Annotated in this window: 48 protein-coding genes (1 of these 48 running past the window's edge); 33 read left to right on the top strand and 15 right to left on the bottom strand. The window is 47.8% G+C overall.

The window, feature by feature from the left end; translation table 11 throughout:
• The 5 genes from AB9P05_RS19455 to wrbA all read left to right on the top strand — a co-directional run.
• Nucleotides 1–593, top strand: partial view of a DUF3536 domain-containing protein gene (locus tag AB9P05_RS19455; protein ID WP_371910506.1) — the end only. It extends 1942 nt beyond the left edge of the window; 593 of the gene's 2535 nt are visible here — the last part of the coding sequence; its start codon lies off the left edge, out of view; it ends in the stop codon at nucleotides 591–593.
• 75 nt (nucleotides 594–668) lie between these two features.
• The gene (locus AB9P05_RS19450) at nucleotides 669–1649 is read left to right on the top strand and encodes a YihY/virulence factor BrkB family protein (RefSeq protein ID WP_371910505.1); all 981 of its coding nucleotides are present in this window, start codon (nucleotides 669–671) and stop codon (nucleotides 1647–1649) included.
• A 185-nt stretch (nucleotides 1650–1834) separates the two neighbouring features.
• Nucleotides 1835–3328, top strand: coding sequence for an ATP-binding protein (locus AB9P05_RS19445; RefSeq protein ID WP_371910504.1), 1494 nt, complete (start codon nucleotides 1835–1837; stop codon nucleotides 3326–3328).
• Nucleotides 3306–3668 carry a PleD family two-component system response regulator gene (locus AB9P05_RS19440; protein WP_371910503.1) on the top strand — a complete coding sequence of 121 codons (363 nt, stop codon included), beginning with the start codon at nucleotides 3306–3308 and terminating at the stop codon, nucleotides 3666–3668. Before AB9P05_RS19445 ends, AB9P05_RS19440 begins: the two co-directional genes overlap by 23 nt.
• Before the next feature lie 90 nt (nucleotides 3669–3758).
• Nucleotides 3759–4358, top strand: coding sequence for an NAD(P)H:quinone oxidoreductase (gene wrbA, locus AB9P05_RS19435; RefSeq protein ID WP_371910502.1), 600 nt, complete (start codon nucleotides 3759–3761; stop codon nucleotides 4356–4358).
• Nucleotides 4359–4361: 3 nt separating this feature from the next.
• Here the strand turns inward: wrbA and AB9P05_RS19430 are convergent, their stop codons facing one another.
• Entirely contained in the window at nucleotides 4362–5039 is a 678-nt protein-coding gene (locus AB9P05_RS19430; protein WP_371910501.1) for an alpha/beta family hydrolase, read from the bottom strand.
• 145 nt (nucleotides 5040–5184) lie between these two features.
• On the opposite strand from AB9P05_RS19430, the gene msrA reads away from it, so the two are divergent.
• On the top strand, nucleotides 5185–5904 hold the full coding sequence (msrA, locus tag AB9P05_RS19425) for a peptide-methionine (S)-S-oxide reductase MsrA (RefSeq protein ID WP_371910500.1): 720 nt from the start codon (nucleotides 5185–5187) through the stop codon (nucleotides 5902–5904).
• Between the two features lie 95 nt (nucleotides 5905–5999).
• Nucleotides 6000–6764 carry a S1/P1 nuclease gene (locus tag AB9P05_RS19420; RefSeq protein WP_371910499.1) on the top strand — a complete coding sequence of 255 codons (765 nt, stop codon included), beginning with the start codon at nucleotides 6000–6002 and terminating at the stop codon, nucleotides 6762–6764.
• A gap of 201 nt (nucleotides 6765–6965) precedes the next feature.
• Here AB9P05_RS19420 and AB9P05_RS19415 read toward each other — a convergent pair whose 3' ends face one another.
• Nucleotides 6966–7112: a hypothetical protein gene (locus tag AB9P05_RS19415; protein ID WP_371910498.1), complete on the bottom strand. Its 147-nt coding sequence runs from the start codon at nucleotides 7110–7112 to the stop codon at nucleotides 6966–6968.
• Nucleotides 7113–7317: 205 nt separating this feature from the next.
• Between AB9P05_RS19415 and AB9P05_RS19410 the strand changes: the two genes are divergently transcribed.
• The 7 genes from AB9P05_RS19410 (at nucleotide 7318) to AB9P05_RS19380 (ending at nucleotide 12255) form a co-directional block, all read left to right on the top strand.
• Entirely contained in the window at nucleotides 7318–8247 is a 930-nt protein-coding gene (locus AB9P05_RS19410; RefSeq protein ID WP_371910497.1) for a pseudouridine-5'-phosphate glycosidase, read from the top strand.
• A 33-nt stretch (nucleotides 8248–8280) separates the two neighbouring features.
• Nucleotides 8281–9654, top strand: a complete 1374-nt coding sequence (locus AB9P05_RS19405) for a M24 family metallopeptidase (RefSeq protein ID WP_371910496.1) — start codon at nucleotides 8281–8283, stop codon at nucleotides 9652–9654.
• An 84-nt stretch (nucleotides 9655–9738) separates the two neighbouring features.
• Nucleotides 9739–9903 carry a hypothetical protein gene (locus tag AB9P05_RS19400; RefSeq protein ID WP_371910495.1) on the top strand — a complete coding sequence of 55 codons (165 nt, stop codon included), beginning with the start codon at nucleotides 9739–9741 and terminating at the stop codon, nucleotides 9901–9903.
• A gap of 145 nt (nucleotides 9904–10048) precedes the next feature.
• Nucleotides 10049–10312 carry a hypothetical protein gene (locus AB9P05_RS19395; protein WP_371910494.1) on the top strand — a complete coding sequence of 88 codons (264 nt, stop codon included), beginning with the start codon at nucleotides 10049–10051 and terminating at the stop codon, nucleotides 10310–10312.
• 95 nt (nucleotides 10313–10407) lie between these two features.
• Complete coding sequence (locus tag AB9P05_RS19390) at nucleotides 10408–10902, top strand: GbsR/MarR family transcriptional regulator (RefSeq protein ID WP_371910493.1); 495 nt, start codon at nucleotides 10408–10410, stop codon at nucleotides 10900–10902.
• 53 nt (nucleotides 10903–10955) lie between these two features.
• Nucleotides 10956–11351 carry a hypothetical protein gene (locus AB9P05_RS19385; protein WP_371910492.1) on the top strand — a complete coding sequence of 132 codons (396 nt, stop codon included), beginning with the start codon at nucleotides 10956–10958 and terminating at the stop codon, nucleotides 11349–11351.
• Nucleotides 11338–12255 carry a TIGR01777 family oxidoreductase gene (locus AB9P05_RS19380; protein WP_371910491.1) on the top strand — a complete coding sequence of 306 codons (918 nt, stop codon included), beginning with the start codon at nucleotides 11338–11340 and terminating at the stop codon, nucleotides 12253–12255. The genes AB9P05_RS19385 and AB9P05_RS19380 overlap by 14 nt, the downstream gene beginning before the upstream one ends.
• A 64-nt stretch (nucleotides 12256–12319) precedes the next feature.
• Here AB9P05_RS19380 and AB9P05_RS19375 read toward each other — a convergent pair whose 3' ends face one another.
• Together AB9P05_RS19375 and AB9P05_RS19370 are read right to left on the bottom strand one after the other, a co-directional pair.
• Complete coding sequence (locus tag AB9P05_RS19375; RefSeq protein ID WP_371910490.1) at nucleotides 12320–12919, bottom strand: hypothetical protein; 600 nt, start codon at nucleotides 12917–12919, stop codon at nucleotides 12320–12322.
• A 68-nt stretch (nucleotides 12920–12987) separates the two neighbouring features.
• Complete coding sequence (locus AB9P05_RS19370) at nucleotides 12988–15405, bottom strand: TonB-dependent receptor (protein WP_371910489.1); 2418 nt, start codon at nucleotides 15403–15405, stop codon at nucleotides 12988–12990.
• 297 nt (nucleotides 15406–15702) lie between these two features.
• On the opposite strand from AB9P05_RS19370, the gene AB9P05_RS19365 reads away from it, so the two are divergent.
• The 5 genes from AB9P05_RS19365 to AB9P05_RS19345 all read left to right on the top strand — a co-directional run bounded on the left by AB9P05_RS19365 (nucleotide 15703) and on the right by AB9P05_RS19345 (nucleotide 19748).
• A complete protein-coding gene (locus AB9P05_RS19365) occupies nucleotides 15703–16179 on the top strand; it encodes a DUF6495 family protein (protein WP_371910488.1) in 477 nt (158 codons plus the stop codon).
• A gap of 55 nt (nucleotides 16180–16234) precedes the next feature.
• Nucleotides 16235–17380 carry an ion channel gene (locus tag AB9P05_RS19360; RefSeq protein WP_371910487.1) on the top strand — a complete coding sequence of 382 codons (1146 nt, stop codon included), beginning with the start codon at nucleotides 16235–16237 and terminating at the stop codon, nucleotides 17378–17380.
• 342 nt (nucleotides 17381–17722) lie between these two features.
• The gene (locus AB9P05_RS19355) at nucleotides 17723–18679 is read left to right on the top strand and encodes a hypothetical protein (RefSeq protein ID WP_371910486.1); all 957 of its coding nucleotides are present in this window, start codon (nucleotides 17723–17725) and stop codon (nucleotides 18677–18679) included.
• Between the two features lie 80 nt (nucleotides 18680–18759).
• Entirely contained in the window at nucleotides 18760–19161 is a 402-nt protein-coding gene (locus AB9P05_RS19350; RefSeq protein ID WP_371910485.1) for a hypothetical protein, read from the top strand.
• Between the two features lie 2 nt (nucleotides 19162–19163).
• Complete coding sequence (locus AB9P05_RS19345) at nucleotides 19164–19748, top strand: hypothetical protein (protein ID WP_371910484.1); 585 nt, start codon at nucleotides 19164–19166, stop codon at nucleotides 19746–19748.
• 82 nt (nucleotides 19749–19830) lie between these two features.
• Here AB9P05_RS19345 and AB9P05_RS19340 read toward each other — a convergent pair whose 3' ends face one another.
• The 7 genes from AB9P05_RS19340 to AB9P05_RS19310 all read right to left on the bottom strand — a co-directional run bounded on the left by AB9P05_RS19340 (nucleotide 19831) and on the right by AB9P05_RS19310 (nucleotide 31267).
• Nucleotides 19831–20778, bottom strand: coding sequence for an aldo/keto reductase (locus AB9P05_RS19340; protein ID WP_371910483.1), 948 nt, complete (start codon nucleotides 20776–20778; stop codon nucleotides 19831–19833).
• 204 nt (nucleotides 20779–20982) lie between these two features.
• A complete protein-coding gene (locus AB9P05_RS19335; protein ID WP_371910482.1) occupies nucleotides 20983–24297 on the bottom strand; it encodes a glycosyl hydrolase in 3315 nt (1104 codons plus the stop codon).
• Between the two features lie 546 nt (nucleotides 24298–24843).
• Entirely contained in the window at nucleotides 24844–26181 is a 1338-nt protein-coding gene (locus AB9P05_RS19330; protein WP_371910481.1) for an APC family permease, read from the bottom strand.
• Between the two features lie 1191 nt (nucleotides 26182–27372).
• Nucleotides 27373–27813: a peptidylprolyl isomerase gene (locus tag AB9P05_RS19325; protein ID WP_371910480.1), complete on the bottom strand. Its 441-nt coding sequence runs from the start codon at nucleotides 27811–27813 to the stop codon at nucleotides 27373–27375.
• A gap of 151 nt (nucleotides 27814–27964) precedes the next feature.
• Nucleotides 27965–29743: an ATP-binding protein gene (locus tag AB9P05_RS19320; protein ID WP_371910479.1), complete on the bottom strand. Its 1779-nt coding sequence runs from the start codon at nucleotides 29741–29743 to the stop codon at nucleotides 27965–27967.
• Between the two features lie 155 nt (nucleotides 29744–29898).
• Entirely contained in the window at nucleotides 29899–30810 is a 912-nt protein-coding gene (locus AB9P05_RS19315) for a sterol desaturase family protein (protein WP_371910478.1), read from the bottom strand.
• Between the two features lie 10 nt (nucleotides 30811–30820).
• A complete protein-coding gene (locus AB9P05_RS19310; RefSeq protein ID WP_371910477.1) occupies nucleotides 30821–31267 on the bottom strand; it encodes a rhodanese-like domain-containing protein in 447 nt (148 codons plus the stop codon).
• Nucleotides 31268–31784: 517 nt separating this feature from the next.
• Between AB9P05_RS19310 and AB9P05_RS19305 the strand changes: the two genes are divergently transcribed.
• The 5 genes from AB9P05_RS19305 (at nucleotide 31785) to AB9P05_RS19285 (ending at nucleotide 37423) form a co-directional block, all read left to right on the top strand.
• Nucleotides 31785–32705 carry a GIN domain-containing protein gene (locus AB9P05_RS19305; protein ID WP_371910476.1) on the top strand — a complete coding sequence of 307 codons (921 nt, stop codon included), beginning with the start codon at nucleotides 31785–31787 and terminating at the stop codon, nucleotides 32703–32705.
• A gap of 799 nt (nucleotides 32706–33504) precedes the next feature.
• Entirely contained in the window at nucleotides 33505–34185 is a 681-nt protein-coding gene (locus AB9P05_RS19300; protein ID WP_371910475.1) for an NUDIX domain-containing protein, read from the top strand.
• Between the two features lie 170 nt (nucleotides 34186–34355).
• Entirely contained in the window at nucleotides 34356–35369 is a 1014-nt protein-coding gene (locus AB9P05_RS19295; RefSeq protein ID WP_371910474.1) for an SPFH domain-containing protein, read from the top strand.
• A gap of 305 nt (nucleotides 35370–35674) precedes the next feature.
• Nucleotides 35675–36598 (top strand): sugar kinase, encoded by a 924-nt coding sequence (locus AB9P05_RS19290; protein ID WP_371910473.1) that lies wholly within the window; start codon nucleotides 35675–35677, stop codon nucleotides 36596–36598.
• 474 nt (nucleotides 36599–37072) lie between these two features.
• Nucleotides 37073–37423 (top strand): endonuclease domain-containing protein, encoded by a 351-nt coding sequence (locus AB9P05_RS19285; protein ID WP_371910472.1) that lies wholly within the window; start codon nucleotides 37073–37075, stop codon nucleotides 37421–37423.
• 530 nt (nucleotides 37424–37953) lie between these two features.
• Here the strand turns inward: AB9P05_RS19285 and AB9P05_RS19280 are convergent.
• Entirely contained in the window at nucleotides 37954–39996 is a 2043-nt protein-coding gene (locus tag AB9P05_RS19280) for a glutamine--tRNA ligase/YqeY domain fusion protein (protein ID WP_371910471.1), read from the bottom strand.
• A 494-nt stretch (nucleotides 39997–40490) separates the two neighbouring features.
• Between AB9P05_RS19280 and AB9P05_RS19275 the strand changes: the two genes are divergently transcribed.
• Nucleotides 40491–41273 carry a multiprotein-bridging factor 1 family protein gene (locus AB9P05_RS19275; RefSeq protein WP_371910470.1) on the top strand — a complete coding sequence of 261 codons (783 nt, stop codon included), beginning with the start codon at nucleotides 40491–40493 and terminating at the stop codon, nucleotides 41271–41273.
• 394 nt (nucleotides 41274–41667) lie between these two features.
• On the opposite strand, the gene AB9P05_RS19270 is transcribed toward AB9P05_RS19275, so the two are convergent.
• Nucleotides 41668–42189, bottom strand: a complete 522-nt coding sequence (locus AB9P05_RS19270; RefSeq protein WP_371910469.1) for a helix-turn-helix domain-containing protein — start codon at nucleotides 42187–42189, stop codon at nucleotides 41668–41670.
• Between the two features lie 394 nt (nucleotides 42190–42583).
• Here AB9P05_RS19270 and AB9P05_RS19265 point away from each other — a divergent pair, with 394 nt between their 5' ends.
• The 8 genes from AB9P05_RS19265 to AB9P05_RS19230 all read left to right on the top strand — a co-directional run bounded on the left by AB9P05_RS19265 (nucleotide 42584) and on the right by AB9P05_RS19230 (nucleotide 53729).
• Entirely contained in the window at nucleotides 42584–43276 is a 693-nt protein-coding gene (locus AB9P05_RS19265; RefSeq protein ID WP_371910468.1) for a hypothetical protein, read from the top strand.
• Nucleotides 43277–43480: 204 nt separating this feature from the next.
• Entirely contained in the window at nucleotides 43481–44089 is a 609-nt protein-coding gene (locus tag AB9P05_RS19260) for a hypothetical protein (RefSeq protein ID WP_371910467.1), read from the top strand.
• Nucleotides 44090–44361: 272 nt separating this feature from the next.
• The gene (locus tag AB9P05_RS19255) at nucleotides 44362–47163 is read left to right on the top strand and encodes a DEAD/DEAH box helicase family protein (protein WP_371910466.1); all 2802 of its coding nucleotides are present in this window, start codon (nucleotides 44362–44364) and stop codon (nucleotides 47161–47163) included.
• Nucleotides 47164–48777: an N-6 DNA methylase gene (locus tag AB9P05_RS19250; protein WP_371910465.1), complete on the top strand. Its 1614-nt coding sequence runs from the start codon at nucleotides 47164–47166 to the stop codon at nucleotides 48775–48777.
• Between the two features lie 4 nt (nucleotides 48778–48781).
• Nucleotides 48782–50302: a restriction endonuclease subunit S gene (locus AB9P05_RS19245; protein WP_371910464.1), complete on the top strand. Its 1521-nt coding sequence runs from the start codon at nucleotides 48782–48784 to the stop codon at nucleotides 50300–50302.
• Nucleotides 50283–52073, top strand: a complete 1791-nt coding sequence (locus AB9P05_RS19240) for a restriction system-associated AAA family ATPase (protein ID WP_371910463.1) — start codon at nucleotides 50283–50285, stop codon at nucleotides 52071–52073. The genes AB9P05_RS19245 and AB9P05_RS19240 overlap by 20 nt, the downstream gene beginning before the upstream one ends.
• Entirely contained in the window at nucleotides 52073–53155 is a 1083-nt protein-coding gene (locus tag AB9P05_RS19235; RefSeq protein WP_371910462.1) for a hypothetical protein, read from the top strand. Before AB9P05_RS19240 ends, AB9P05_RS19235 begins: the two co-directional genes overlap by 1 nt.
• 25 nt (nucleotides 53156–53180) lie before the next feature.
• On the top strand, nucleotides 53181–53729 hold the full coding sequence (locus tag AB9P05_RS19230) for a hypothetical protein (protein ID WP_371910461.1): 549 nt from the start codon (nucleotides 53181–53183) through the stop codon (nucleotides 53727–53729).
• Nucleotides 53730–53851: 122 nt separating this feature from the next.
• On the opposite strand, the gene AB9P05_RS19225 is transcribed toward AB9P05_RS19230, so the two are convergent.
• Both AB9P05_RS19225 and AB9P05_RS19220 read right to left on the bottom strand, forming a co-directional pair.
• Nucleotides 53852–54520 carry a hypothetical protein gene (locus AB9P05_RS19225; protein ID WP_371910460.1) on the bottom strand — a complete coding sequence of 223 codons (669 nt, stop codon included), beginning with the start codon at nucleotides 54518–54520 and terminating at the stop codon, nucleotides 53852–53854.
• Nucleotides 54521–54633: 113 nt separating this feature from the next.
• The gene (locus tag AB9P05_RS19220) at nucleotides 54634–57354 is read right to left on the bottom strand and encodes a PAS domain-containing protein (RefSeq protein WP_371910459.1); all 2721 of its coding nucleotides are present in this window, start codon (nucleotides 57352–57354) and stop codon (nucleotides 54634–54636) included.
• Nucleotides 57355–57671: the final 317 nt, after the last annotated feature.

The raw sequence follows: 57671 nt of genomic DNA, 5'->3' as shown, positions 1-57671 counted from the left end.
GACGGGTGATGAACAACCTGGCAGCCCTTACCACTGAGGATGTGCAAAGTAACTTCCGCAAGATCTATAACAATCACTATCCGATGATGGTAGCCATGCGCGAGTTACGTATAGAACTTCCTGAACACCTTCGGGTACCTCTGCAGGTATACTTTAACCAGCAGTTGACCAGCCTGCTACATGAGAAGCGTCCGGACATGAATGAACTGGATCAGATTATGAAAGAGGCTGAGCGCTTTAAGCTGAACATAGACCTGGTTAAGCTAGCCTTTCTCATGACTAAGCGGGTGGATGAAGTGGCTGTACAACTGGAGTCTGACCCCATGCAGCAGGCACATATTCAGAAACTTGTCCACCTGCTTAAGCTGACTCACCGGGTAGGGCTGGATCTCGAACTGTGGAAGATACAGAACATTTGTTATATGATATACCGCCGGTACTACAGCCATTGTTTGAATGCCAGGATTTCCGGAAATGAGCCCGGGCTGGCAAGCTGGTGCGACGCTTTTGACGAACTTTTTGACCTGGTGGGGATGAGCAATATTGTGGACGAACTGCCAGTGCAGGAGTCAGAAGCTTCCACAAACCTGTAAAATAAGGTAGGAGACAGGAACCTGTTCATAACAATGCCGGTCGTCTCAGGTTTCACTATCTGAGAAATAGATCGTATGAAGCCTAAGAAGTTACTGCCCATCTTTAAGGACACGTATAATGAGTTTATGGCGGAAGACCCCTTCCGTCATAGTGCCATTATTTCATTTTACTCCATATTTTCTATGCCTGCTCTACTGATTATTATTATTCAGGTGGCCGGGTATTTTCTGGGGGCTAAGGCCGTACGCGGAGAGATAAGCGGCCAGATAGATAACATGATCGGCCCGGATGCCGCCCAGCAGGTGGAAACCATGATCAGTCATGCCGGAACAAGCGGCAGTGGTATCTGGATGCAGATAGTGGGTATAGGCATCCTGTTATACGGTGCCACTACGGTATTTTTTCAACTACAGAAAAGCCTCAATGACTTTTGGGATGTAAGGGCTAACCCTAAAAATGATATTTTGAAGCTGGTGGTGGACCGGGCCACCTCTCTTGGCATAATCATCGCCATTGGCTTTATATTATTGATAAGTCTTGTCGTCTCTACCGCCCTTTCTATAATAAGCGACTGGATAGAAGCACAGTTTCCAAGCTATTTGATCTACCTGGCCATGGGGCTAAGCATCATTATCAACTTCGGTATTATCACCCTGGTATTTGCTATTATTTACAAGGTGCTGCCTGATGTTGAGATAAAGTGGCGCACAGTTTGGATAGGAGCAGGGGTCACATCCGTTTTATTTCTCCTGGGTAAGTTTGCTCTGAGCTTTTATTTTAGCAAAGCTAACCCAGGTTCAGCTTATGGTGCGGCCGGATCTATTATACTGTTGCTCTCATGGGTGTCCTACTCCAGTCTCATTATGTTTTTCGGAGCCAAATTCACCAAAGTTTATGCCCGGTACTCCAATGAGAAAATCGTACCCAGTTCACACGCGGAATATTCATATGGGTATCAGTTACGCATGAAAGCCCAGGAAAATGCGGAGGCCCGGCAGAACAGCCCCGATAACATACCTAAAGACTCCGGTTATCGCCCTTCCGGAAGCTACTGAAAAACGCGTGATTTAATTACTAAACTGCATATAACCCTCAACCATGCTACAGGGCAAAAATATGCTCTGACGACAACTGAGTGAGATAAACGTCAGTAACTGGCAGTGATAATTTATCATGCCATTTATTTTAAATTTAAATTGCAGAGACGTAGATTTACTTCCTGCTGCACTGAAAGATTCATATGAATAATAGCACTGTCCTATCCAAAGCATACCGATTTCTCCTATTGGAAGATGTAAAGACAGATGCTGAGATTGTAAAGGAAGTACTTTCTTCCAGCGGTATCGAGGCCGAGTATAAGGTAGTCGCCACCGAGCTTGCTTTTAAGGAGCAATTTGAAAAATGGGCTCCCGACGTTATTCTGGCTGATTACACGCTGATTGACTTTGATGGATTAAGTGCTTTAAAGCACGTCAGAGACCGCAATAAACTTATTCCTTTCATCTTTGTAACCGGTACCCTCAGTATTGAAAAGGCAGTGGACACACTGCATAACGGAGCTACAGACTTTATCCTTAAAGACAATATTTCCACACTTTCCAAAGCTGTAGTGAGAGCCATTCGGGAATTTAAGCACCTGAAAGGTCTGGAAGAAAGCGAAAACCGCTTCAGTGTGATGGCCGACTCGGCACCTGCTATGATATGGGTTACCGATCAGCATAATACCCCTGTCTTCTTTAACAAGACCATGTATGAATACACCGGCATAGATAGTAAAGCGGCGCTTAAAGATCGCTGGCGTGAACTATTGCACGAAGAGGACCGCCAGGGAGTCGAGGATGTCATTGATCAGGGCTTCCAGGAAAGGAAAGAGTTTACGATAGAGTATCGTTACCTTCACAAAAGCGGTGAATACAGATGGTTTTATACGCGCGCTATCCCCCGTACAGACTCCCTGGATGAATTTGTGGGGTATATTTATTCTGGCATCGATTATACGGACCAGAAGCGACTGGACGACGAAAGAGACTCATTCCTTGGGATAGCCAGCCATGAACTGAAAACGCCACTTACTACCCTAAAGGCATATAACCAGCTCATGATCAGGATGGTAAATGAGGATTTTACCGATCAGGAAACATTTAAGAAACAGTCAAAATACTTTCTTGAAGAGTCTGAGAAAAGTATTAAACGCATGAAACGGCTCATCACGGCCTTACTGGATGTATCGCGGATACAGCTTAACCAAGCCGTGTACTTTCACGAACCTCTCAATCTTTGTAACCTGCTGGAGCATACAGTGGATGACTTTAAACTGGACATCAATCATCATAAAATGGTCTTTAGCTGTGACGAAGACCTAATGGTAAAAGGGGATGATGACAAGCTCGTCCAGGTATTTTCAAACCTCATTGAGAATGCGATAAAGTACTCTCCGGATGGTGGTGAAGTACGTATTAAGGCTTACCGGGATGGTGATAATGTAGTTACTTCTATAAGAGATTTCGGAATCGGTATGAGCGATAAGGATATTAATAAGATATTCACGCGATTTTTTCGCTCTCAAAAAGATTCCAGTAAATACCCTGGTTTGGGAATAGGTTTGTATCTTGTTTCCCAAATTGTGAAAGCCCACCATGGCCTGGTCTGGGTCAATAGCCAGCCGGGAGAGGGGGCAGAATTTTTTGTGAGTTTACCCTTATTTTTAGAAAATGGGAAAAATACTAATGGTTGAAGATGATCCTGGAATCATGGAGGTATCCAAGATTATTCTTGAAAAAGCAGGTCATACTTTTATCGGCCTGAGAGAAGGTGAAACAATTTTGCAGACAGTGGCTATCGAAAAGCCCGATCTGATTTTACTGGATCTGATGTTGCCGGGTGTAAATGGTAGTGAGATTGCCACCAAGCTTAAGAAAAACCCTGAATCAAAGGAGATACCCGTAGTAGTGGTTTCTGCACGGTACAATATCAAGCAAATTGCCGAGGAGATTGGTAGTGACGGATATTTGTCAAAACCCTTCGAAATAGAGGATCTTACTGACCTGGCAGAAAAGTATCTGCAAAAGGCCTGAGCTTTTTTAAAAATATCAATGTAGGTACAACAAATAGCCTTTGGCGCGGTATGTATAGAAGATATATTTCACTTAAATTTTCTATACACCATGAGCATAAAAGTTGCTGTTATATACTATAGCGCCACTGGTACTACCTACGATATAGCCCGCGCTATAGAAGAAGGAGCCAAGAGCACCGGTGCCGAGGTACGTTTTCGTCGCATTGCAGAAAATGCCCCTCAACAGGCCATTGAATCTAATGAAAAGTGGAAGGAGCATCTGGAAGCCACTAAAGATATCCCTGAAGCATCTAATGATGACCTGCTATGGGCAGACGCGATACTTTTCGGTACGCCTACCCGGTACGGACTGCCTACCGCACAGATTAAAGCCTTTCTTGACTCCACAGGTCCCCTGTGGTTTGAGGGTAAACTGGTAGACAAGATTGTAAGTAGCTTTACCAGCGCCTCTACAGCCCATGGCGGACACGAATCCACTCTACTGGCGTTGAACAACACCTTTTACCACTGGAGTTCTATTATCGTAAGCCCTGGCTATGCAGATGAAATCCAGTTTGAAACAGGTAATCCCTATGGGGTTTCATTCAGGAGCAACAATGGCCAGCTCGACCCCGATGATAAGACACTTCGCGCGGCAAAATTTCAGGGTAAGCGCGTAGCAGAAGTAGCCGCAAAATTTGCCGGTTAAGGGCTAGAGCACCTTTGAAAGCCACTCGTTAGTATCAGTTACTATCTCATCCATAAGGACTTCATCGGTAGTACCTGAGCGTTTCAGCACATGAAATGAGTGGTCTCCGTGTTCATACATCTTTATGGTGGCACCGCATAGCCCCTTAGCCACTTCGTCAATCAATACAGGGTCGGCCAGTTTATCGCGTCCACCCTGAAGAAATAGCATAGGACAGGATACGCTTTGCAAATGAGCGGCCCTGTCCTTTCCTTTTTTACCGGGAGCATGTAGCGGAAAGCCAAAAAAAATAAGCCCTTTAACCTCAGTCAGTTCCGCTACAGATTCTTCAGCCATCAAATGCGAAGCCATTCGCCCGCCATAACTTTTCCCTCCGAGTAGTAAGGGTAAGCCATTGGCAAATGTGGCTGCCTTCTTCAAAGCCTCGGTCATGGCAGCAATAGCCTGTCTTTGCGAACCTGGAGCCTTTCGTCCTTTTTCCATGTAAGGAAAGTTAAAGCGGAAAACAGAAACGCCGGACGCCTGGAGTTTATGGCTCAGCGTCTCCATGAAAGGGTGAGTCATTCCTGCACCGGCTCCATGGCTTAGCACAAGCAGGCATTTGGCGTTTTCGGCATGAGTCAGCATGCCCCTTACTTTGTCATCACCCACTAAAAATGTGTATTCACTTACATTACTCATACCCCAAATGTAGTGGTTTTAAAGATTTTTTACTCTTCAGCCCCGGAAGCCTACAGCCTATGACTATCAGGCAGCTATTGGTCAGGCTCGTGACAAACCCACAGGTCATGTTATACGTTAAGGGGCTAACGAAGACATATTAATTATGAAGCAAATACATCCCTCTTATTCTGTTTTTACTCTTTTCCTGCTGTTTACCCTCCTTCCCTTCTACGGATGCTCTGCTGACAGCACTACTAATAAGGAAGCTTCCGGCAGCACAGATAGCCAACCTGTAGAGGCCACCTATAAAGCACCACAGGACCTGAACTATGAGGCACTGGACACAGCTACTTTTGCCGGCGGATGCTTCTGGTGCACAGAGACAGTCTTTGAGCGGGTGCAGGGAGTAAAAGAGGTAGTGTCAGGCTATGCGGGAGGTAGCGAGGCCAATCCTACATACAAACAGGTAAGTGCCGGCATGACGTCTCATGCTGAAGCTGTACAGGTATATTATGATCCGGAAGTTGTCAGTTTTAACACCCTCGCCGAGGTCTTCTTTAAAGGAGCTCATGACCCTACCCAGCTTAACAGGCAGGGTCCCGATGTGGGCGAACAGTATCGTAGCGTAGCTTTTTACAGCACACCTCAGGAGAAGCAGATCATCGAAGAAATGATTGCTAAACTGGAGAAAGAAGGCTACTATGATGCCCGCATAGTAACACAGGTAGAGCCGCTCGGCCGCTTTTGGATAGCGGAAGATTACCACCAGGACTACTATGTAAATAACCCGGATAACTCATATATCCAGAGTGTATCGCGCCCTAAAGTAGAGAAGTTTAAAGAGAAGTTTAAAGACATACTTAAGGAAGATTATCCGCAGTAAATACGTGAATGATCCGGGCATAAATGTCCGGATTTTTTATTTTTGGCACTGCTGGCAGGATGTTTGCCAGTGACACAGCGGAAACAAACACCAATATGAAACACGTACTTTCCCTATTCTTCATTTTTGCTTCAGTCCAGGCATTTGGCTGGGGCATGACCGGCCATCGCGTGGTAGGGTATATAGCGCAGCAATACCTGGACGAAGAAACCACAGAGAAGATAAAAGAAGTGTTGGGACCTGAGAGCCTTGCTATGGGTGCCAACTGGATGGACGCCATCCGGTCTGATGATGCATACGATCATACGCACGACTGGCACTGGGTAACCGTACCTGAGGGAGAAACTTATGAGTCTGCTGAAAAGAACCCTCATGGAGATGTGATCAGCACCATAGAGAGACTTACCAAAGAACTGAAGGCCGGTGGGCTGGAGGCGAAGACCGAAAGAGAGTACCTGCGCATGCTGGTACACCTGGTTGGTGACCTGCACCAGCCGCTACATGTAGGCACCGGACTGGACAAGGGCGGTAATGATGTAAAAGTGGAGTGGTTCTGGGAAGAAAGCAACCTTCACAGAGTATGGGATTCCGGCATGATCGACAGCCAGCAACTAAGCTATACCGAACTGGGTGATCACCTTATGCGCTATGCCTCTCCTGTTATGGTAAGTGACTACCAGGCTACCGGAGTCCGGGAGTGGGCCATGGAAAGTGTGGCTTTGAGAAACGTCGTGTATGATTTGCCGGAAAATATGAGCATAGCCTATGAATATCGGTACCATAACTGGGATACCGTGGAGCAGCGCCTGCTACAGGCGGGTATAAGACTTGCCGGCCTATTAAATGAAATATACGGCTAGTTTACCTAACCAGATTTTTCTTTACAAAATAGTTAAAGCCACCTGCCGTAAAGCAGGTGGCTTTTTCATGAGGGTATACTGCAAGGATTAGGGTCAGCAGAAGAACTTACCAGTACCACATGAGTCCCTACAAACAAAGAAAGCCGGGAATCCACCGGCTTTCCTTCCTCTTACAAGTAAAAACACTTGTCTGACAGCCGTTTATATCGTCGTATCACATGCGTACTTGTCGCTGCAGTTAGAGTTTGGCAGGGTACATATAGGTCTGCCACCACCACGGAGTGAGCTTACCGAAACGGTGGTGAAGCTTTCCACATTCAATGTCTCAAGTTTAATTCTCTTTTTCATAATAGGATAAAATTTATGGTTTATTCAATTAAAAATTACTCATATAATTAGCTGTTAAGCCTATTTTAAAGATATAAAATCCTTTGTATTTCAAGAATCATAGATCATCTCCTCGCAGCCACACTAAGGAGTACCCGAAATTCCTTTTAACTTACCTGAATCATACTCAACTACGCGAATCTCGCCGCTCTAAAAAAAATCAACCGTGCACCTGGAACCCTACCTCACCTGCTCACCAGAAGTGAGAGATGCTGCAGCCTCAGCAAATGCCCTCGTGGCCCTGGAGTCTACAATTATTACCCATGGTATGCCTTATCCCCAAAACGTGGAGACTGCCCGCGCAGTGGAGGCTATCATACGCAGCGCCGGTGCAGTACCTGCCACTATTGCCTTACTCAATGGCCGGATACACGTGGGCCTGACGGCTGATGAGCTGGAACAGCTAGGAGGGGAGGGGAAAGCCATTAAAGTAAGTAGGAGGGACCTGCCTTACGTGATTTCCAAAAAGATGACTGGCGCCACTACGGTATCAGCCACCATGATCGCTGCCGAAAAGGCCGGCATCAGGGTATTTGTTACCGGCGGGATTGGTGGGGTTCACCGTGGTGCTGAGAAAACCATGGACATTTCTGCCGATCTTCGCGAGCTTTCACGTACATCAGTAGCCGTGGTAAGTGCCGGGGCAAAAAGCATCCTCGATATAGGCCTTACGCTGGAATACCTTGAGACAGAGGGGGTACCTGTACTTGGGTGGGGCACAGAGGAGTTTCCAGGTTTCTATTCTCGCACCAGCGGGTACAAGGTAAACTACAGGCTGGACACGCCGGAAGAAATTGCCGCCCTGCTCAGGAGTAAGTGGGACATGGGACTGGCTGGTGGGGTACTGATAGCTAACCCCGTACCCGAGGCTGATGCCCTGCCTCCGGACTTGGTGAATGCTATGGTGGAAGAGGCCCTGCAGGAAGCAGCAAAGGCTGGTATTATGGGCAAAGAACTAACTCCCTATTTGCTTAAGGCTATTACAGATAAAACGGGAGGAAAAAGCTTGCAGACAAATATTGCCCTGGTAAAGCACAATGCTGAAAAAGGCGCAGCACTGGCCCTCGCTTTAAAGACCATAAAAAGTCACGGCTAAGCTGTATATTATGGCCGAAACCATAAAACGTTTATGAAATTACGTATACACATTTTACTCATCCTGACCAGCTTTGTACTACTTACCCCGGCCGTGGCCCAGACCACTATGCCGAAGATACTGAACATGCGTGAACGTGCCGAAGTTATAGATCGCCTGCTGGAGGAGCGCATACAGACTGTGCTGCCTGACCTGATGCGTCGTGAAGGCATCGATATGTGGATAGTTATGGCAAGGGAGTATAATGAAGATCCGGTGATACGTACACTTCTTCCGGCCAAGTGGCTTGCTGCAAGACGGCGTACCGTATTGGTGATGTATGACCCGGGCGAAGGAAAAGATATTGAGACGCTCGCTATTGCCCGCTATGATGTGGGCGAGTCCTTTAAAAAAGCCTGGGACAAAGAAAAGCAACCCGACCAGTGGGCGAGACTCATAGAGGTCATCGAGGAACGTGATCCTGAAAAGATCGGCCTCAATATGTCAGAATACTATGCTCAGGCTGATGGCCTTAGTGCCAGCGAGCATAAACAGTTTCTGGATAAGCTGCCAGGCAAGTACGAAAAGCGTATTGTCTCCGCCGAACCACTCGCCGTGGGGTGGTTAGAGACCCGCACACAGTCGGAAATGAACATCTACCGCCAGATTGTACGCATAGCCCACCGCATTATTGCTGAGGGACTAAGCGAGGAAGTCATACAACCGGGAGTGACTACCACAGACGATGTGGAGTGGTGGTACCGTGACCGCATCCGTGAGCTGGGATTGGTGACTTGGTTTCACCCATCTGTTTCCATACAGAGAGCAGACCCTGAAAATTTTGATCACCTACGTACTTTTGACAGCCATCCGGGTGACAAGGTCATTCAGCCTGGCGACCTGTTGCATGTCGATTTTGGTATCACCTACCTGCGTCTCAATACAGATACGCAACAGCATGCCTATGTCCTGAAAAATAACGAAAGCGACGCACCTCAATTCCTCAAAGAAGCCTTCCGGAGAGGTAATCGCCTGCAGGATATTTTCACCAGTAACTTCAAAGCCGGGCGTACAGGCAACGACGTACTGAAGATGTCGCGCGAACAAGCTATTGCAGAGGGTATTAAACCCAGCATTTACACTCACCCTATCGGCTACTACGGCCATGCGGCAGGGACCACCCTGGGAATGTGGGACAGCCAGGGAGGAGTGCCTTACACAGGTGACTACCCGCTGCACCCCAATACAGCCTACAGTATAGAACTTAATGCCGCAACCTTTATCGAGGAGTGGGATAAGGAGATCCGGATTATGCTCGAAGAAGATGCCTACTTCGACGGAGAAACAGTAAAATACATTCACGGCAGGCAGAAAAACCTGCTATTGGTACCCAGAACTGCCGAGCAACAGGAGATTCTTGAGTTCTAAGAAAGGAAAATTAGCTTAATCTCCATGTTTTACTTTACCGTAGCTTTTACTACCTTATAGAGGTACTAAACTTACTTAACAAAGATGAAGAAGAAATCCCTTTCCCTTGATGCGCTAAAAGTAGATAGCTTTGTAACAAACACACGGGCTATAAAAGGAGGTATAGAAGATAAACCAACTGCACCCCCATCTAACTCGTGCTACTTTAGCTGCTTTCTGGCTTGTCCGCAAGAGGAAGAATTAGCCTGAGCAATAAGCTAAATTATAGTATATAAGGCTGTTCGCTGCGTGCGAATGGCCTTTTTTTATTCCTTTGATATAATAAGGAGCTGACACAATCATCGATAGATGATAGCCAGCCTTAGAAGTTTGGAAACGGAGAAGAAGATAAATCGTGGGGGACTATCCGGAAGCACTTCTCAAGGAACATAAGGACCTGACCGATGACGAGGAAGATGTCAGGGAAAGTAGAACTACTGCTGAGCTGATACAACATTCATTCCCACATCATGTAGGCTTGGAAGACAACCTGAAGACCTTGAAGAGCGAAGAGACCAATCAGTCTAATCTAAGTAAGCTATCAAACCGTCCTCAAAAGGGACGGTTTTTCATTTTCCATCACACAAACTCAACTAACTGTATACCAGAATCATACTAAGCGAGCTTTACCCTACCATCCAAAATACCGGCTAAAGTCGCACAATTTAATTTTCAATTATTTTTGAAAGTTCCGAAATTAATATACCTTTGAGTATGCAATTAACGGAAAGTAAGCAGCGATTTATACAGGCCTGGGGCACCCTCGGGTCAAACTGGGGTATCAATCGTACCATGGCACAAATACACGCCTTGTTGCTTGCCTCCCCTGAAGCACTGTCAACAGACGATCTTATGGAAGCCCTCAGCATAAGCCGGGGTAATGCCTCCATGAACATCCGCACATTAGTAGAGTGGGGGATCGTGTTCAAAGAAATACGGGCTGGTGACCGCAAAGAATATTACTATGCCGACAAGGACATCGACCGCATGGCCAGGCAGATAGCAAGGGAGCGAAAGAGGCGGGAGATAGAACCCGTAGTGAATCTATTGGAAGAGCTTCGAAAAGATAAGGAAGTAGCACAAGACCCTGATTTTCAGAAGACTGTATCAGATTTGCACGGCTTTACCTCAAGGCTTACCAACATTGCTGATGTATTTCTCGGCTCAGGTAAAAATTGGCTTACTAATATCATTAAGAAACTGACCTGATATATTTTTTATCATAAACTTTCAATTATTTCTGAAACTATAATAAAAATAATATGGAGACGACTGAAACATATAAACTCATTCTTTACGCCAGTTATCTTGTAATCACCATTCCTATCATATGGGCGGTTGGTAACCGGCTGTTTACTAATGGTTTCATTTTCCTGGAAGACGTATTTGAGCGCCGCGAAATGGCTGAAAGTATAAATAAGCTACTCATTACCGGCTTTTATCTCATAATGGTAGGCTACTCCGTGAAAGGGCTCAGCAATTACAGCGTAATTAGCGATATACCTCGCCTGCTTGAGGTATTAAGTGGGAAAGTAGGCGGGTTACTACTGATACTAGGGGTAATTCATTTACTGAATATGTTCTTTTTCTTCTTCATCCGAAAGCGGTACACCGCAAGCAGAGGAGTGACTAAAGCTGAACGCGATGTTACCGCCTAAGGTCATCATTGCAGGAGGTACCGGCTTTATGGGGACAGCCCTGAGCCGGCACCTTACTAACTGCCGATACCGTATCATTGTGCTTACCCGCAGGCACCAGACCGATAAAGAGGGTATCCGCTATGTAAAGTGGGATGGTAAATCGACGGGCGTATGGGCCGAACACCTGGAAGGAGCCAGTGCAGTCATAAATCTATGTGGCCGTTCTGTGGATTGCCGGTATACGGAGCAGAACAAACAGGCCATTTATAACTCACGCATAGAACCCACCCAAACCCTGGGCCAGGCAATAAAAGCCTGCGAAAACCCGCCGGAGGTGTGGATAAATGGCAGTACCGCCACTTACTACCGTCACGCCATGGATCGCCCCATGACAGAGGAGGCGGGTGAAAGAGGAGAGGGTTTTTCGGTAGATGTGGCCACCAAATGGGAAGAGGCATTTTACATGCCTGACCTGCCCTATACACGCCGTGTTGCTTTGCGAACCGCTATAGTAATGGGTATGGAGGGAGGTGCCCTCCCTGTAATGATTCGGCTGGCCAGGGCCGGGCTGGGAGGCCGGCAGGGTAGTGGCAGGCAGATAGTAAGCTGGGTACATATTGAAGATTTTTGCAGAAGTGTGGCCTTTCTTATCAACTGCAAGCATGCAGAGGGCGGCTATAATGTAGCTTCTCCGGCACCTATTCCTAATGCAATACTCATGAAGAAGCTGGCTAATAAATTTGGACCGGGCTTTGGCCTGCCTGCACCAAAAACGTTACTGGAATTTGGCGCCTATTTCATTCGTACCGAAACCGAGCTCGTACTCAAAAGTCGATGGGTATTACCGAAACGCCTGCAAGAAGAAGGGTTTACCTTTCACCATGCCGACATGGATGCTGCATTGAGTACCATGACACCCTGAACCAAAAAAGGCAAGCCCCCGACATTATGCGGAGGCTTGCCAAACCAAGTTAAAAAGAAAGATCTTATTCCTGCACCTGTAGTACCCAGGTAAGGTCAACGTCTGTCTCACCATCACTTGACGTACTGGTGGCAGATTTAATATCTGGCTGATGCTTAAGTATGACCCGGAAAGTCCCGGCACCCTGCGTAGCTGAGGTAGACCATTCAGTCAAAAGACCTACCGGCAATCCATTGCCGTCTACATCCAGGTAATCAACATCATCATCTGCATTATCAATGTTTCCATTTCCTGCAGGTGAAGAAAACAACCCGTCTGTCCAGCTAAAGAAGAGCTGATGTTCCTCATCTTCCTCCGCTACTTCTGCACCGATATCCTCACCGTCCAGTCCTTCCATACCAATAGAAAGCTCATAAGTGGTATTCAGGCTAAGCTGTATAGGGCCGGAAACAGCAAGGTCTTCAGGACCTTCACCATCCGGGTCAGTAGCGGTAAATACCAGGTCAGATCCTCCTCCGGTAGGAGTAAAGGTCAGGGTAACGCCGGTAATAATCTCTTCAGGATTCTCCGCGTCGGGAGCATCATCATCTCCGCAAGAGGTAAAAGCCATTGCGCCTATAAGCGCCCACACTAATTGGTACTTTTTCATCACGTTAATGTTCATAATTTAAGCCGGTTTTGTTTTTGCAACTTTGTCGCAAAAAGATACGGGCAAAAAATTTTACTGCCAAACTAAAACTGATAAAAAACCGAAATAAGGAAGTTTCTACCCGGCTCATCGGCAAAGTACCGGAGACGATTCGTATAATCCCTGTATTCCGTATTAAGTACATTTTCCACTCGAAAGCGAAATTCGAAACTCCTTAATGCTGCGGAGATGTAAATATCGGTGAGCAGGTAACCATCAGGAGCCTCTAGAAAATCAAATACAGACCCCACGGTGCCTATGGCATCATCTCCCATAAAGCGCTCGACAGGGATTACCTCGGGAGCCATAAACTGTCTGAAAGAATACTCATTTTCCATGCCGGCCTTCAGGTCCTGCAGCGGCCCCAAAGAGGGGAGGGTATATTGTATACGATAGCCGATGCGCTGCGGTGGCAGGCCCACGAAATAGGCATCATCAGCCACGTCTCGGCCATATAACAAGGAAAGAAGCACCCTGTGGTTCCACCTCTTTTTCACCCCTGTGTAAAAAGCAGAAAAATCAGCCCCGGCCATCACAGCATTAGTCTGTTCGTATACAAAGTAGGGAAATGCCCCCCGTACAGTATTGGTAATACCCTCAGGTCTGCTGTAAATAAAGTCCTGTATGTAGTTAGCAAAAACGGTAGTACCCAGCCTCCAACCTTGATTTTCATAATCCAGGGAATGCACCCACTTGTAGCCTTTTTCGGCAGGCACCTCACGGGTATCCTCATCAAATACGGTGGTAATACCGTCCCTATACCGCCACAGTCCGTACTCTATGACAAACTGGTGCTTTCCAAAGCTATACAGCTCGGCAATAGAAGGAGGCCTCCATGCCAGGCCAAGGTGAGACCTGTAGGTGATACGACTGCTCAGTTCTTTTACCATACCTAAAGAAGCAGATATGTTAGTATATTGATAATCATTGGTATACAGGTCGTTACGATTATCTCGCCCTCTTACACTGGAAAGAATACCATCCAGCCGAACCCCTGCTTCAACTGTGAACCCTGCAAAGTCCTTTGCTTCAGACACATAAAAGCCCCAACGGGTATGATTATAGTTTGGTACAAATGGGATTGTGTTCGTACCGGGAATGTTGTTATTATCCTGGTACTCACCCTGAAAACCTACGCTACCGCTTAGGCCTTGCCAGGCGGGATGTTGCCATTCCAGATCCAGGGAATGAGTGGTAAGCGCCAGGTCTATAGACGGTCGTTCGTTATTGGTCCCGCGGCGTACGTCAAACTCCCTGCGCTCATTGTACTGAAAGCCGTAGGTCAGATCCAAAAGCCCCTTTGGCAGGTCGTATGAGGCACTCAGGCGTACCAGATGGTGGGCCGTCTCCTGTCTGGGGTTCCGTATCTCGTAGCTAAAGTCCCGGGTACCTTCCGGTGGCTCGGACTCCAAAGCCACCCCCAGGTCGGCCAGGTTTCCCGTCACAGAACCACGCAGTATCCCAAGCTCCTGGCCGGTATAGCTATAGGATAAAGAGGCATCGAAATGTCGCTTGTGATAGACAGTAGTCGCGCCTACGCTCTGCTCACGCATTCCTGTGTTAGTGAGCATATAATCAGGGGTCTCCAGGTCTCCCTGATATACCCCTGAAGCTTGTACCTGCCAGGCAAAGTCGGTATACCCTTTAGAAAGAAGCATGCGTCCTTTTAAACCACGGCCATTAGAATAGCCTGTAAGCTCCGTTTCACCATGCAGGTGCCCCAGAAGGTCTGGTGAAGGTGGCTCTACAATGATGACCCCACCCAGAGCCTCCGGCCCATACTTAACAGCTCCGGCACCCTTGACCACAGTAAAGGTTTCAGCCATATCTGGGTCTATTTCCGGCGCGTGTTCGGTGCCCCAGTTTTGGTTTCCGTGGCGTAATCCATTATTTATGATTACCAGGCGATTACTATGTAACCCGTGAACCACTGGCTTCACTACATTCTGCCCTGTCTTCAGCGTGCCCACCCCAGGCAGCTCCTTTAGTGCCTGGCCGAGTGACACCGTACCCACCAGCGAAGGATCGGCTCTTTCAAGTGTCGTCTCAGATTGGGTCATCTCACCGGAAATAGCAAGCTTTTCCTCCACCAGTACACTTTCGAGCATCTGATCATCAGGGGACAAAAAGATAGTAGGGGGATCATGATGCACATGATGGTGATGCACAAGCTTTTTGTAGCCAAGGTAACTTACCTCAAGATCAAACTCCTCCTGGCAGAGCCCTGAGAGATCAAAATAGCCGTTTTCATCAGTAGTCGCTCCTTTATCATTATTCACCCGCACAGTAGCCAGCACCAGAGGGTCACCTGTTTGCTTGTCTATCACGCGACCGGTAAATGAGCAGGAGCAATCCTTTTGGCAGTCGTTAGACTGAGCCCATACCTCACCCGAAAGTAACAGGAAAAGTGGTTGTAACGCCAGGAAACAAAGGGTAGCCGGTTTAAAAAAATCTGATGCCATGGCGAAAATTAGGTAAGGCTTTTTAAAAATGCAACATTGTTGCAAATAGCTCCTCTCATTTTTCTGAACCTCAGACCAATCAATACTGAATATAGTTCGTCTCCCTCCTGGGTATTTGAAGCAGATTTTAATATAAAAGAGTGCCCTTAGAGGTTTTATTGTCTCAAAGCCTTCCCATTAACTGCACAGCATTTTTAATAGGTATTCAAAATTTCAGGAATTTGCTCTCCGGATACCCTTGGGCCTCAAAGGCCGCTTTATTAGTTTTGCCACGTGATTATTAGACCACAAGAGGTAATGAAATACAGGCGCCTGAGTAAAGAAGAGCTGGAACCATTAGAAAAAGATTTTATCGACTTTCTCGTAGTAAATGGCATCACAGCCGATGAGTGGGAGAAAATGCAAAAAGAAACTCCCGATAAATGTGAGCAGGTGGTGGACCAGTTTAGTGATGTTGTCTTCGAGAGCATCATGCGAAAGGTCCGGTACCTGGAGCTGCGAACCCCCACCTCAGTGAAAGCATTCCAGTGCCTGCCTGATCAAATCGTCCTGGTAGGCATGGACGCTCCCGAAGATAGCGGGGTTAACTTTATGGATGAGACCTATATAGCCAGTGCTATCCGGAACCCTCCCGGCAACTTGCGGGTATATACCACCACCAAACCTTATGCAAAAGACCGGGAAGTGGAGTTGTTCGAGATGACTCAAAAGGGGTGTACCATTGCTGACGGTCGTCTGTTTAAAGCATTATGCCTGAGTTTACCTGCTAAATAACCTTAGGGCATTCGTATAGTTAATAAGGCTGAATTGTCAGCCTTTATTATCCACTATGCGAATTATACATTTCATCCTATTAATTCCTTTACTGTTTTTCACCACTCCTAAGGTCGTTGCTATACCACTACAGCAGGACAGTACGGCTGAAACTTCAGAGCGCAGGATTATCCCACTGGATTCACTAACAGGCGATGCCACCTGGCATGTCGGGGTATATCACAAACCGCCCTTTATGATTCGTGAGGGAGAAGGGCAGTGGGATGGAATAGCCATCAGGCTATGGGAAGACCTGGCCGAAGCAATAAACCTTACCTATGACTATCGCGAAATCAGCGAAGACAAGGCAAACGAGGTACTGGCCTCAGGCCAGGCAGATATTATCCCGGCGCTGCCGGTAACTGCTGACGCGTCGGGAAAAACTGTGTATACCCAAAACTATTACCTCAGCATGCTGGGGGTGGCCGATAGCCGCGGTAAGAAGCTGAGCCGTATTGCCAAAAGCCTTTTTACCTGGCGCTTTTTCCAGATAGTAATCAGTCTGAGTATTTTACTGGCAGTGGTCGGCCTTCTTATCTGGGTGGTGGAAAAAAAGATCAATGACAAGCAGTTTGGTGGCGAACGTAGCTTCTGGCACGGCCTGGGAGCGGGCTTTTGGTGGGCAGGGGTTACGATGACCACCATCGGATACGGAGACAAGGCCCCTGTTACCCCTCTGGGTCGTGTAATTGCCCTGCTGTGGATGCTCATTGCCATGGGGATTACGGCAAGCCTTACAGCAGCTATCGTAGGTGCTGTCAACGATAGCGTACAGGGGGCGAGCTCAATCCCTGAAGACCTTAGGGGACACAAAACCGCCGTGATAGAAGGTAGTCCCTTTGCTACCTACCTGGATGATAAAAATGTGAAACTGACCCATTATACAGATATACAGGAAGCCCTTAATGAATTGAATGTAACTAATGAAACCAGTTTCTTCGTGCATGACATAGCAGAGATGCGCTACTACGTAAGCCAGATGGATAATGTAAATGTGCGAACTACAGCAACCGAACTATTACCAAGACACTACGCGCTGGCACTTCCAGTCCGGCATGAGGCATACGTTCCTCACCTTAATAAAGCATTGCTGGAAATTATTACCCGCCCCGAGTGGCTCAAAGAGGCAAATAGTTTTGCTCCGAATATTAAGAATAAATAGGAGGTGAGGGTGATAGCTGAGATCAGCCACGGCTCATTTCCCCCAGGAATACCATTACTAGTTTTTTGTTATAAAGAATGAAAATCAGAGGGGTCTCAATCATAAAAGAGCGGGCATTAATTGGATAATAATCATATTTATAAATAAAAACTGTTCAAGCCTGTGAAATATCAGTCTGGCTCCCTACATCACCTCTGCCAGGTATAATATTACTGAAAATAAAAGACCGCCAAAACCACCACAGTCCCGCCAACTTGCGTGGCCTGCATATCCGCTGTAAACCTTACAATACCTCTTAACTATACCTTTTTTTTCACATATTTACAGTGAAAACCCATGAGCATGGCATCCAGCTTACACCAGCAACAGAATAGCCAGAGTACAGCCCGGCAGGCTTCCCGAATACCCGTACAGCCCAAAGCCAACCAAACGGGACGTCTCAGTACCCAACAAACCGCACCCGCTGCTTCCGGCACCTCTGCACCTGTACAAATGCAGGCCCCTGCCACTACCGGCCCCACTGCCAGCGGAGCCTTTACCCTAGGCCCCCCGCAGCGTCCTAATATCACCCATGACGAGGGCTTTCTTGCTGCATACGACGAGGCTACCGGTACAGGCGACCCGAAGTTTGAGGAGCGCGACCCCGAATGGAGCGATCACCTGAAACTGTTAAAGTGGCGCACTAAACTGGAAGGTGCTGAAGCCCTACGGCCTGACCTCGCGGATGGCACAGCCGCCTATCGTCATTTTCTGGACGGGGGCGGGGCAGACCGCTACATTAATTATGAGCGCTACCTGCTAAACGATGCCAGCGGGCAGACTACCCTCACCAATGTAATCGCCTACACCAAAAGACATGCGCAGCGCCTATGCCCTGATAATGGCTCTGTACAAATCACAAGCGGAGCCTTTACCGTAGGGCAGTCCAGTCATTTCAGTATGCCATATCCGGAAACGGAAAACTGGCAGAAAGCAATAGGAGGACATAACATCTGGATCAGCGCGCAGGTATCCTGTACTACATCAGGGAGTAATAAATCATATAACATGAACCTCACCATCCACATGGAGGACCGCTATAACTTTAATCCCGGCCAAAGCGATATAGCCACCGGCATACCCGACTCAGATAACGGTATATTTGAAGTAACGGGCCTGGCAAATCAATACATGAACTACGGCACTGTGCACCGTACAGTAAGCTGGTCAGGCAGTGCGCCGGCGCCTACAGTGACAGATGATGATGACAGCCGCAACCGCCGCCCTTCCGATAACCGAAGACTACGAAACCGGATATGAGTAAGCGTGGGTTTATAACTTTTCTTCTTCTGGTTAGCCTCACAAGTTGCTCCGAAGAAACTAAACAGCATAGTGATAAGATGAACGAAGCATATAGCAGAGACCTGGAAGCATTTACCCCACTACTCGAGGATATAGTGCCGGCACCGGCTGCCGTGATGTTTCAGAGCACCACCCAAAACGAATTTTTTAATGAGGGTAAGCTCGTGGCCCTCATTACCCTGAACGAAAACGAGGCTGCTTCCCTGGCTGGAAAGCTAAGCATGGTAAATAATGGGGAAGGGGAGTACCTGCCAGAAATCGTAAAAGAATGGTTTCCACAGGAGGTAAAGGCTAACTTTTACCAAATGGAAGAGGGGGAGGACCTGCTGGCCTCTAAGGTACCACAATATAATGCCGGAGAATTACTGAAATCTCCTTATCAAAGCGGCCCCGCTTTTATCATCGGAAACTATGTGCTGATTATTGGCCAAAGTATCTAGCAATGAGCGTACCCCCAGAGTTCAATAAAGAAAACACTGAGGCGATAGAATCAGCGCTCTCCTGGTTAAGACAAGTAGCCATGTCACGTAATCGTAATGATTCAGCTTCCCTAGCTGCTATACCCGCCCCTGCTTTAAATAATGAGCAGGCCGGGCCCTTTGCTTCTCTGAGTGAAACCCTGGATGAGCCCGACCGCCTTTTACTTATTCTGAGCTTAAGCCCTCATATCACTCATACATTACTGGAAGAAATATTACTGGTATCGGGCGCAGGTATGCCAGGCCGTGCATCTAATAGAATAGCCACCACCGGATTAGTACAGGGAGCGCAGTTTCAGGGATACCTGCCTACTGCCCTTACCTTTCTATACCTGGCCGCAGGCGAGAATGTAGGCCACCGGGTGCAACTTATGCAGTGGCTCAGTGAAGGCAGGTCTCAACTGATAAAAAAGGAAAAAGTGATATTGGCTCCCCATAAGCCATTGGAACCGGTATTCAGTGGGGTACTTTACCTGCCTCCACCCGTTATTTATGACCTCCTTATGATTCGGCCGGATAGCGCACCTGATAACCACGGCTCACTATAAAAACAAAAAGCCCGGACTTCCGGGCTTCAGTGCAATACGTTTGCTGATTCTTTATTTTCGGGTTCATTTAACTGATTCCTCATCAGTCATTCCAAAGGCTCTCCACAGTGTACGAGTTTCCTTCCTTTTCCCAGAAAGTACCATCAATAAACCGGTAGCCTTTATCCAGTTTAGCGATCTTTTCCATATCATCATTATCCAGGTCTATATTACCTGCCTCAAGGTTTTGCTGAATCCGCTCAGCATTAGTACTCTTAGGGATCACCGCCGTCCCCCTGTTTACCTGCCATGCGATCATTACCTGTGCTACAGTACAGTCATGCTTCTTCGCTACCTCTTTCAACTCAGGCAGTTCGAAAAGATCCGGCTCATCATCTTTACGGTTAGAGCGGTCTTTGGAGCCGAGGGGCGAATACCCCGTCATGAATAGCCCCGTATTACGGCAAAAGTCCAGCAGCCCCCTTTGCTGCAGGTAGGGGTGTAGTTCCACCTGATTCATTTCCGGACGCATGCGGCAGCAGCCGGTAAGTTTGCGCAGCTTGTTTTCGCTGAAATTTGAGACCCCGATATGCCGGGCCTGCCCCTTATCCACCAGTGCCTCCATGGCATTCCAGGTTTCTTCCACAGGCACTTCATCCAGTGATAAAAAATCGTCGGCAGACTTGGGTTGCAGTACGCCATTTTTTAAGGCTACCGGCCAGTGCATCAGGTACAGGTCCAGGTAGTCCAGTTTCAGGTCTTTGAGGGTTTTCTCCATAGCCGCAGGCACCTGGTCCTTACGGTGGCTATCATTCCATAGCTTTGAGGTGATCCACAGATCGGAACGGCTTACCAGTCCGCTGTCAAAGGCCTCCTTCAGAGCTTCACCTATTTCTGCCTCATTTTGATAGATAGCGGCACAATCAATGTGCCGGTACCCCGCTTTTATAGCATCTAGTACAGCCTTGCCTACTTCTCCGGGTGCTGACTTCCATGTACCCAGACCTATGGCCGGCATTTTATCTCCATTACTGAATTCAAGTGTCTTCATAGACTTAAAAAGTACTGCGGGTTGAAAAATGTTTGGTTTGATTGGTTTCCTAAGTTCCTAACATAAGGATTTTTATCAGACTTATCAGGTAATGAGGATCTAAGTAAAACCCAGCTACAACCTATGCTTCTGTGAACCAGACAGAAATAATAAAGCGGATGCACCAGGCAGGCACATCCGCTTTTTTTATAAATCCGCAATTAATCAGCGGGAAGGAAACATAGGCAGTCCCTCTACATAGGGAGCCCCTGCCGCTATCAGATCTGCAGACAGTTGTCTGAGTTCTTCACGGTCCTGCTCCAGTTCATTGCTTATTTGCGCCATTTCCTTCTGAACGATGTCCAGGCTTTGGCGGTGAGTCCTGGTAGGGCCGTAGGTGGAGCGACTGATGCCACGGTATACCGCAAACATCCTTTCGCCTATCGTCGGCCGGGTTTTCTCACCAACCTCGCGTTTAGCCTCATTACCATTTAGCTGCTCATCCAGTTCACGCAGATCACTGCGAAGCTTATACAGGCGATCATCCAGTTCGCCAGGTGCCATTGCAGCCCGTTCCATCGCCGTCAACATTGCCCGGCTCTGCTTCATAGACTCCTCAAGATTGGCCTGAAGAGCCTCTACCTGGCGCGCCGTGTTCTCAAACTCCCTCCAGAATGAGGCAACTTCCTCCTGAGAAGATCCTTCAAGAGCACCTTCTCTAAGGGGAACCACCTCAAACTCCATAGGCTCGCTTAACTGAGTAACCGCACCATCCACCTGCTTGCTTACAGTCACGGTATAGGTACCCGGTGCCGCCAGCATGCCTCCTTCCTCTTCCTCATCCTCATCATCTGAGCCGCGTGCGTCAAGACTTACCATATCAGGAGAGGGGTAGCGCAGGTCCCACGCCACACGGTGGAAGCCTGAGCCAACAGGGCCATTGATCTTACGTACTACGTTGCCTTGCTGGTCCTTGATAGTGAGCCAGATATAAGGCCCCTGCTCGTTAGCCTCATCGCTAAGAGCATCGTAGCCCGGAAAGCTTACATTCTGTGAAGCAGATAGCCTTTCCTCACTTTTCTGGCGCATCTCCTCTTTTGACAGAAGACCCTCTTTGAGGTAATAGGTAAATACGGCACCAAAATCAGGATTAGGAGCGACAAAGTGCGAAGCTCCCTGGCTTCCTTTTTCATCATCAAAGCTCAGGTGAGAGCGAGGCACATACCACCACGCCTTACGGCTGGGGAACAGCGCAAACTCCTTATCCAGGGTAGCCGGCGTCACCTCACGCAGCATGCTGTAATCATCCAGTATAAAGAAGCCACGCCCGAAAGAAGCCGCTACCAGGTCATTCTCTCTTTTCTGGATCGCCAGGTCACGGAATGAAATCGTAGGCAGCCCCCCCTGGAGCTCCGTCCAGTTCGTACCGCCATTATTAGTAAAGAAAATACCCGTCTCAGTACCTGCAAACATCAGACTGGGCTGCTCATGGTCCTGAACCAGGCGCCAAACCAGCGTTCTGCCTGGCAAGTCACCAGCGATAGAGGTCCAGCTACGGCCCTTATCCGTACTCTTTACCAGGTAAGGCTTATAGTCACCATACTTATGATTATCCAGCGCCACATATACCGTGTTGGCATCATACATATCAGCCTTTATGTCATTGACAAAGGCAGTAGAAGGCACCCCAGGCATAGAGCCCACTTCTATTTTGCGCCAGTTCTGGCCACCATCTTCGGTTACCTGTACCAGTCCGTCATCCGTACCGGCATAGATAAGTCCCTTCTGCTGAGGAGACTCCGCCAGAGAGGTAATAGTGTTGTAGTTAGACATGGCGAAGAAATCCCAGGGAGCATCCCAGCTTTGCTTTCTTCCCATAATAGGCAGTTCAATACGCTCCTGGTCACGCGTAAGGTCGCCCGAGATAGCAGTCCACTCATCGCCACGGTTCTCAGACTTCCACACACGCTGTGAGGCAAAGAAAATAGTAGTAGGAGAGTGAGGGCTTACCAGGATAGGCGCATCCCAGTTAAAGCGCTCGTAATCTTCATCTTCTGCAGGCTGAGGCTGTATGTCCACCACTTCGCCGGTGGTGATATCCACCCGTGACAGCGTACCTTCCTGTCTTTCAGCATAAATGATATCAGGGTTACCCGGCTCCGTCGCAGGCTGGTGTCCGTCCCAGTTCAGGACTACGCGCCAGTCACTGTTCTGTATACCATGCACATTATCCGTACGGCTCGGGCCACCCTGCGTACTGTTATCCTGCGTACCACCGTATATATTGTAAAATGGCTCCGCATCATCCACAGCTACTTTGTAAAACTGAGTGATAGGCAGGTTGCTGATAAAGCGCCAGTTCTTACCCAGATCAAAGCTTTCATACACACCACCGTCAGTTCCTACCATGATGTAGTCCGGGTCGCTATCCTTAAAGGCAAGCGCGTGGTTATCGCCATGGCGGTGCTCACGGTTAGCGCGGTAAAACGTCTTACCTCCGTCATCCGATATCTGCATAGACGCATCCATCAGGTAGAGCGTACCTTCATGATGAGGAGAGGCATAAAGTTCCTGATAGTAGTGAGGCCCGGTACCTCCCGATACAGCGTCAGAGCGCTTCTCCCAGGTAGACCCACCGTCTGTAGAGCGATAGACGCCACCCGTGCGGCGGTCAAGCTCAATAGCAGCATAGATAGTATTGTGATCCTGCGGGGAAATTGCCAGACCCGTCTTACCCATGTTGCCTTCAGGTAGCCCCTTTGTCATTTCCTCCCACGTCTCACCACCATCATCACTACGGTATATACCCGACTTAGGGCCGCCACCCATATAAGCGGCAACTGTACGGTGATGCTGCCAGGTAGCCGCATACATTCTGTCAGGATTTTCAGGGTCCATTACCAGGTCAGTAACACCCGTCCACTCTTCGTCTCCAAGCGTCTTGTTCCAGGTTTTACCCCCGTCAGTCGTTTTGTACACGCCCCGCTGACCGCCTTTGCTCCATAGCGGTCCCTGCGAAGCTACCCATACCACATCGGAGTTTTCAGGATGCACAATGATCTGGGCTATGTGCTCAGAGTCTTGCAGCCCCATGTTCTTCCAGGTATTACCCCCGTCACGGCTCAGGTATACACCATCACCGAAGCCCATATGGCGACCACCCACATCTTCGCCGGTACCTACCCATATTGTTTTCGAATCATTAGGGTCAATAGTTATCGTACCTATAGAATAGCTTGGCTGGTCAGCAAATACATCGTCCCAGGTTACACCGGCGTTATCAGTTTTCCAGACGCCGCCGGACCCCACAGCCACATACCAGGTACTTTCATCGTTAGGATCAATCGCCAGGTCAGCGATACGGCCTGACATAAAAGCCGGTCCGATGCTCCTGAACTTAATCCCGTTAAACACAGAGTCCGGCATGTCGCCTCCGGAGGATGACGACTGGGACCGTCGTCTGCGTTGGGCATCAGTCTCAGTTATCGCTGAGACCATCACCACAAGCATCAATAGAAAATATGGTAAAATCCTCTTCATGCAATGTTTGGTTAGTAGAGTTAATTGCTATACAATAAGGCTAAAAAATAAGTTGGTGTAACATCAAATCAAAATTTGCTTTGACACCAGTCACATAATCACCTGATTATCAATCAATAAAGATTATTCAAATCCAGTTATACCTTAACCCACACCTCTTACCTAAACCCGATCGGATTTGAGCTGAAAATAAAGGTAAGAGCGCACCCCCATTTAAACTTATTTCAGCCGTCAGGCTAAGAATCTATTTTGCTGATTTTGAATGATTTGCTTATAAAAATGTGGTACCCTGCAGCGGTAGGCACGAATAATTCCTCTCACTCTGGGAGAGGTCCGACTTTCGGTGAGCCGTGGTCCGGCAATTCGGCTTTCGGTGGTACTGGCAGAATCCTTTTTAAAGCAGCCGGTTACGGTCAATTCTAAGGCCAGTCCCGCCCCTGATTTCGCTGGTTAGCGAATCGTTCCCCTCAGTCAGATGACTGATCGGGATTGGCTAATGTACTATTTTTAAGCTACTTACACCCTTAGCTTGACAGCTATGCCTCCTCAGGCAAGGTCATTACCCTTAAACCTGTGATAGAAAAGCAGGCCACTGAGCGTAAGTACGATACCCATCATAGAAGGCCAGAAAGCAGTGATCAGCGTTATGATCATGAAGGCCACGTATATAGCCACCACAATGATAAGAGTATAAGGATAACCCCAGGCACGATAAGGACGCGGCATAGCCGGCATTTTCTTCCTTAACACATACAACGCCAGCAGGGTAAGAACATTGAATATAGAGGAGGTAAAGGAAAAAAAGTCAATAACCATTTCATAAGCACTCTCCGCAAAGCCGGCAAACAAGATCAGCACCGAAGCCCAGAAGGCCTGAGCATAGAGAGCTTTATTAGGAGTATGAAAACGGGGATGAACCTCCGCCAGTCTGCGGAAGAACAGGCCGTCACGCGCCATCGCAAACCACGTCCGGCTTTTGACGAATAGCTGACTGTTAAGGTTTGTAAAAGTACTCGCCATAATAACCATGCCCACTGCCGCCCCGCCAGCCACGCCCAGGGCAGCCACCAGCGCATCCACGGCCACCACATCAGCACCCTCTACGCCCGCAGCTCCCAGTATATTCAGGTACCCTGTGTTCACCAGCAAGTAAAGCAGCAACACCACGCCTATCCCGATAAAAAGTGAGGCAGGTAAGTTCTTTCCGGGGTTTTTTACCTCCTCAGCCACATACGTAGCCCCTTCCCAGCCGCTGTAGGCAAAAAAGGTATAACGCATCGCAGCCCCTATAGCCAATATTGTCCCCCACACGCCCTTATCTTCAGCCTCATACTGGAAGCTCCCCGGCATAAAGCCATCAGAAAAGCAGGCAATAAGTACCAGTAAGAGCACAGCCACCTTCACCAGGCTGAATATATTTTGCAGGGCGCCGCTGAGCTTTACCCCACGGCTATTCACGTAACTAAGCAGCCACACCACGGCCACGGATAGCATAATAACAGAAAAGGGATTGACCGTTTGAAACAGCACACTACTTAGTGTTTCAGAAAAGAAGATAGCTACCGCGGCTATAGCCCCGGTCTCAGACACAAAAAACATAGCCCAGCCACGTAGGTAAGCCACCTTAGGCCCGTAGGCCTCCTTCAGGTACTCGTACGGGCCGCCCGACCGGGGCAGCATCGCTACCAGCTCAGCATAGCAAAAAGCAGCAAAAAGCGTAGCTACCGCCCCAATGATCCAAACCTCATAAAAAAGCGCCACAGATCCCACCATGGCAAAAATAGGAGCCGGAGTACGGAATATACCAGAACCGATAATGCGATTGATGACAATCGCGGTCGCTTCTTTAAGACCGAGCAGTCGCTCGAGAGAAGACTGGGGCATGACTTACTATTAAATAAAGGAATGAGTGAATAAGAGAATAATTGAATAACAGAATGACACATTAACCGAGGCAATGTTTCATGAACCCCAAGGTTTGAAGTAAGTGGTAACGTGGCACAATCATATGAGTATGGTGAAATAGAATAATAGAAGTATTAAGTAGGCAAAGAATCGTAGAGGCGCGATTCATCGCGGCTTGTCCCGGTGGGCACAGAGTTAAGAACCAACCTTTAATGTAGAGAATTTTTGAATAATAGTATGATCGATCACCATTAATCGAGGCAGTCATTAGTAGCCCAATCACAATGAGGTAATACAGCCATCCGGTGAGGTATAGCCGTCAAGTCAAGAATGTAAACAACTCAAAAATAGCCTGTTATCCATTCCCATTAATCAGCTAACTGACAGGGACAGCAGGAAAAAGGTGACACATTTTTTCTCTTCAGGGAGCGGCGTCGACATTATGGCAGGCCACGTTGGCTAAACTAACTTTTCCCATACCACCGCAGGGTTGTTCCGGGTCGCGTCCGACCGGGTCAAGCCTGACCGGGCCGTGTTTAACTGGGTCGCGTCCGGTCCCGTATTTACTATTTATGTGAGCTTATACCCCCCGTACAGCATGTTAGTTGGTTATCCTGTTTTGTAATAAGTGCCCAACCTTATGATAAGCTATAATATAAGCCCTTAACTTGACAAATAGAGCCCCCGTAGGGGAGTGGCTGCATGACCTCAGAGCCATTGCCGGTGAGGAAAGCAAAAAATGCAACCATGATGGTCGCGGATGATTACGGAAAGGTTAAGCGCGTAAAGGCAAGTTAGCCATTACATCACAAAGCCTTAAAAGCAATGAAACAGCATTGAGAAGGCAAATCCCTACCTTTGGGTCAGGTCAATAATTCATCCCTTGTCAACCATGTCAAAGAAAAAACTAAGCTTGAAAGAGATCGGGCTAAAAAGCTTCCCAACAATCAAGGGCGGAAACCTCCCCGACCCCTGTTCGGATACATATGGCGGCTATACCTGCGGGCGTTTCTGGGGAAGCCCCTGCGCACGAACCTACACAGGCTGCGACGGCGATAACTATTGTCCCTGATCAGACAAACCCTATCTTTTCTACTTCATATAGCAGTAAGCAAAAACCTCCCGTTTGGGAGGTTTTTCTTTTTAGAGCAGTGTAGTAATAAGCAAGCCTTACGCCTCCTCATTTACAACGATCTTATTGATCTTATCACCTTGCTGGATGTCGTCAATCACGTCCAGACCTTCCACTACCTTACCAAATACCGTGTGGTTACGGTCCAGATGCTGTGTATTGTCACGGTTGTGGCAGATAAAGAACTGCGAGCCACCTGTATTCCGCCCCGCATGAGCCATGCTCAGTACGCCGCGATCATGATACTGGTTATCACCATCTAACTCACAATCGATCGAGTAGCCAGGTCCCCCGGCACCCGTCCCGTCAGGACAGCCACCCTGTATCACGAAGTTAGGGATAACCCGGTGAAAGTTTAGTCCGTCGTAGAAGCCTTCTTTGCTAAGCTTCACAAAGTTATCGACGGTGTTAGGCGCGTCTTTATCAAAGAATTCGACTTTCATAACGCCTCTATCAGTATGGATCTCTGCTGTTTTCATTTACTAAATACTATGTGGAAAGCCACGAAGTTAAGCCTATCCTTTCAAAAATGGAACAATCGGGCTGTTAAGCCGAAAATTAAACAAAGGTATAGGGTACAGAAGCAGGAGCCTGTCTGCTTACTATCCCGGAAATAGCCTTTCGGTTCTGCTATAGTGGGTCATCAAAGATTACCGTAAACACTGAACCTTTCCCTTTCTCACTGGCTACCTCTAGGCTACCTCCCAGAGACTCCGTCTGGGATTTGGTCATGAACAAGCCGATCCCCTTGCCTGGCTTATTTGGATGAAACCGTTTATGCAATTTAAAAACATCATGCCCATGTATTTCCAGGTCAATGCCAGATCCATTGTCCGCCACAGAAAGAGCCTTATAGCCATTCTTGTAAAACGATGTGATATGTATAATGGGGGGCCGGCCCGGGCTGCGGTATTTAATAGCATTGGTTATCAGGTTAAGCAACAGACTTTCCAGATAAAGCGCAGGGTAATGAATAAGGTCCCAGGCAGAAAAATCAGAATGGATAACCCCTCTTGTTCGTTCAACCTCTACATTAACAAGATTTTTAATTTTTTCCAGCGTTTTGGTCAGGCTACAATCCTCTGATCTCAGATCATCCCCATCAAGCACATTTAGTGTCTCGCCCAGGTCCACCACCAGCCTCTGCAAAGAGCCGGAAACAGCCACCAGGTTTTTCATCGTAAGCTCTTTTTCATTCTCCTCGTCACTCTGTTGGAATAGATCCAATAGTAAATTAAGGTTGTTTACCGGGCTCCGCAGGTTATGTGAAACGATCCGGTTAAACTCCTTTAGCTGTAAATTGCGCGAAGAAAGCTGATTCACCAGCTTCTGAAGTTTTATTTTTTTCTCTTTGAGGCGCTGCTTTGCTAGGACATCTTTATGTACTGCTCTTGCCCTTACCCATGCCAGTAATGCCGTAATTAAAATAATCCCCAGCAACACCGTGTAAAGGATCGACCGGTCCTGCTGTATGACACCCCTCAGTATTTCCGGGTCGGTGTAGGTGGCCAGAATGAAGTTGTTTTCGTCCCGCACCAAATACTCGTTAGGGGCCAGGGCGGGGATATCCTCAAGCAGGTCAATAAAATTAACCTTCTCAAATACAAACAGGCCCTTTTCGTCATAAAATGCGCCTTTTTCATTGGCCTGAATATACCCCCATGCCTCAGGAAAGTACCTTCCCATATTTTCCTCCTGTTTATCCTCAAACATAAAGGCGAAAGAAGGGTATGTTTCCGGGCTTTTCAGCCAATAGCCATTACCATTAAGCAGCATAAAGGAAGTGGCTGAGATAGAATCCACCACGGCCAGATCCTTAAAAAACTTTTTCAGTAGAATATTGCCCACCAGATAGCCCTTGCTTTGTCCATCCTCTATCTCCATGATAAGCCTGATAACCGGCTTATGGGGGTATTCAACCTGCTTATATTCCACATTCAGGTCAATAGGAGAAATATACATCTCACCTGAATCCAGCTCTGGTGCATCCTGCATATAAAACCGGTGAGCTTTATCCTGTAACTCCTCTTTAGGAATGATGATAGCCCGTTCGTTTTCATAATTGATCCTTATAAATTCCAGCCCCGTCGTATCCAATATTCTCAATTGGTCATACCGGCGGGCAGCTTCAGAAAAAAGAGTCAGATCACGATAGGCAGCAGAGTTACTATCAGGGCGTTTTATTAATCGGGTAGGGATATCTGAATTACCAATATAGAATATATCAGATACAGCAGAAGATAGAAAGACCTGTAAAAATATCTTTTTCGCCTCCAGGGAACAAGTATTACGGTTTACTAACCTTTGATAAAGTGTATCAACATGATATTGATAGCCAAGAAGGATGAGAATGACCAGAAACCCGCAAAACGGTACAAAAAGCCATAAAAAACGGGGATTTACTCTCATAAAGTGGAGATAATCTGCCTCAGATGTGTGACCCTCACCACCTTTAATGCAATTTGCCCTAATTCCCGGTAAAACCTATTACTTTTTCATAAACAAAAATAACACCCTCATCATAAAGAATAAATTGACCTGATAAAATAGTATATATATTCAATTTACACTCGTTTAATTACATGCTTCTCCTCAGGTACCCTGCTATTTAACTTAGTAATACCATGCAGGTTCTGCTTAATAAACCCCTGCGGAAACCTCTCCACCCCCGGAAATCCCAGCTTGATGTCCCGCCCCTCATGTGGCATATAAGTAGTCCCGAAGAGATAGTCCCACAGGCTTAGCGTAATGCCAAAGTTCACCCCGTGCTTTCTCCCTTCCGGCAAGTCATACGCGTGGTGCCAGATGTGCATCTGAGGGTTATTGAATAGATATTTTAAAGGGCCCAGAGGCAGGCGGATATTAGCATGATTAAAGTGGCCAATCGCAAGCGTAATAATATGAATGATAAAAAAGTCCCGAAGGCCTATACCGATCAGTGCCAGCGGAATATACTCGATCGTTCGATACACCACCGTCTCCATCCAGTGATACCGCAGGTGAGCAGCAAAACCCATTTGCTCCACAGAGTGATGCACCTTATGAAACTCCCACAAGGCAGGTACCCCATGCAGCAGACGGTGTACCCACCACTGCACAAAATCACGCACCACAAAGCCTACCAGCAGGTGGGCCCATACAGGCCACGACATCACCTCAAAGGCCACCAGGTTAGTAATACCCACACTGGCAAGCCCTTCTATAAAAAGATACACCACTGCTTCTGATGCCGCATTATAGATGACCAGTGAAAACAAAAAGAAATTGAAGAACATGTAGAAAGCATCCAGCCAGAAGTCCTTCCGGAAGCGTGGCTGATCTTTGCGCCATGGCCGCAGCCACTCTACTGCCAGGAAAAACAGCGAGATACCCACCAGCCAGTAAAAATAGCTGTGCCATTGTGGATGAGCTATTTCCTCCCACAGGTAATTAGCATACCCCTGGTAGCCGTCTTTTATGACCTTTACTATATCCAATGCTATCAGTTTACTCCGTCGTGGTTTCTCTGCCCTCGCTCTTCCACGCAGTAATACCCCCATTCATATCCACCACCTCATAGCCCATGTTAGCCATCATCTCAGCCGCGCGTGCACTCCGGCCGCCAATGGCGCAGTACACGTATATCTTACGCTCTGTATCCAGCTTGCTTACTTCCCCATGGAAGTCCGGGGAGGCAATGTTTATGTTCATGCTGCCAGCCAGGTGGCCTGAGGAGTACTCGCCTTCAGTTCTCACATCCACTATCTGAGCATCGGTTTCATCTGCCAGCAGACCGGCAAACTCCTCCGGTTTCGCCACCTTTACAGGTAAAGCCTCGTGGGGAATAATAGTGGTGGAAATGCCTTCGGTGCCCTCGGCTTTAGACGCCTGCTGCTGACAGCCCGCAGTAAGTAAACAGCCCACAAGTACCGCTGGCAGAATCAAACTTCTCATTATCATCTGGTTATATTTCAGGAGCAATAATAATCAATTAGTCCCTGCAAATAAACATTAAATGTAGTCAGATAATCCGATACCGAATGTGACCTAAGTTACATTCAGTCTGATAGGTATTGCTGATATTTGAATAGTCTCAGAATTGGGCCATTTCAGATGGTAAGCAGGCCGCCACCCCAGGTCATCAGGGGTGGCCGCCTTATTTTTCCCCGTACTTCACTACTTTTAGCAGAGACCTGGGGCTACCTTCAGGATATTTCAGGTCCCTCACCTTTAGCATTTATCCATTTTTTTACCCCCCTGCACGCCACCCCCCGTAAGCAACTGAGCATAAAACACTTATCTGCAATATTCTCTCACAATACTTCCGGTAGCCGGGGCCATAGAGCACCTCACCTTGGCCGGTATTTATAACAATCCACCCCCTTCTGCTTGTTATTATACCCAAAACCCTTTATAAGCCTTGAAAACAGAGGAACACATAGGTAAAATACAATTTTTTAATTTGTTTCTCATGAAATACAAACATATCTGGCTTCTGGCCCTGTCTGTATTAGCCTTTTCCTGTAGTGATGATGACGGTCACATGGCCGCACCAGACAATAACGATGATAACCCCGCAGAGATAACCGGACGCGATGTAACCCTGAGACCCGGTGATATAGATGATATCCACTTATTTAATGTGCCTGCGCGCTTTGAAGTAGCAGATAACATAAGTGCCGGCGAGGTAAGAATAACCTCCGATGAGGATATGGATGATAAGATAAGCTACTACATAGAAAATGGCCAACTGCACCTGGAGGGCGATGGCAGCGGTGGCGTCATTATCTATACACATCCTGATAACCTCCGCAAGCTGGTAGTAAGAGGGAATGAAGAAGTCTACTTTGAACAGTCACCAGAGCTGGACTACCTGGAGATAGAAACCCAGGGAAACAGCGTACTCCGTATTGATGATATGAAAATACGCAACCTCGTAACCCGCCGCGAGGGAGGTAGCCGCATGTATTTCAGCAGCCTGCTATCCGCCTTTAACGAAGATACACTTTACCTCGACCAACCCGATGTCGTCCTATTGGAAGATCATTATTTAGTGTATGCAGAGGCTGGTAACGAATACCTCCTTTTCGCCCCCTTCATTGAAGTCCGTAATGACTCAGTGATAGCATACAGGGATGATACTGATAACCTCGTGAGTTACTTTCTGACCCAGACCCATGAAACGCGCAGCCTCGGTAATTCAGAGTTACACACCTTTGAACTTCCCACCTTACGCGTGAATGCTCGCGTAAACGGCAATACCGAAACTAACATATGGGCAGCCGATTACCTGGAAGTAGAAGGCGTAGGCAACTCTACGGTGAACTACATAGGTGATCCCGCCACAGAACTGGACCTCAACGGCCAGGCGGAAGTAATAAAAGTAGACTAAGCACCTATAAAATCATTAGCATAGAGGCTGTCTCACAAGGCAGCCTCTTTCTTTTTGTTTAAAATATAATTTTGCATTCCTCGTAACTACCGCGGGGTTGTACCGGGTCGCGCCTGACCGGGTCGCGTTCGACCGGGCCGCGTTCGGCCCCGTGGTTGCCATTTCCGCGAAGTTGGTACCGGGTCGCGCCTGACCGGGTCGCGCCTGACCGGGTCGCGTCCGACTTCGCATGTGCACGAAGGTCGGTTTATACTCCAAGTCGTCAAAAAGCCTGTATTAGCTGTTCAGCTATTTGCCTGGGGCCGCTTTATGCCAACAGCCTACGGTATTTCCAGTGGATCCCGGCTCGAGGGTCATAGCCGTCAATTTGAGAATTGCTGAGAGGTAATTACCCTCCTTGGAGGGTCGGCCTGAGGTGTATGAATAGGCCTCAGATGATCATTACGGAGCTGGGGTCGCAACCGACTGGATTAAACTGCTGGTATTATCTGAATTTGAAGGCTTTCACCTAATAACTACCGCGGGGTTGTACCCCGTGGTTGCCACCTACGCGAAGTTGAACTTCGCATGTGCACGAAGGTCGGTTTATGCTCCAAGTCACCAAAAAGCCTGTATTAGCTGTTCAGCTACTAACCAGGGGCCGCTTTAAGCCAAAAGCCTACGGTATTGCCAGCGGATCCCGGCTCGAGGGCCGGGAATAGCGCTTTAAGTTTGGGTTTTTGCCGCGATGCGGCATTGTAAATACTCCGTGCTGTGGAGGGAAACCAGCAAACAAGAATTGCGTATATTGTACGCAATTATGCCCGACCAATCCATTAAACTCACTGTAGACGCCGTGGTCTTTGGCTATGAGCCCGAGCCACGCATTTCCGTTTTACTCATCAAAAGAAAGTACCAGCCTTTCAAAGACCAGTGGGCGCTGCCCGGCGGCTTTGTGCAAACCACTGAATCACTCGAAGAAGCCGTGCTTCGTGAGTTGCAGGAAGAAACAGGCATAGAGGCAGGCTACCTCGAGCAGCTATACACCTTCGGGGCGCCGCAGCGCGACCCCCGGCAGCGAATTGTGTCCGTGGCCTACTTCGGGCTCGTGCGCCCGGATACACACCAGCTATCTGCCTCTACCGATGCGCGGGAAGCCAATTGGTTTGATATACAAGAGCTACCTGAGCTCGCCTTTGACCATAAGGAAATACTCGATACCGCTTTTAAAAGGCTCAGGGCCAAGATCACCTATGAGCCCATCGGATTTGAACTCCTGGATGAGCGCTTTCCCTTCTCTGACCTCGAAAACCTCTACAGCACACTCCTGGGCAGAGATATTGACCGCCGTAACTTCCGCAAAAAGATCCTTAGCTATGGCCTGCTCGATGAGCTGGACGAGAAAGTATCGCGTGGCGCCGGGCGGCCCGCAAACCTCTTCCGGTTTAATAAAGACAGGTACTTTCAACTGAAGAAAGAAGGCATCCTCTTCGAGATATAAGCCCGCTTCATTCCCCATCCATTTCCCCTTGAAATTTTTCTCACTGACAGAGAGAGGGTTAAACCTATTTGCGTAAAATTCACACAAATATATCCCCATAAGCGAATCCCTGTTTTAGTATTTGCGTAAACAATACACAAATAGCATATTCATTTAAAATCAATAGCGCCATGTTTGGATTAAATTACGTCAGGTTCGATTCCATGAACTATGTCATGCTCTATCAGAATGGTAACATCACCAAAGAGGGCAGGGGACTCGCCTTCTTCTACTGGGCGCCAAACGCTTCTATAGTCGCCATACCCCTCGAAAGTAACGACTACCAGTTTGCCTTTAAAGAAACCACACGCGACTACCAGGAAGTCACCATACAGGGGCAGATCACCTACAAAGTGACAGACCCTAAGCAACTCGCAGAAATACTCGACTTTACCGTAGACAGCAAGGGCCGGTACCTCAAAGACGACCCCGAAAAGATCCAGCAAAGAATCATCAACCAAGCCCAGACCGCCAGCGCCGATATTATTCAAAAAATGAGTATAAAAGAGGCGCTGAGGCAACTGAAGGAGATAGAGGAGAACATTATGGTGCAGGTGCAGAACTCCAAAACCATAAAGATGCTGGGGCTCGAGATCATGAGCGTAAACGTACTGGCAGTTACCCCTAATCCCGAAATGGCCCGCGCACTCGAAGCACAAACCCGTGAGAGCCTGCAAAAAGAAGCTGACCAGGCCATCTACGAGCGTCGCAACTTTGCCGTAGAGCAGGAGCGCACCATCAGGGAAAGTGAGCTCAACACCGAAATAGCCGTAGAAGAAAAGCAACGCCAGATTGCAGAAAAGCAGATGCAAACCGAAGTAGTGAAGCAGGATAACGAGCAGAAACTTCGCGCCATGAAGATGACAGGCAGCATTGCACTGGAAGAGAAAAAGCAGAAGCTCATAGACCTGCGGGTAAAGAATGAGAAAAAAGAAGCCGATGTAAAAGAGTATGTGCTTACCGCCTCTTTACGACCCTACCGCGAGCTGGACTGGAAGACCCTCATGGCCATAAATAGCAAAGGCATACAGGCAAAAGACAACATCGCCCTCGCCTTTCGCGAGCTCGCAGAAAATGCAGACAAGATCGGCACGCTGAACATCACACCCGACCTGCTCGACAGCATCATGAAAACCGCGAGGTGACAGCCGTTTTAGCACCCAGGTAAATTCCCCACCCTCTGGGAGGGGATGGTTCAAAAAAGCAACAGCATTTTTTGGACTAGGGTTGGACCGGCATCCCGGCGGGAAATTGCAGCATGCATCCCTATGCAGCCAGTTCGGCAACTTCTAATTCCGGCCCCGCCCCTGGTTGGCAAATTTCTTCGAAATTTCCCCAACCGGTCCCCGCCCCCAGGGCGGGGAATAGCTGTACTACAAAGCTCTCAGGGTCACTTCAAGCAGGCTTAACACAATACTTTATACTGCAAAACCCATTAACTAAACACACCATGGAAATAGATAAAGCCATCATCATACGTGATAAAACCAGGCTCGAGCAGCTCATTGAGCGCTTTAACTCTAAGGCCCAGGCCCGTTTTTACATAGAGCGCAGCGGGCAGGACTTTCCCCTGTATGAGCAGGAGCATGAGGTGTTTTACCAGAGCCTGAAGCAGGTGCAGGATACAGTAGCCAGGTGGCTCAAGTACAAGGTGCTGGATAGAGCACTACTGCCTACCTACATCTTTACGCCGGCGGACCTGCTCATCGTGATTGGGCAGGATGGCCTGGTGGCAAATACCGCCAAGTACGTAAACAACCTGCCAATAATAGGCGTAAACCCCAACCCCCAGCAGTACGATGGCATATTACTCCCCCACACACCCGAAAAGCTGCCCTCAACCCTGCAAAATGTGCTGGCAGACAATTACAAGGTAAAAAGAGTAACCATGGCAGAGGCAAAGCTGAACGACGGGCAGCGTCTACTCGCATTCAATGACTTCTACATCGGTGCGGCAAGCCACGTGTCCAGCCGCTACACCATCAGCTATGACGGGCTCGTAGAAAACCAGTCCAGCAGCGGCATTATCATATCCACCGGTGCGGGCAGCACCGGGTGGCTCAGTTCCGTATTCAATATGGCCTGTAACCTCAGCGAGCAGGCACTGCCGGACAGGAGCATGGCAAGCCTCACCCTTGACTGGGAAGCAGAGAAGCTCGTGTTCGTAGTCCGCGAACCCTTCCGCAGTAAAGTCACCCAGGCCACCCTCGGCTATGGCCTCATCACCAAAGACAAAAGCCTGCAGATAGAATCAAAGATGCCCACCCGAGGCGTCATCTTCAGCGACGGCATAGAAGCCGACTTCCTCCACTTCAATGCAGGCAGCAAAGTAGCCATAAGCCTCGCCAGGGAAAAAGCCTGTTTGGTGGTGTAGGGGTTGGAAACTTCCGGCGGAAGGCCTGGCCCGCCCCTGGTTCAAAAAGTACTGTGTTACTTTTTGAACCGTCCCCTCCCAAAGGGTGGGGAATTGCTAACTTGCTATTTTTTAGCTGTTTAAATTATTAGCTTGACGGCTATGGGCCCCATAGGGGAATTTGAGGCAGTGCATTATTTGATGTATACCGCTTATAAATAGCACAATGTCTTATTCCCCACCCGTCAACTGACGGGAGGGGAATGGCTAACGTGCTATTTTAATAGCCCTATAGACCCTTAACTTAGCGGCTGGTAGCCCGAGGGATGGAAACTATAAGAGACTCCGTAACCTCAAATTCCCCACCTTCCGGGAGGGGACAGGTTTGTTAAAAACAGAATGTTTTCAACAAACCAGGGGCGGGCCCTGCACAAATTGCCATTTACACTTCCATATCTCATCAAAACCGCATAAAATTACCAACAAAAACCAGCTATGAAATACCTGCCACATTTGCGGGAGCGCAGGAGAGAACTGCGTAATAATGCCACTTCCGCCGAAGCAACTCTCTGGACCTTACTAAGAAAAAATCAGGCCTACGGGCTTAAGTTTCGCCGGCAGGTTAGCATCCTTAACTACATTGTGGATTTCTATTGTGAGTCTGCCAAACTGATCATCGAACTGGATGGAGAAGTCCATAATGATGTGCTCGTCAATACAGCAGATTACGAGAGAGATAAAAAGCTTGAATCACTAGGCTTCACCGTACTCCGCTTTGAGAATGATACCGTCTTTCTCCATCCGGAGGGGATATTAGAGTCTATTAGAGTAGCGGCTTTTAAGTAGAAAAATTCAGCAAAAGGTTCCCTTTTCCTAAATAGCGTTGTGCTTAGTTCAGCTTCACTGTGAGAAAGGAATTTTGTGGGTGGTAGCACGGATTCTATAAGCCCCCGCCGGAATGCCGGTCCAAACCTGATTGGCAAAATTTCTTCGAAATTTCTCCAACCGGTCCCCGCCCCCAGGGCGGGGAATTTATAACGTGCTATTTTTAAGCCCTATACATCCTTAACTTGGCGACTAGTAGACTGAAAGGTGGAACTATAGGTGACTGCGTAACCTCGAATTCCCCACCCGTCAACTGACGGGAGGGGACGGTTCAAAAAAGCCACAGTATTTTTTGAACCAGGGGCGGGCCTTTCCGGCGGGAAATTGCAGAATACATCCCTAACCCTGAAAATGAAGGGAATAGCTAAACTACAAAGCTATACATCAAAACTGCTTTAAAGCATAAATTCCCCATCAGTCAGCTGACTGATGGGGACCGGCATCCCGGCGGGCCTGGCACCCAGCTCCGCGCCAGCACCAAACCCCAAATCCTACCCCTTCACCAGCGCCTTCGCCTCTTCCACCAGCAGGTCATTGCCATCCTCCAGACCGGACTCAATATAGGCATCTATCTCCGAGTCGCGGACCAGCCCCTTGTTCAGGAGTACCCCCAGCGTAAGCATGACACCTATACGTGTACCCGTCTTCTTGGCCGAGGTGCCGAACAGAGGCTTTAGCTCTTCGTAAGATACCCCCTCTGCCAGGTTCATGATGCTCGCACGTGCTTTGGCCAGCTTGTCACCGCTCAGGTTCGTGTATTTCTTACTGATCTTCTGTATCTCACTCAGGGCATTGCGCTCCGGCATCTGTTGCTGCTTCGCTTTTGGTTGAGCCTTTTGCTGCTGTGCAGGCGCCTTCTGCTGCTTCGTCCACGTATCTTTAAGGCCTACCGTTTTATTAAAGATCAGGTGATCAGCGGTTGAGTCCTTGTCCAGCGTGAAGTAGCCCAGGCGCTGAAACTGAAACTTATCATCCATATTCGCCTGCTGCAGGAAAGGCTCCAGGTAAGCCTCTTTGATCACCTTCAGTGAGTCCGGGTTTATAAAGTCCATAAAGGTTTTTCCCTCGTGGCTCTCCGGTGCTTCATCCAGGAAGAGGCGGTCGTACTCACGCACCTCGGCTTTAATCGCATGCTTGATAGACACCCAGTGCAGCGTGCCTTTCACCTTGCGCTGGCTTGCCTCCGTACCGCTTCCGGACCGTGAGTCCAGGTCCGCCGTACAGTGTATCTCCGTGATATGGCCATCCCCATCTTTTACCACAGACTCCCCTTTAATGATATACGCACTCTTCAGGCGCACCTCTTTACCTATTGTCAGCCTGAAGTACTTGCTGTTGGCCTCTTCTTTAAAGTCCTCCCTTTCTATGTAAAGCTCTCTTGAGAAAGGAAGCTCGTGCGTGCCCGCCTTAGCATCTTCCGGGTTATTCTCCGCTTCCAGCATCTCCTCCTTACCCTCCGGGTAGTTCGTGATCACCAGCTTCACCGGATCCAGCACACCCATCACCCGCGTAGCCCGCTTATTCAGATCTTCCCGGATGCAGAACTCCAGCAGCGAAACATCCGTCACACTGTCCCGCTTCGTAATGCCCGATACCTCGCTGAACTTGCGGATAGACTCAGGCGTATACCCCCGGCGCCTCAGCGCAGAAATAGTCGGCATGCGGGGATCGTCCCAGCCCGCTACCGTGCCGCTCTGTACCAGTTGCAGCAGCTTACGCTTGCTCATAATGGTATAGCTCAGGTTACGGCGCGCAAACTCACGTTGCTTCGGCCGCAGGCTTTCACTGTCCGCGATCTGGTCCAGAAACCAGTCATACAGTTCACGGTGAGGCTTAAACTCCAGCGTACAGATCGAGTGCGACACATGCTCCACATAGTCCGACTGCCCGTGTGCCCAGTCATACATAGGGTACACACACCAGTCCGTGCCTGTGCGGTGGTGGGCTTTATTAAGGATACGGTACAGCAGCGGATCGCGCATAAGCATGTTCGTAGAAGCCATATCTATCTTCGCACGCAACACATAAGTACCCGGCTCAAACTCGCCGTCCTTCATACGCTGAAACAGGTCCAGGTTCTCCTCCACGCTACGGTCGCGGTAGGGGCTATTAGTACCCGGTGTGGTCGGCGTGCCTTTCTGCTCCGCCATCGCCTCGGCAGACTGCTCGTCTACATAGGCCTTGCCGTTTTTGATCAGCTCCACCGCCCAGTCGTACAGCTCCTGGAAGTAATCAGACGAATAGCACTCTTCCGCCCACTGAAAGCCCAGCCACTCAATGTCTCTCTTAATCGCGTCCACATACTCCTGCTCTTCTTTCGCAGGGTTCGTATCGTCAAAACGCAGGTTTACCGGCGCATTAAAGCGCTCACCCAGCCCGAAGTTGAGGCAGATGGACGAGGCATGCCCGATGTGCAGGTAGCCGTTAGGCTCGGGGGGAAATCTGAAACGTAGCTTATCCTTAGCTAATCCTGCTTCCAGATCATCCGCTACGATCTGTTCTATAAAATTGAGTGACTTGGGGTTGTCCGACATATTCTAGCGTAAAAAGTGTGGGGCAAAATTAGGAGAATTTTGGACGGGAGGAAATAGGGGAGGCCTTATAACTTCCTGATAGATGGAATGAAATTTATCAGCCTCTTAAAAAAAGCCGACTTGCAGAGTCAGGGTAATTAGTAAGACTGCCGGCTACCCTTCTCATTTTGTCATATGTACAACTGTGATAAAAATTTATCTCGAAAATAATGTCATAAGGTGTTTGTCATAAAAAAGGAATCGGCTTCTGAGGGTACTTCAAAGTATAATGTCCACAGAAGCCTCTGTGCCGAATCGAAAGCTGGAAGAACCGTCTACCAGTCCGGCCGTAACTCAAAAAGTTTTCGGATCGCCCCCTACCAAACCTTAGGTTGACATCCATTCGCTCAAATAGAGAATGCTCAGCCCAGCCCCAAACGCATCCCCTCATCACAAAAAACACAAAACGCATCGCTTTTTACGTTATATTGATAGCGAACTTAAATGATGAAAAAATGGAAGCAGTGACGGCGGAAGCCAGGCTATTTATATATGCCCGCAGGCAATCGGGGTTGAGCCAGCGTAGGATGGCTACAAGACTCTGCATTAACCAAAGCAGTATCAGTAAGATAGAGAGCGGCACGCACCGCCCGCGGGTAAGCACGATAAGAAAGCTGGAACGCCTGATGGGGCAGTCCGCAGAGCACCTGGCATGCCTGGCCATGGGCAAACCCATTCCTGCCCCGGAACCTCAGAAGCCTGCGCCTGCCAGCGAGGCGAAAGTAATCAGGCTGAATCCCCGCTACCGTAAGATGGAGACGAGCGACCTGGCGTACCTCAGGGCCAGATTCTTTACCCATGCCTATGAGCTGGAGCGTAAGGCCATGCAGGCGGCCCATTTCCTAAGTCAGAAGACATTGAAGCACAAGCTGCACCGCCTGAACATGGAACACTTGGAGCAGCAATACCAAAGCGCTGCCGCCATTCATGCCCACCTGGAGCGTGCCCAAGCGCCGGCCACCCTGCAGGATCAGACAAAAACAGCTCTTGACCTGGCAGCCTCCAGGCTAAAAAAGCAGCGCTACTACGGCATCAACATCCCCAACGCCGCAGCGCTGGCCCGCGAACAAATGAAAATAGAGGAGATGCGGCTGAAAGTTGATTTACTCAGAACAAACCTTTCGCAGATAGAGAACATCCTTACACGCAGGAAGCGGCCTCAAACCACCGGCAAGGGTAGGGTAGTGGCCCTCGCGGCAAATAGCTTCCCCCGCCGACAGGCCTCACAGCAGGTGTAACCAAGGGACAAAGGGAGTTTTATTATGTTGGAGTGCCGCACAATTGTGTAGGTTCAGCCAGAAATGGCAAATTCTATAACCAGCACATCGGGACGTCATCTTTTTAGCATAAAGCCAAAACAAGGCTGACCTGCAAAATTGGATAGAAGGCGCCATCTGCGTAACAGAACACATGCTGGAAGACCACATTGGCCTTAAAAGACCTAGTTGGTTAGACTCAAACTACTACTTGGGCTGGTAATTTTATAGCCTGTAGAGATATATAAGCTGCTTCTGTTGAGGGAGCGGTTATTATTTTTTTTAGAAATTTATTGGGTTATTGAGTAGTCCTTAGTCCGCCTCCAGCATCCCGTTTTACCCCCAATGGAGCTGTGCCTTGGGCACTACCAGCCGCTCAGCCCTTCATCCCTTCCTCCAGCTCTCTGATCCTCACCCTAAGCTGTACCAGCTTTTTAGGGGGGTGTATGCGGAGTTTTTTGAGGGCCTTATACTCCTGCAGGTCTATCAGGTTACGGATGCCGGCCGGTTCATCTTCCATATAGCTGCGAAGGAGGGGGAGCCGCTTCAGCGTCTGCAGCGCCTCCTCGTGCAGCTTTTCCGCTTCGGCCAGCTCTCGCTTTAGTTTCTGCAGCTCGTAGTCCGCATCCTTTCGCAGGCGCGCCAGTTCTTCCGCTGCTTCTGCTTCCATCCTTGCCAACAGGGCTGTGGTTTTCTCATCCGGTTCAGGGTCTTTCTCGCTGTCCAGATATTGCTGCAGCTTGGTGGCTTTTATCAGGGCCTCCGTTGGGAGGGTGCGTTCACCAAGTTCCGTAAGGGATACAAGGCTGCGGTGCACACCAAGGTAGCCTGCCAGGTCCGACTGCGTCCAGTTGGCCTGCTTCCTGAGCGCCGTGAGCATGTTTTTATTTGCCTTCATTTTGTAGCACAAAGTTTAGAAATGCAAAAATGTGCTACAAACCTGTAGCACGAAAGTCTGTAGCATTTTTTTTTGCTACAGATTTCTCTGCTACAAATTGGGGGAGGGGGAAAGGGGGAGGAGGTGGTGTTTTGAAGAGGCTATTTATGGAAGCTTACTTATTACCAGTTTGATAAATGATATGCGATAACTTACCTGCCGTTTTTGGCTTATTTACTATCCAAGATTGTAAATCGCTATTGATTTTTAGCTAGTTAAATAATTGTTTCCATTAAAATCATTCAAAAATGGCAAACACGTCACACCATAGCGACATTCCAGGTAAAGCTAATTACCCTAATACCGTTAAAAAAATTTAATTTTATAGCTGAGTATTTATAAATCAGCTTGTATTATGGAACTGTATAGCATTTTCGCTCTTCTTGGCGGTAGCGCGACGCTCATACTACTTTTCAAAAAAGAATTAGTCTCCACATTTACCAAAAACCTCTTCAGTGGCGACAAAAAGACGGTAGTCAATACCCTCCTGGCCATGGTCTTTATAGCAGCAGTCTCTTCATATCTGGGCATTGACTGGGGGCAGCCAGCACCTGAAAATGTTCAGGAAGCTTCAGTACCTCGGAAGTCGGACACCGAAGTTTACGCGGAGACTGCAATAGATATGGTAGAACTAGGAGTCTCAGCTATTAATGAGGGAGTAGAAAAAAGAGAAAAAGAAAAGCAGGAATACCACGCTAAGCGTGATGAGCGATGGGTATACCAGATTGGAGATATAGCTAGCGACGAAGACCTGCTTTACGATTACTATGCAAAATTAAAGGACTCACTACCTGCGGCGATATTTAAAAAGAGTAGAAATGAATACCTACTATTCCTAAATGTGGCGGGCAAGCCTGGCAAAATTGAACTGCAGGACTCTATTGATAATAACCCCGACTACTTCAATGCCCTCAATACCCATATCAAAGTAATAGACCTCAAAGCATTCTGTGATTTCAAAAATCCCGAAGTTCAGGTAGATGGCCGTGTCAAGCTGAAAAAGAGGGGAGAAGACAGGCTGAGGGCGAATTGTTTTGTGTGTGAATGATCTACTACAAAAATGAATGATATTGACTTTTATAAGTTCAATGTAGTCCTAGTTTTAATAGGTGTGTATTCCTAATCCTAGTATTCCTTTTGGCCTAAAAAAACGCAAGAGATCATCAGAAGAGTTTAAAAGGGAATTGATAATATTGTCTGAATGGAACGATGCCTAAATTATTATGAGTAATTATAGTTTAAGATTAATAATATGAAAGCATTCAAGGCAAAATATCGGTATGGTCATTTCTTTGATGAAAAAACGAGTAAAAGAATTATTCCTAATGAAAGAGCTAAGGTCATTCTGGTATTTGATAATGAAGATGATATTATAAGTAAAGATCCTATCTATACAGAAGAAGAAAACATAGAGGCACAAGAGAAACTACAAAAGGTGAAAGAGTACGCTGCAGAAAAACGCTATACTTATAAAAGGTTGTTAAGTGCCGGAGAAATGCTGTCTTTTTCTATTTCGTCTGCTATCCTAAAAAAGCAGGGTGAAAAGGAAAACGTCAAATTCACTTTTTCACTTCAACTGCAGGAAGACCTCTATTTAATTGTACGGCCAAAATCATCGGAGCTATTTGACGCCAAGTGCCGGTTGGTAAGCTATTATAGTGATAACAGTACGATTGACTTTTTTGAAGAAATATCAGCTAAATCTTTAAACCAGTTATACATGCGTACATACGTGTTTTACTTTCATCGGTTTGGTGCAGGTACGGTAAATGTATTTTCCAGATTTTTCTATAAAGGTAAGCCCTTAAGTGAATTAAGAGAGAATGCACTGGATAGCAAACCTCCGGTTGTTTTATTATAAAGATAAGCTTTAATACTGCGGGGTTTGAACCCCTTCGCAAACCGTAGCCATTTGCTCTACTTATTCCATATAGCTACTTCTTTCCCCCAAAAAACTCCAAAAAACTTCGACCTATTTCCTGTAAACTGCTATTTTAGCCACTGACGGCATTCTGTGTCCATTTGTAGCGTAATGGAGGCATAGCACCAGGTATAAGAAATATAGCATAACAGGCAGATAACCAGGCAACAGACGAGGCATAAAGCGGATCACACAATAGCAGGGGCAAGTACATGAACGAAGCACAAACGAGGAAAGAAAAAATAGACCGGCAACTGGCCGCGGCAGGGTGGAACCTGGACGACCGCACGCAGGTAGCCCAAGAACTTCACACCCCTCCAAGCGAAAGCCGCGATGGCATTGTGTCTGAACCTGCTGCACCTTACGAAAAGCGTAAGTTTGCCGATTATGTACTCTTTGGTAAAAACGGCAAGCCCCTGGCGGTAATAGAAGCTAAAGGCGCGACTAAAGATGCCGAACAGGGCCGCGAGCAGGCCAAACAGTACTGCCACCAAATACAGCAAAAGTATGACGGGCCGCTGCCTTTCTGCTACTATACCAATGGCGACACCATCTACTTCTGGGACCTGGGCAACTACCCGCCCCGCCAGGTAGTGGGCTACCCCACGCGCGACGACCTGGAGCGGCTCCGGCACATCCGCGAGAACCGCAAGCCCCTGGCCTCTGAGCTTATCAGTACCGACATAGCCGGGCGCGACTATCAGATAAAGGCCATACGGCAGGTAATGGAAGCTCTGGAAGAGAAGCGGCGGCGGTTTCTGCTCGTAATGGCCACCGGCACCGGCAAAACCCGCACCACCATCGCCCTCATAGATGCCCTCATGCGGGCCGGGTGGGTGCAGCGCGTCCTCTTCCTCGTAGACCGCATTGCGCTGCGCAACCAGGCCGTGGATGCCTTTAAGGAGCATATGCCCGATACCCCCCGGTGGCCCAAAGAGGGCGAGATGTCCATCTCCAAAGACCGCAATGTGTATGTGAGCACGTACCCCACCATGCTCAATATCATACAGGACCCCGATCCCGCCCTCTCGCCGCACTTTTTTGATATGGTGGTGGTAGACGAGAGCCACCGCTCCATATACAATACCTACCGCGAAGTGCTCAGGTACTTCAATACCATTACCCTCGGCCTCACCGCCACACCCACGGACGTGATAGACCACAATACCTTTGAGCTATTTGACTGTGAGGACGGCCTGCCCACCTTTGCCTATGCCTACGAAGAGGCCCTGAACAACCTGCCGCCCTACCTGAGCCCCTTTCAGGTCATGAAGATCCGCACCCGCTTCCAGGAAGAGGGCATCAACAGGCGTTCCATAACGCTCGAAGACCAAAAAAAGCTCATTTACCAAGGCAAAGAGGTAGAAGAAATTGACTTTGAAGGCTCCGAACTCGAAAAGTCCGTAATCAACAGGGGCACCAATGTCACCATCGTAAAGGAGTTTATGGAGGAGTGCATCAAAGACCCCGACGGTGTGCTGCCCGGCAAAACCATCTTCTTCTGCATGACCAAAGCGCACGCCCGGCGGGTAGAAGAGATCTTCGATGCCCTGTACCCCGAATACGGCGGGGAACTGGCTAAGGTACTCGTGTCAGACGACCCACGGGTGTACCCCAAGGGTGGCCTGCTGGATCAGTTTAAGTATAATGATATGCCCCGCGTGGCGATAAGTGTGGACATGCTGGACACCGGCGTGGACATTCGCGAGGTGGTGAACCTGGTATTTGCCAAGCCGGTGTACTCCTACACCAAATTCTGGCAGATGATAGGCCGCGGCACCCGCCTGCTCGAACCCCAAAAGCTACGGCCCTGGTGCCCCGAAAAGGACATGTTCCTGATTATGGACTGCTGGGATAACTTTGACTACTTTAAGCTCACCCCCAAAGGCAAAGAACTAAGCCCCCAGGTACCCCTGCCCGTGCGCCTGGCCGGTATACGCATAGACAAAATAGCCCTGGCTACCGATATGGGCCTGGAGGATATCGCCCGAAAAGAGATCAATAAGCTCCGGCAGCTTATCGCCCAACTGCCCCCCGAGTCCATAACCATAAAAGAAGCCGCCGCCGACTTGGCTACGGTACAGGACGATGCCTTTTGGCAGCACCCCGGCCAGGAGAACATCCATTTTTTGCATAATACTATTAAGCCCCTGTTCCGCACCATATCCCAGGTAGACTTTAGGGTCATGCGTTTTGAGAAAGACGTGCTGGAAACCTCCCTGGCCCACCTGGCGCAGGAGACTCGGAAGTTTGATACGCTCAAAGAAAACATCATTACCCTGGTAAGCGAGCTGCCCCTGAGCATAAACATGGTGGCCCGGCAGGCCCCCTTTATCCGGCAGGTGCAGACGGAGACCTACTGGGACACCATAGACGATGCCGGCTTTGATGCACTCTATGACACCATAGCCCCCCTGATCAGGTACCGCCAGGAGCCACGCGGAACCGAAGAGCAGGCCAGACTGAACCTTTTCGACCCTCTGCATACCAAAGAAATGGTCGAGTTTGGCCCCCAAAACGAGGCGGTGAGCATAAGCCGCTACCGCGAAATGGTAGAGGCCAGAATAGCCGCCCTTACCAGCCGCAACCCCATACTGCAAAAGCTGAAAGCGGGTGAGCTCGTAAGCGAGGAAGAGGCCGCCCGCCTGGCCGAGGCCCTGTACCAGGAAGACCCCCACATAACCGAAAACCTGCTCAGAAAAGTATACAAGCACCGCAAGGCTCGCTTTATCCAGTTTATAAAGCATATATTGGGCATCGAAATACTCGAGAGCTTTGATGAGCAGGTGAGCCGGGCCGTGCAGCAGTTTATACAGGCCCATACCAGCCTGAGCAGCAGGCAGATTGAGTTTCTGCATCTGCTGCGCGATTATATCATCGAACAGGGTGCCATTGAAAGGCGTAATCTTACAGAATCCCCCTTTGCCGATATGCACCCCAAGGGATTAACAGGGCTTTTTACCGATGCCGAAATTAAAGAACTTGTAGACTTAACCGATAAATTTGCCGCATAAATGAGCCTACTCAACAGCAACCCGCAGATAGCCGCCAAAATAGACGAGCTTTGGAATAAATTCTGGAGTGGGGGCATCTCTAACCCCCTCACCGCCATAGAGCAGATTACCTACCTGCTCTTTATGAAAAAGCTTGATGAGAATGATCAGAAGGCTGAGGCTAATGCCCGAATTAATGGTGACGCCTATGTATCTCGCTTTGAGGGTACTTTTTATCTGAAAGAAGAGGACGAAAGGGAGAAAAAGAATGGTATAGACAAGAAAACCCTGCGCTGGAGCCATTTCAAATACATAAAGCCAGAAAGGAATATGCTAATACATGTACAACAGTACGTATTTCCTTTCTTGAAGACGCTAAACCCTCAGGACTCTCCCTTTGCCCGCCATATGGCCAATGCTGTTTTTATTATTCAAAAACCGTCTTTGCTTACTGAAGCCATTGCCAAAATAGATGAGATATTTAAAGAAATAGAAAAAGATTCACAGGGTACAAAAAGGCAAACCTTCCAGGACATACAGGGTGATGTGTACGAGATGCTGCTCAGCGAAATTGCCTCTGCCGGTAAAAACGGGCAGTTCCGTACGCCCCGCCACATCATTAAACTACTGGTAGAGCTGGTGGCCCCCAAGCTTGACCAGCGCATAGCCGACCCCGCCTGTGGTACCGGTGGCTTCCTGCTGGGTGCCTACCAGTACCTGGTAACCCAACTGGACAAGGACAAAGATAAGCGCGAGCCCGACGAAGACGGCTTTATCCGTAGCAGCACCAGCGCCCTGCTTACCGAAAAAGTAAAGAAGATACTGCAGGACAGCCTCTATGGCTATGACATAGATGGCACCATGGTGCGTCTGGGCCTTATGAACCTGATGATGCACGGCATAGACCGCCCGCACATAGACTATAAGGACACGCTGAGTAAAAGCTATAACGAAAGCGCGGAGTACGATGTGGTGCTGGCCAACCCGCCCTTTACCGGTAATATAGACAAGGGCGATATACACGAAGACCTGGAACTACCCACCACCAAAACCGAGCTGCTGTTTATAGAGCGTATATACCACATGCTCAAAATGGGCGGCACCGCCGCGGTAGTGGTGCCCCAGGGCGTACTTTTTGGCACCAGCAAGGCCTTCGTGGCTGCCCGCAGGCGCATGATTGAAGACTCCGAACTTAAAGCCGTCATTACCGCACCCAGCGGGGTATTTAAGCCCTACGCCGGGGTCAGTACCGCCTTGCTCATCTTTACCAAAGGCGGCGAAACCGAAAACGTCTGGTTTTACGATATGCAGGCCGATGGCTATAGCCTGGACGATAAGCGAAATAAGCTGGAAGGCTACGGCGACCTGCAGGACATCGTAACCGAATACAAAAACCGCGACCCGAAACAGGAAAATAACCGCGAAGGCAAGCACTTTTTTGTACTGAAGAAGGAGATAAAAGAAGCTGACTATGACCTAAGCTACTCCAAATACCGCAATGAGGTATTTGAAGAGATCGTATACGAAAAGCCGAAGGTGATTTTGGAGAAGTTGATTGGTGAAGATGGAAAAGGGGGGCTTGAAGGAGGGATTGTAAAAAAATTGGGAGAGCTCCAACGAATTTTGAGAGGGTAAACATATGAAGCTAGGTAGTCAAATCAATATATCAAAGGGAAAGAAGCAAGAAGCCTTAGCCTCTTATACGGAAGGAGCTTATAGATACATCCAAATCGATGATCTGCGAAATGATGACAATATAAAGTATACTTTTGGAGAAAAAGGTGTTCAAGTTAATGATCAGGATATATTAATAGCTTGGGATGGAGCCAACGCCGGTACAATAGGGTACGGATTAAATGGTATTATCGGTAGTACTATTGCGCGGTTAAGATTGAAAAAGGAGTCAAAGCTATATCCTGATTTCTTAGGGCTTTTTCTTAAAAGTAAATTTTCTTATCTCAGAAAGACAGCTACAGGAGCCACTATCCCACATATTAGTAGAAAGGCATTAGAGAAAATTGAACTACCAGATATTAATTTTGATGATCAAAAACGCATTGCCAAACTTCTGTCGGACGCGGAAGCCCTGATCCAAAAGCGCAAAGAGAGCATCGTCCTGCTGGACGAATTCCTGAAATCTACCTTTTTGGAGATGTTTGGGGAGGTTAAAATAGGTTATCCTACAAAACAAATTCAGGATATAACCTCAAAAATTGTTGACTGCCCTCATAGCACTCCTAAGTATGTGAAAAATAAATCACCTTACCCCTGTATACGAACTTCTGAAATAAAGGATGGTGATATAGACTGGTCATCAATGAAGTATACTGATGAGAAAGGGTATATAAATAGAGTAAAAAGGTTAGTACCTAAAGAGGGTGATATAGTTTTTGCAAGAGAGGGAACAGTTGGAGATGCAGCTTTAATACCAAATAATGTTAATCTAAGCTTAGGCCAAAGAGTAATGCTTTTTAGAGTTGATAAAAGTATAATGTTACCTGAGGTTTTCTGGGCCTCCTTAAGATCACCAAGTACACAGCATGAAATAAGACTTAATACTATTGGGGCTACTGTTAAAAGAATAAATATTTCAGATGTAAAGAAGATTGAATTAATCATTCCTCCGATAAGTAAGCAAAAGGATTATGTTGATTTAGTAGTAAAAGTTAAAAAGCTGAAAACCCAATTTCAGCAAAGCCTTCAGGAACTCGAAAACCTCTATGGCAGCCTGAGCCAAAAGGCCTTTAAGGGTGAACTAGATTTGAGTAGGGTGGAGGTTAAGGAAGAAGATCAACCATCCAATGTTCAGGCTGGGAAGTCAACCAGTTATTATATAGAGGAAAATGAGTTTTCATTAGCCAGTGAGCAGGCGAAGAGTGCCTATGCAGGTGAAGCTGAACCAGCTTTTGGTGAGGTTAAATTCTCCCCTGATTTTCTTAAAGACTATATTATAAAGGGCACCTATCAGCATGAGTCTTTTCACTTCGAAGAGCTTTGGCAGGAAGTACAGAAGTTTCCCTTTAAAAAGTTTCCCAATTACGAAAAAGTCAAAAACCTGGTCTTTAGCTGGCTAAAGGAAGAACCAGCCTTCCTGGTGCAGCGATTTAATGAAGAGAAGAAAACCATGGAACTCGTAGTCAATGAAGCTGCTGAGACTTAAGCTCCATACCCCATTCCGTAGTCTGCAGCAGGGCTTTGAGGTGCACTTTCTGCGCGACTTCGATGAGGCCGGTATGTGGGCCTTTAGCCCCTGGTGCCTTGCGGGCCGCAATGGCAGCGGTAAGAGTAATATTATGGAAGCCCTGGCCGCCATCTTCTACCACCTGGACTGCATGTACCTGGACTATAAGCCCGAAAGCTTTGAGCCTGACATCGATAAGAAGGGCAAGGTAACCAGCGGCTTTGACCGCACCCGCTGCGAACCCGATGCCTTTGAGCTGGAATACTACTTTGATACCGAAGAAGTCTATACAGAGAAAAATGATACGGATGAGCAAACGGCCCATCTGGCAAAGATCCGTATAGAAAAAGCAAAAGGCCAGGCCCCCAAAGTCTACCGGCTCAACCGCCCAAATAGTCAAAAAGAGGATAATGCCCCGCTAAGCGGGCAGGAGATCAGGCAGTTTTTGCCCGAGTACATCATTGGCTACTCCTCGGGCGAAAACGAGATCCTGAGCCTGCCTTTTCTCAAAATGCGCTTCCTGCACTATGATGAGTACCTGGACCGACTCAGGAATGAGCTGGATTACCATCGCCCGGAGGGCCGTTTTATCTATGCCGATGCAGGCTACAGCCAGGCCATATTCCTCGCCAACTACCTTATGCAGGAAGAGGAAGTTCTGGAGCCCTACCTCGATGTGCTAAAAATTGAAAAGCTGGAGCAGTTCAGGATTATCATCCGCAGAAATGAACAGGTTTTCAGGATAGCGGATGAAGAAAAAGAATGGAAAGATGGTGATTTTGAGGGGCAGGAACCAGACCCAGCCGGATTAGTCGAATTAACAAGCCTGCTTGAAGGCGACGAAGATCTGCTGAAGGGTAAGAACAAACTGCTGGACAAGCTGAAACGATGCGCTACAACCTATAGCATAGAGAAGGACTTTTACCACTTCGATTACCTTGTAAATGATGAGACGAAGAAAGCTTTCCGGCTGTTATTTGATAATGACCCTGTTTCGCTCTTCCAATCCTTTCAGATATTGCTCACCCTAAACCTCTTTGAGGTAAACACCGAGCTAAAGAGCGAGTTTTACCACTCTGAAAGCCTCTATGTAAACGAAACCGTGCCCGTGCTGGCCTCCGATAAGCGCATTATGCGCTTCAAGGACTTTTACGTACAGAAGCAGGGGGTAGGGGAGCTGCTCACCAAATCCCTCTCCGATGGGGAGCACCAGTTTATGCACGCCATCGGCCTCTGCCTGCTCTTTAAAGATGCCCGCGGCCTCTTCCTGCTGGATGAGCCCGAAACCCACCTGAACCCCGACTGGCGCGCCCGCTTTATTTCCGTACTCAGAGACTGCCTTGATATAAGCAAAAAGAAGGACGAAGCATCTGAGAATGATCCCGATATTAAAGGTAAAGTGCTGCAGGACCTGCTCATTACTTCGCACTCCCCCTTCATCATCTCCGACTGCCGCAAGGAGCAGGTACTTATCTTCCGCAAAGAAAAAGATACCGGGGAGATTACCTGCAAGCGGCCCGACTTCGCAACCTTCGGTGCCTCCGTAAACCAGATCACCATCCGCGTCTTCGGCCAGCTCGAAACCATCGGCGACTACGCCCGCGAAGAGCTTAAAAAACTTGAAGAAGACCTTGATGCAGGGAAGGATCCCGACAAGCTCATCGCCGCAGCCAATGAGCAATTTGGCGACTCTGTGGAGAAGGTCATGTTTATCAACAAAGCACTGGATAAAAAAGGAGGGGATAACTAGTGCTTTTTACCTACCGGCATATACCCAACCACCCCATCTACCAGCTCCAAACCTGGGTAGATGAGCTCTTCCTGGACGTATGGTGCAAAGCCGACCGGGATGTGCCTTATGACATTGACCTGCTCCCCAAAGACATCAAAGAAGTAACCTTAGAGATTTTCTATGACGAAAGCGTCAAAACCGACTACCTCTATGGCCCCATACAAGAGGTCTATACTGTCTTCCAAACCCTAGACCAGCCTACCAAAGACAAACTCGCAAAGGCCTATAAGGATAATAACTACATCGCCAGCCTCTGCGCAAATACGGGTGGCTGTGAACCTTTTCGGTATAAAGACTTAAAAGCAATAGACGTTAAGCTATCCAAGCTGCTTAAAAAATTTTATACGCATTTATTCAAGAATGTAATTAAACTAAAAGCGGTTAGCAGGCGCTTAGGAACACTGAAAGAACACCACGACGAATTTGTCACGCTTAATAATAAGGGAAACAGTAAATGCCCCTTCTGTGGAATAAATAATCTCAAGACCCGACACAGAAAAATCAGAAATGCCTATGACCATTATCTTCCAAAATCAGTATATCCTTTTAATTCCATAAATTTTGACAACCTGGCACCAATGTGCTACGAATGTAATTTGTCATGTAAGTCCACAAGAGATCCTATCATCAAAAAAGACAAGAAGACACGACGAAAGGCTTTTTACCCATATAAAAACCCGGCTCCTGAATTAGCTTTTTCCTTTAAGCTCAATAATAAAGATATAGACACGCTACAACCAGAGGAGTTTGATTTGGAGGTTACCTCTCACGGACACCGGGAAGAGGTAGAAACCTGGATGGAAATATTTGATATCGAAGAGCGCTATAAGGAAAAATGTCTGCCAGAATGTGATGGCAAATATTGGGTACAGCAAGCCGTTGACGAATATTACAATTCCCAGCATGGAAAAGTTGCCGGACGCTCTCGTGCTGAATGTATAGCACACATAATAAACATTGCAGAAAACAACAGGCTAAACGACAATAACTTCATCAAAGCCGCCTTCCTCCGTGCCTGGAAGAAGAGTAATATTATATAACTTTCAATGACTATTTATTGCTTACATGAAAATAAAAGAAATTCAAAAATACATACTTCAAGCACAGCATGATTATGCAAATGTCGAGGTTTACTATCAAAGTTTAAATTTTAAGAACGCTGTAAGAAAAGCAGCAGAGGCAATGACGAGTGAAACAGCTTTTGCCCCTCATCAACGAAGAGTAGGGAAGATCAAATGCAGACAGGGAGCAGATAAGCTTTTGTCACATCCTTTTTGGTTGGAGCTGGAAAATGCCAGATCTTTTGAAGATATTTTTCAGGTTACTGAAAAGGTGAAATTAGAAATCAAAGGATTGGGTGATCTATGGAGCTATGACACCGCGCAAAGAATAGCCTTCCATAAAGGCTGGTATCCAAAGGAAGTTTACCTTCACAGTGGCGCTAAAGAAGGCGTGAAAGTTTTAGTTAATCTGGGGTACATCAAGAGTTCGTCGATAAGAGGTAAAAGACATATTAAAAAGGAACTATTTCCTGATATTCTGAGACAATTAGATCCATACATAATAGAAAATATTCTTTGCGTGGGTAAACGAAAAGGGTTGTTTCTAAAATAATAAAGGTTGCAATTTTCAGTACGGCAAAAAAAGTTTCGGGGGAAAGCCTCAAGCCAATCAGCGAGCTCGCTGGATGAGGTTTTACGCGCTCAGGGCTTACGAAAGGAGAGGGGATAAAGAAATTACTTTATCTGCATAGCAGAGCTCCTGAAAGTTCGGTACTCATCGTAGGATTCGAACCGCTTTAAGGTTGTTCCATCCCAATCTCTCACTTTATGCCATAGCTGCCTTCCTTTATCATTTTCAATTTCATATGAATCCACCAAAAATTTCCCCTTATAATTTCCTGATCTGATAAATTCGAATTTTGAAGCAGGAAACAGCTCTTTAAGTTCACCGGTTTTAATATCTACAAGAACCAGCACTGATGAAGTTACCCACTTCTCTATCAAAAACACTACTTTAGTCTGATCCGGCGAAAGCGTAAAACCTTCTACCTGGTATAATGGAAAGTCACCTAAAAGACCATCCCAATACGGCTTTTGATCTAAAAGTGTATCTTCCTGTAGAGTTGCAACTTTCAATGTCATTATTCTCACCGCCTGCTTACCACCTTCATGCACTTTGCGTAAAAAAATGACAGTGCCTTTCTTTCTGATTAGCAGAGGATCAGTATCTGCATTCTTGGAAGTAAGTTGCCTTTCACTTCCGTTTCTATACACGCCAAAGACATTGCCGTCTTTTTCAAAAACTTTAAGCAGTTTCCCAGCGAACACATTTTCGTACTTCTCTACCAAAAATTTGAGTGGAGGAAAGACTTTAGAAATAGTTAGAATTAATTCCGTACCCATTCCGTAAAGTTAGGCTACTATATGCCTCTGCACTTGGTAATTTCCATTTAATCCTTACAGGATATTTTTCTCTTCGCGGTAGTTTGCACAGCCAGTATTTAGGAGTCTACCGACTAAGGAAGGCTATTTAAATTAGGCCCCACAGGCACAGAAAAGTAAAACGTAGAGCCTTCGCCTTCTACACTGTCTACCCAGATTTGGCCGCCGTGGCGCTCTATGATGCCGGCGCATATGAAGAGGCCCAGGCCCATGCCGGGTTTGGCCTGGTGGCTTTTATTGGAGGCCCGGTAAAAGCGGTCGAATACCTTCTGTCGGTCTTCTTCTGAGAGGCCGGTGCCGAAGTCCTGCACCGAAAAGATGACATTCTCACCCTTCAGTTCTGTCCGTACAATGATCCTGTCCGACTCCGGGGCATACTTTATCGCATTGGTCAGGAAATTCACTATTACCTGGCCTATGCGGTCCTGATCGCCGCATAAGGCCAAGCCCCCTTTGATGACGAGCTCAAGCGTATGTTGCTCCGTTGTCCGCCGGAGGTCCTCCACAATCTCAGTGACCAGGGCATTCAGGTCAAACGTTTCCATACGGAATCGCAACTGGCCCTGTTCAATTTTGGTGACATCGAGCATTTCTGTGACCAGGTCGGTCAGTTTATTGATGTACTGGTCAACTTTCACAAACATCGCGTCCGACACCTCATCACCTGTATCTCTGAACATGGCCCTAAGTATCTGGGTGTAGGCCTTTATGCTTGTGACAGGGGTCTTAAGCTCATGGCTGGCGATGGCAATAAAATCATCCTTTTGCCTGGCCAGGTCTTCCTGCTCCGTAATGTCCTGGAAGAACCACACATAGCCATAGTAGGTACCATCTTCTTTGTCCCAGATGGGGGAGCCGAATCGCTCCAGTGTGCGGCCATCCTTAAAGTGCAGTTTTTCATTATTAGTGCTTCTGCTTTCGTATACCTCATGAACTTTGCTCACAAAACCGTCCGCCTCAACCAGTTGCATCATAGCTGCTTCCAACGCATTGTCATCCAGGCCGGACTGCACCACTGACTCAGGCATGTTCCACATTTTGAAGAAGAGATCATTATAGTTGACAATTGTTCCCTCGGGGGAAACAATAAGCGTAGCAAGAGGGGAGACCTCCTGCTGAGCATCCAACAGGCTATTTTGATACCTCAGTGTCTGCTCTACGAGCTTTCTCTCATGGATATCTACCAGGGAACCGATAAATCCTTCAAAATGACCGGCCCCATCGAACTTAGGCTGAGCCGAATTCTGGAAAAAGCGATAATTTCCGTCCCCCCCCTTTATTCGGAACTCTAAGCTGAAAGAGGATCTTTCGTGGGAAGACTTGAGAAAGGTCTTCAGTGCCTTATCAGCATCCTCAGGGTGTATACTCCGGAGCCAGTCATGCCCCAGTGCGGTATTTGGTGCCTGCCCCGTATAATCATACCAGGGCTTGTTAAAAAATGAAACCTGCCCCTCTGCATCAGATATCCAGGTGATGACCGGGGTATTGTTGGTCATGGAACGATAATATGCTTCCTGCTCTTTTAGTATCTCTTCGGCTTCTTTGCGTATCGTGATGTCGTGGGTAGACCCTACGATAATGTCTACTTCATTATCCTCATTAAGAATAGGGGAGAAGGTATACTCGTAGTACCCCTCTTTGCCTTCTGCATTCGTGTAAGCATTCTCCCCTTTCAGAGGTCTTTTTGTCCGGACCACCTCAGCTATCTGGGACGAATGCAGCTTTACTAACTCTTCCGAGTAGCCCAGCTCCTGAAAATTCTTACCTATTACTTCCGGCAGGGTTTTGCCCCATAAATTGAGTAGGGAGGCATTGGCATATTCAAACCGGCCATGGCTGTCGAACACATATACATATTCAGGAATAGAGGATAGCGCGATATCGAAAATGCGGGACTGTTGCCTGAGCTTAAGGGCCAGTTTTTCTGCCCTGTGTTTTGCCTTAACCAGCTCCGTCACATCCATTCCGTGAACGAATATTCCCTGAACATCACCGGTCTCATCACGGTAGGGGTGGTATATGAAATTTACATACACTTTATCCAAATCGCCATTTACAGTACGGTCAAGGTTTACCGGTATTTCATTTCCGATAAATGGCTTACCCGTCTTGTAAACATTGTCGAGCAAACCGATAAATCCCTGGCTTTTTACCTCCGGCAGGGCTTCTTCTATAGGCTTCCCAATAATATCCCTGTTCTTACCCACCAGTTGCGTATAACTATCATTAAATAGCTCCAGCCTGTGATCCGGCCCCTTTAAGATGGCGATGAAGGCAGGGAGGTCCATGAATACCTCATGCAGCTTATCGATGACTTCATCTTCCTGCTTACTGAGCCTGGCCGTCTGCTCCTGGCAGACCATCAACACCCCGCTGACCTGTCCGTTATTTTTAATGGGCGACAAGTGGAGGGTAAAGTAGTGACCAGAGAGAGATTTATGCGGCTGAGAGGAGATATAGATATCTTCCACTATAGCAGCCTCACCCTTGGTCATCACCGCATCAAGCTCATGGCTAAGTCGTGGCCAGAGATGGGCCCAGCTTTCCCGGCATGGCTTTCCCATGGCTTGCGGGTGTTTATCTCCTATTAATTTGCTGAATGGGTGATTGTACAACTGGATCAGTTCAGGCCCACATAGCATGCCCATAGGCAGGCCGGCAGATAGAACCGTATCTAAGCTATCCTTCAGGCTGGCCGGCCAGTCCTCCATTGGACCCAAAGGGTTGCCGGACCAGTCTATGGATAATATCAGATCGTTAATCTTTTTTTGTGAGCCTTTATCTGTGCCAATCATTTAAGAATACTTACAAAGTAATATTGCATTTAAAATTAAATGGTCATTACCTGATAGTGACACTGTCAGTAACAGAATATGTTTTCTTTAACCTCAAAAAATATTATCCCTCGAGGCCTCGCAAGGGCATGACAGCTACCAGATGGCATAGAATGACAAGGGGAGGAGGAGGAGCTGATATAAATACCGCTTATTCGAACCTCACCTTAAGCGTGAGGCCCCTACCAGTCTCACCATTTACCTTACCATCCTATCAAGCCATGTACATACATCACGATAGCATAATGTCGGTTTTACCAAGCTCTGTGGGAATAAAT

Origin of the sequence: Roseivirga sp. BDSF3-8 (assembly GCF_041449215.1) — a bacterium.
In the GTDB taxonomy this organism is placed as follows: Bacteria; Bacteroidota; Bacteroidia; order Cytophagales; family Cyclobacteriaceae; genus JBGNFV01.
Note: the sequence above shows the minus strand (reverse complement) of the source record. Positions and strands in the feature narration are given on the sequence as shown.

Excerpts from the sequence above, each read along its gene's own strand:
- AB9P05_RS19450 (WP_371910505.1), top strand. The coding sequence starts at position 669 with ATGAAGCCTAAGAAGTTACTGCCCATCTTTAAGGACACGTATAATGAG.
- AB9P05_RS19445 (WP_371910504.1), top strand. The coding sequence starts at position 1,835 with ATGAATAATAGCACTGTCCTATCCAAAGCATACCGATTTCTCCTATTG.
- AB9P05_RS19440 (WP_371910503.1), top strand. The coding sequence starts at position 3,306 with ATGGGAAAAATACTAATGGTTGAAGATGATCCTGGAATCATGGAGGTA.
- wrbA (WP_371910502.1), top strand. The coding sequence starts at position 3,759 with ATGAGCATAAAAGTTGCTGTTATATACTATAGCGCCACTGGTACTACC.
- AB9P05_RS19430 (WP_371910501.1), bottom strand. The coding sequence starts at position 5,039 with ATGAGTAATGTAAGTGAATACACATTTTTAGTGGGTGATGACAAAGTA.
- msrA (WP_371910500.1), top strand. The coding sequence starts at position 5,185 with ATGAAGCAAATACATCCCTCTTATTCTGTTTTTACTCTTTTCCTGCTG.
- AB9P05_RS19420 (WP_371910499.1), top strand. The coding sequence starts at position 6,000 with ATGAAACACGTACTTTCCCTATTCTTCATTTTTGCTTCAGTCCAGGCA.
- AB9P05_RS19415 (WP_371910498.1), bottom strand. The coding sequence starts at position 7,112 with ATGAAAAAGAGAATTAAACTTGAGACATTGAATGTGGAAAGCTTCACC.
- AB9P05_RS19405 (WP_371910496.1), top strand. The coding sequence starts at position 8,281 with ATGAAATTACGTATACACATTTTACTCATCCTGACCAGCTTTGTACTA.
- AB9P05_RS19400 (WP_371910495.1), top strand. The coding sequence starts at position 9,739 with ATGAAGAAGAAATCCCTTTCCCTTGATGCGCTAAAAGTAGATAGCTTT.
- AB9P05_RS19390 (WP_371910493.1), top strand. The coding sequence starts at position 10,408 with ATGCAATTAACGGAAAGTAAGCAGCGATTTATACAGGCCTGGGGCACC.
- AB9P05_RS19385 (WP_371910492.1), top strand. The coding sequence starts at position 10,956 with ATGGAGACGACTGAAACATATAAACTCATTCTTTACGCCAGTTATCTT.
- AB9P05_RS19380 (WP_371910491.1), top strand. The coding sequence starts at position 11,338 with ATGTTACCGCCTAAGGTCATCATTGCAGGAGGTACCGGCTTTATGGGG.
- AB9P05_RS19375 (WP_371910490.1), bottom strand. The coding sequence starts at position 12,919 with ATGAACATTAACGTGATGAAAAAGTACCAATTAGTGTGGGCGCTTATA.
- AB9P05_RS19370 (WP_371910489.1), bottom strand. The coding sequence starts at position 15,405 with ATGGCATCAGATTTTTTTAAACCGGCTACCCTTTGTTTCCTGGCGTTA.
- AB9P05_RS19365 (WP_371910488.1), top strand. The coding sequence starts at position 15,703 with ATGAAATACAGGCGCCTGAGTAAAGAAGAGCTGGAACCATTAGAAAAA.
- AB9P05_RS19360 (WP_371910487.1), top strand. The coding sequence starts at position 16,235 with ATGCGAATTATACATTTCATCCTATTAATTCCTTTACTGTTTTTCACC.
- AB9P05_RS19355 (WP_371910486.1), top strand. The coding sequence starts at position 17,723 with ATGGCATCCAGCTTACACCAGCAACAGAATAGCCAGAGTACAGCCCGG.
- AB9P05_RS19350 (WP_371910485.1), top strand. The coding sequence starts at position 18,760 with ATGAACGAAGCATATAGCAGAGACCTGGAAGCATTTACCCCACTACTC.
- AB9P05_RS19345 (WP_371910484.1), top strand. The coding sequence starts at position 19,164 with ATGAGCGTACCCCCAGAGTTCAATAAAGAAAACACTGAGGCGATAGAA.
- AB9P05_RS19340 (WP_371910483.1), bottom strand. The coding sequence starts at position 20,778 with ATGAAGACACTTGAATTCAGTAATGGAGATAAAATGCCGGCCATAGGT.
- AB9P05_RS19335 (WP_371910482.1), bottom strand. The coding sequence starts at position 24,297 with ATGAAGAGGATTTTACCATATTTTCTATTGATGCTTGTGGTGATGGTC.
- AB9P05_RS19330 (WP_371910481.1), bottom strand. The coding sequence starts at position 26,181 with ATGCCCCAGTCTTCTCTCGAGCGACTGCTCGGTCTTAAAGAAGCGACC.
- AB9P05_RS19325 (WP_371910480.1), bottom strand. The coding sequence starts at position 27,813 with ATGAAAACAGCAGAGATCCATACTGATAGAGGCGTTATGAAAGTCGAA.
- AB9P05_RS19320 (WP_371910479.1), bottom strand. The coding sequence starts at position 29,743 with ATGAGAGTAAATCCCCGTTTTTTATGGCTTTTTGTACCGTTTTGCGGG.
- AB9P05_RS19310 (WP_371910477.1), bottom strand. The coding sequence starts at position 31,267 with ATGAGAAGTTTGATTCTGCCAGCGGTACTTGTGGGCTGTTTACTTACT.
- AB9P05_RS19305 (WP_371910476.1), top strand. The coding sequence starts at position 31,785 with ATGAAATACAAACATATCTGGCTTCTGGCCCTGTCTGTATTAGCCTTT.
- AB9P05_RS19300 (WP_371910475.1), top strand. The coding sequence starts at position 33,505 with ATGCCCGACCAATCCATTAAACTCACTGTAGACGCCGTGGTCTTTGGC.
- AB9P05_RS19295 (WP_371910474.1), top strand. The coding sequence starts at position 34,356 with ATGTTTGGATTAAATTACGTCAGGTTCGATTCCATGAACTATGTCATG.
- AB9P05_RS19290 (WP_371910473.1), top strand. The coding sequence starts at position 35,675 with ATGGAAATAGATAAAGCCATCATCATACGTGATAAAACCAGGCTCGAG.
- AB9P05_RS19285 (WP_371910472.1), top strand. The coding sequence starts at position 37,073 with ATGAAATACCTGCCACATTTGCGGGAGCGCAGGAGAGAACTGCGTAAT.
- AB9P05_RS19280 (WP_371910471.1), bottom strand. The coding sequence starts at position 39,996 with ATGTCGGACAACCCCAAGTCACTCAATTTTATAGAACAGATCGTAGCG.
- AB9P05_RS19275 (WP_371910470.1), top strand. The coding sequence starts at position 40,491 with ATGGAAGCAGTGACGGCGGAAGCCAGGCTATTTATATATGCCCGCAGG.
- AB9P05_RS19270 (WP_371910469.1), bottom strand. The coding sequence starts at position 42,189 with ATGAAGGCAAATAAAAACATGCTCACGGCGCTCAGGAAGCAGGCCAAC.
- AB9P05_RS19265 (WP_371910468.1), top strand. The coding sequence starts at position 42,584 with ATGGAACTGTATAGCATTTTCGCTCTTCTTGGCGGTAGCGCGACGCTC.
- AB9P05_RS19260 (WP_371910467.1), top strand. The coding sequence starts at position 43,481 with ATGAAAGCATTCAAGGCAAAATATCGGTATGGTCATTTCTTTGATGAA.
- AB9P05_RS19255 (WP_371910466.1), top strand. The coding sequence starts at position 44,362 with ATGAACGAAGCACAAACGAGGAAAGAAAAAATAGACCGGCAACTGGCC.
- AB9P05_RS19250 (WP_371910465.1), top strand. The coding sequence starts at position 47,164 with ATGAGCCTACTCAACAGCAACCCGCAGATAGCCGCCAAAATAGACGAG.
- AB9P05_RS19245 (WP_371910464.1), top strand. The coding sequence starts at position 48,782 with ATGAAGCTAGGTAGTCAAATCAATATATCAAAGGGAAAGAAGCAAGAA.
- AB9P05_RS19240 (WP_371910463.1), top strand. The coding sequence starts at position 50,283 with ATGAAGCTGCTGAGACTTAAGCTCCATACCCCATTCCGTAGTCTGCAG.
- AB9P05_RS19230 (WP_371910461.1), top strand. The coding sequence starts at position 53,181 with ATGAAAATAAAAGAAATTCAAAAATACATACTTCAAGCACAGCATGAT.
- AB9P05_RS19225 (WP_371910460.1), bottom strand. The coding sequence starts at position 54,520 with ATGGGTACGGAATTAATTCTAACTATTTCTAAAGTCTTTCCTCCACTC.
- AB9P05_RS19220 (WP_371910459.1), bottom strand. The coding sequence starts at position 57,354 with ATGATTGGCACAGATAAAGGCTCACAAAAAAAGATTAACGATCTGATA.